54 protein-coding genes, 1 tRNA gene and 1 pseudogene (1 of these 56 only partly in view) are annotated in these 55,203 nt (G+C 68.4%); 19 read left to right on the top strand and 37 right to left on the bottom strand.

Annotated features, from left to right (window positions below):
* The 3 genes from BM066_RS07395 to BM066_RS07385 form a co-directional block, all read right to left on the bottom strand.
* Positions 1–1,614, bottom strand: the 5' portion of a protein-coding gene (locus BM066_RS07395; RefSeq protein ID WP_369823232.1) for a TrlF family AAA-like ATPase. 1,260 nt of this gene lie to the left of the window's left edge; 1,614 of the gene's 2,874 nt are visible here — the first part of the coding sequence; the start codon lies at positions 1,612–1,614; the stop codon falls past the left edge of the window.
* Positions 1,615–1,774: 160 nt separating this feature from the next.
* Positions 1,775–2,314: a hypothetical protein gene (locus BM066_RS07390; RefSeq protein WP_018062330.1), complete on the bottom strand. Its 540-nt coding sequence runs from the start codon at positions 2,312–2,314 to the stop codon at positions 1,775–1,777.
* Between the two features lie 348 nt (positions 2,315–2,662).
* Positions 2,663–2,739: transfer RNA gene (locus BM066_RS07385), tRNA-Arg, on the bottom strand.
* A gap of 443 nt (positions 2,740–3,182) precedes the next feature.
* Here BM066_RS07385 and BM066_RS07380 point away from each other — a divergent pair.
* The 3 genes from BM066_RS07380 (at position 3,183) to BM066_RS07370 (ending at position 5,492) form a co-directional block, all read left to right on the top strand.
* Positions 3,183–4,346: a sensor histidine kinase gene (locus tag BM066_RS07380; RefSeq protein ID WP_018062331.1), complete on the top strand. Its 1,164-nt coding sequence runs from the start codon at positions 3,183–3,185 to the stop codon at positions 4,344–4,346.
* Positions 4,343–4,735 carry a response regulator gene (locus tag BM066_RS07375; protein WP_018062332.1) on the top strand — a complete coding sequence of 131 codons (393 nt, stop codon included), beginning with the start codon at positions 4,343–4,345 and terminating at the stop codon, positions 4,733–4,735. The genes BM066_RS07380 and BM066_RS07375 overlap by 4 nt, the downstream gene beginning before the upstream one ends.
* Positions 4,736–4,817: 82 nt before the next feature.
* On the top strand, positions 4,818–5,492 hold the full coding sequence (locus tag BM066_RS07370) for a helix-turn-helix domain-containing protein (protein WP_018062333.1): 675 nt from the start codon (positions 4,818–4,820) through the stop codon (positions 5,490–5,492).
* A gap of 33 nt (positions 5,493–5,525) precedes the next feature.
* On the opposite strand, the gene BM066_RS07365 is transcribed toward BM066_RS07370, so the two are convergent.
* Positions 5,526–6,644: an epoxide hydrolase family protein gene (locus tag BM066_RS07365; protein WP_255367510.1), complete on the bottom strand. Its 1,119-nt coding sequence runs from the start codon at positions 6,642–6,644 to the stop codon at positions 5,526–5,528.
* 414 nt (positions 6,645–7,058) lie between these two features.
* Here BM066_RS07365 and BM066_RS07360 point away from each other — a divergent pair, with 414 nt between their 5' ends.
* Both BM066_RS07360 and BM066_RS07355 read left to right on the top strand, forming a co-directional pair.
* The gene (locus tag BM066_RS07360; protein ID WP_018062335.1) at positions 7,059–9,551 is read left to right on the top strand and encodes an ATP-binding response regulator; all 2,493 of its coding nucleotides are present in this window, start codon (positions 7,059–7,061) and stop codon (positions 9,549–9,551) included.
* Between the two features lie 69 nt (positions 9,552–9,620).
* A complete protein-coding gene (locus BM066_RS07355) occupies positions 9,621–10,013 on the top strand; it encodes a response regulator (protein WP_018062336.1) in 393 nt (130 codons plus the stop codon).
* Between the two features lie 14 nt (positions 10,014–10,027).
* Here BM066_RS07355 and BM066_RS07350 read toward each other — a convergent pair whose 3' ends face one another.
* The 5 genes from BM066_RS07350 to fdxA all read right to left on the bottom strand — a co-directional run bounded on the left by BM066_RS07350 (position 10,028) and on the right by fdxA (position 12,579).
* Positions 10,028–10,276 (bottom strand): hypothetical protein, encoded by a 249-nt coding sequence (locus BM066_RS07350; protein WP_018062337.1) that lies wholly within the window; start codon positions 10,274–10,276, stop codon positions 10,028–10,030.
* Positions 10,277–10,334: 58 nt separating this feature from the next.
* The gene (locus BM066_RS07345) at positions 10,335–10,598 is read right to left on the bottom strand and encodes a hypothetical protein (RefSeq protein WP_018062338.1); all 264 of its coding nucleotides are present in this window, start codon (positions 10,596–10,598) and stop codon (positions 10,335–10,337) included.
* Between the two features lie 14 nt (positions 10,599–10,612).
* Positions 10,613–11,086, bottom strand: coding sequence for an Hsp20 family protein (locus BM066_RS07340; RefSeq protein WP_049801123.1), 474 nt, complete (start codon positions 11,084–11,086; stop codon positions 10,613–10,615).
* 342 nt (positions 11,087–11,428) lie between these two features.
* On the bottom strand, positions 11,429–11,935 hold the full coding sequence (locus tag BM066_RS07335) for a CarD family transcriptional regulator (protein ID WP_018062340.1): 507 nt from the start codon (positions 11,933–11,935) through the stop codon (positions 11,429–11,431).
* Between the two features lie 302 nt (positions 11,936–12,237).
* On the bottom strand, positions 12,238–12,579 hold the full coding sequence (gene fdxA / locus BM066_RS07330; protein WP_018062341.1) for a ferredoxin FdxA: 342 nt from the start codon (positions 12,577–12,579) through the stop codon (positions 12,238–12,240).
* Positions 12,580–12,892: 313 nt separating this feature from the next.
* On the opposite strand from fdxA, the gene BM066_RS07325 reads away from it, so the two are divergent.
* A complete protein-coding gene (locus tag BM066_RS07325) occupies positions 12,893–14,917 on the top strand; it encodes a putative bifunctional diguanylate cyclase/phosphodiesterase (RefSeq protein ID WP_369823235.1) in 2,025 nt (674 codons plus the stop codon).
* Positions 14,918–15,030: 113 nt separating this feature from the next.
* On the opposite strand, the gene BM066_RS07320 is transcribed toward BM066_RS07325, so the two are convergent.
* Both BM066_RS07320 and BM066_RS07315 read right to left on the bottom strand, forming a co-directional pair.
* Positions 15,031–15,315 (bottom strand): RNA-binding S4 domain-containing protein, encoded by a 285-nt coding sequence (locus tag BM066_RS07320; RefSeq protein WP_018062343.1) that lies wholly within the window; start codon positions 15,313–15,315, stop codon positions 15,031–15,033.
* Positions 15,312–17,855 carry a helicase-related protein gene (locus BM066_RS07315; RefSeq protein ID WP_018062344.1) on the bottom strand — a complete coding sequence of 848 codons (2,544 nt, stop codon included), beginning with the start codon at positions 17,853–17,855 and terminating at the stop codon, positions 15,312–15,314. The genes BM066_RS07320 and BM066_RS07315 overlap by 4 nt, the downstream gene beginning before the upstream one ends.
* Before the next feature lie 373 nt (positions 17,856–18,228).
* Between BM066_RS07315 and BM066_RS07310 the strand changes: the two genes are divergently transcribed.
* Positions 18,229–18,657, top strand: a complete 429-nt coding sequence (locus tag BM066_RS07310; RefSeq protein WP_018062345.1) for a nuclear transport factor 2 family protein — start codon at positions 18,229–18,231, stop codon at positions 18,655–18,657.
* A 159-nt stretch (positions 18,658–18,816) separates the two neighbouring features.
* Here the strand turns inward: BM066_RS07310 and BM066_RS07305 are convergent, their stop codons facing one another.
* Positions 18,817–20,451, bottom strand: coding sequence for an amidohydrolase (locus BM066_RS07305; protein WP_018062346.1), 1,635 nt, complete (start codon positions 20,449–20,451; stop codon positions 18,817–18,819).
* A gap of 157 nt (positions 20,452–20,608) precedes the next feature.
* Between BM066_RS07305 and BM066_RS07300 the strand changes: the two genes are divergently transcribed.
* Entirely contained in the window at positions 20,609–21,181 is a 573-nt protein-coding gene (locus BM066_RS07300) for a methylated-DNA--[protein]-cysteine S-methyltransferase (protein ID WP_018062347.1), read from the top strand.
* A gap of 4 nt (positions 21,182–21,185) precedes the next feature.
* On the opposite strand, the gene BM066_RS07295 is transcribed toward BM066_RS07300, so the two are convergent.
* Positions 21,186–22,106, bottom strand: a complete 921-nt coding sequence (locus BM066_RS07295; RefSeq protein ID WP_255367509.1) for a LysR family transcriptional regulator — start codon at positions 22,104–22,106, stop codon at positions 21,186–21,188.
* Positions 22,107–22,176: 70 nt separating this feature from the next.
* Here BM066_RS07295 and BM066_RS07290 point away from each other — a divergent pair, with 70 nt between their 5' ends.
* Positions 22,177–22,587, top strand: coding sequence for a nuclear transport factor 2 family protein (locus BM066_RS07290; RefSeq protein WP_018062349.1), 411 nt, complete (start codon positions 22,177–22,179; stop codon positions 22,585–22,587).
* A 195-nt stretch (positions 22,588–22,782) separates the two neighbouring features.
* On the opposite strand, the gene BM066_RS07285 is transcribed toward BM066_RS07290, so the two are convergent.
* Both BM066_RS07285 and BM066_RS07280 read right to left on the bottom strand, forming a co-directional pair.
* On the bottom strand, positions 22,783–23,040 hold the full coding sequence (locus BM066_RS07285; RefSeq protein WP_049801124.1) for a RebB family R body protein: 258 nt from the start codon (positions 23,038–23,040) through the stop codon (positions 22,783–22,785).
* Positions 23,041–23,151: 111 nt separating this feature from the next.
* The gene (locus BM066_RS07280) at positions 23,152–23,598 is read right to left on the bottom strand and encodes a DUF3617 domain-containing protein (protein WP_026176601.1); all 447 of its coding nucleotides are present in this window, start codon (positions 23,596–23,598) and stop codon (positions 23,152–23,154) included.
* 213 nt (positions 23,599–23,811) lie between these two features.
* Here BM066_RS07280 and rpmB point away from each other — a divergent pair, with 213 nt between their 5' ends.
* From rpmB to BM066_RS07260, 4 genes are all read left to right on the top strand, one after another.
* Complete coding sequence (gene rpmB / locus BM066_RS07275) at positions 23,812–24,111, top strand: 50S ribosomal protein L28 (RefSeq protein ID WP_018062352.1); 300 nt, start codon at positions 23,812–23,814, stop codon at positions 24,109–24,111.
* Between the two features lie 130 nt (positions 24,112–24,241).
* Positions 24,242–24,592, top strand: coding sequence for an ArsR/SmtB family transcription factor (locus BM066_RS07270; RefSeq protein WP_018062353.1), 351 nt, complete (start codon positions 24,242–24,244; stop codon positions 24,590–24,592).
* Positions 24,589–25,107: an SRPBCC family protein gene (locus BM066_RS07265; RefSeq protein ID WP_018062354.1), complete on the top strand. Its 519-nt coding sequence runs from the start codon at positions 24,589–24,591 to the stop codon at positions 25,105–25,107. Before BM066_RS07270 ends, BM066_RS07265 begins: the two co-directional genes overlap by 4 nt.
* Entirely contained in the window at positions 25,104–25,526 is a 423-nt protein-coding gene (locus tag BM066_RS07260) for a hypothetical protein (protein ID WP_018062355.1), read from the top strand. The genes BM066_RS07265 and BM066_RS07260 overlap by 4 nt, the downstream gene beginning before the upstream one ends.
* Positions 25,527–25,622: 96 nt before the next feature.
* Here the strand turns inward: BM066_RS07260 and BM066_RS07255 are convergent, their stop codons facing one another.
* The 4 genes from BM066_RS07255 to cobT form a co-directional block, all read right to left on the bottom strand.
* Positions 25,623–25,913, bottom strand: a complete 291-nt coding sequence (locus BM066_RS07255) for a hypothetical protein (RefSeq protein WP_018062356.1) — start codon at positions 25,911–25,913, stop codon at positions 25,623–25,625.
* Between the two features lie 243 nt (positions 25,914–26,156).
* Entirely contained in the window at positions 26,157–26,450 is a 294-nt protein-coding gene (locus tag BM066_RS07250; RefSeq protein ID WP_018062357.1) for a hypothetical protein, read from the bottom strand.
* Positions 26,451–26,660: 210 nt separating this feature from the next.
* The gene (locus tag BM066_RS07245) at positions 26,661–27,728 is read right to left on the bottom strand and encodes an esterase-like activity of phytase family protein (RefSeq protein ID WP_018062358.1); all 1,068 of its coding nucleotides are present in this window, start codon (positions 27,726–27,728) and stop codon (positions 26,661–26,663) included.
* The gene (cobT, locus tag BM066_RS07240; RefSeq protein WP_018062359.1) at positions 27,725–29,653 is read right to left on the bottom strand and encodes a cobaltochelatase subunit CobT; all 1,929 of its coding nucleotides are present in this window, start codon (positions 29,651–29,653) and stop codon (positions 27,725–27,727) included. The genes BM066_RS07245 and cobT overlap by 4 nt, the downstream gene beginning before the upstream one ends.
* Positions 29,654–29,786: 133 nt before the next feature.
* Between cobT and BM066_RS07235 the strand changes: the two genes are divergently transcribed.
* Positions 29,787–29,966 carry a DUF1328 family protein gene (locus BM066_RS07235; RefSeq protein ID WP_018062360.1) on the top strand — a complete coding sequence of 60 codons (180 nt, stop codon included), beginning with the start codon at positions 29,787–29,789 and terminating at the stop codon, positions 29,964–29,966.
* A gap of 75 nt (positions 29,967–30,041) precedes the next feature.
* On the opposite strand, the pseudogene BM066_RS26920 reads toward BM066_RS07235, so the two are convergent.
* The 6 genes and pseudogenes from BM066_RS26920 to groES form a co-directional block, all read right to left on the bottom strand.
* Positions 30,042–30,107, bottom strand: a pseudogene (locus BM066_RS26920) (hypothetical protein); the annotation flags it as partial.
* Between the two features lie 7 nt (positions 30,108–30,114).
* A complete protein-coding gene (locus BM066_RS07230; protein WP_018062361.1) occupies positions 30,115–31,281 on the bottom strand; it encodes a DUF3089 domain-containing protein in 1,167 nt (388 codons plus the stop codon).
* A gap of 213 nt (positions 31,282–31,494) precedes the next feature.
* The gene (locus tag BM066_RS07225; RefSeq protein WP_018062362.1) at positions 31,495–31,809 is read right to left on the bottom strand and encodes a hypothetical protein; all 315 of its coding nucleotides are present in this window, start codon (positions 31,807–31,809) and stop codon (positions 31,495–31,497) included.
* A gap of 62 nt (positions 31,810–31,871) precedes the next feature.
* Complete coding sequence (locus tag BM066_RS26915; protein ID WP_018062363.1) at positions 31,872–32,000, bottom strand: hypothetical protein; 129 nt, start codon at positions 31,998–32,000, stop codon at positions 31,872–31,874.
* A 269-nt stretch (positions 32,001–32,269) separates the two neighbouring features.
* The gene (gene groL, locus BM066_RS07220) at positions 32,270–33,916 is read right to left on the bottom strand and encodes a chaperonin GroEL (RefSeq protein ID WP_018062364.1); all 1,647 of its coding nucleotides are present in this window, start codon (positions 33,914–33,916) and stop codon (positions 32,270–32,272) included.
* Between the two features lie 57 nt (positions 33,917–33,973).
* Positions 33,974–34,264 carry a co-chaperone GroES gene (gene groES / locus BM066_RS07215; protein WP_004618615.1) on the bottom strand — a complete coding sequence of 97 codons (291 nt, stop codon included), beginning with the start codon at positions 34,262–34,264 and terminating at the stop codon, positions 33,974–33,976.
* 220 nt (positions 34,265–34,484) lie between these two features.
* Between groES and BM066_RS07210 the strand changes: the two genes are divergently transcribed.
* The 3 genes from BM066_RS07210 (at position 34,485) to BM066_RS07200 (ending at position 35,809) form a co-directional block, all read left to right on the top strand.
* Positions 34,485–34,895 (top strand): protease inhibitor I42 family protein, encoded by a 411-nt coding sequence (locus BM066_RS07210; RefSeq protein ID WP_143093677.1) that lies wholly within the window; start codon positions 34,485–34,487, stop codon positions 34,893–34,895.
* Positions 34,895–35,305 (top strand): VOC family protein, encoded by a 411-nt coding sequence (locus tag BM066_RS07205; RefSeq protein WP_018062366.1) that lies wholly within the window; start codon positions 34,895–34,897, stop codon positions 35,303–35,305. The genes BM066_RS07210 and BM066_RS07205 overlap by 1 nt, the downstream gene beginning before the upstream one ends.
* A gap of 75 nt (positions 35,306–35,380) precedes the next feature.
* Positions 35,381–35,809: a DUF4345 family protein gene (locus tag BM066_RS07200; RefSeq protein WP_018062367.1), complete on the top strand. Its 429-nt coding sequence runs from the start codon at positions 35,381–35,383 to the stop codon at positions 35,807–35,809.
* A gap of 37 nt (positions 35,810–35,846) precedes the next feature.
* Here BM066_RS07200 and BM066_RS07195 read toward each other — a convergent pair whose 3' ends face one another.
* Positions 35,847–37,433 (bottom strand): EAL domain-containing protein, encoded by a 1,587-nt coding sequence (locus BM066_RS07195; protein WP_177218398.1) that lies wholly within the window; start codon positions 37,431–37,433, stop codon positions 35,847–35,849.
* Between the two features lie 13 nt (positions 37,434–37,446).
* Positions 37,447–38,577, bottom strand: a complete 1,131-nt coding sequence (locus BM066_RS07190) for a hypothetical protein (protein ID WP_049801125.1) — start codon at positions 38,575–38,577, stop codon at positions 37,447–37,449.
* Between the two features lie 349 nt (positions 38,578–38,926).
* Between BM066_RS07190 and BM066_RS07185 the strand changes: the two genes are divergently transcribed.
* Positions 38,927–39,589, top strand: a complete 663-nt coding sequence (locus tag BM066_RS07185) for a peptidylprolyl isomerase (RefSeq protein WP_018062370.1) — start codon at positions 38,927–38,929, stop codon at positions 39,587–39,589.
* A 219-nt stretch (positions 39,590–39,808) separates the two neighbouring features.
* Here BM066_RS07185 and BM066_RS07180 read toward each other — a convergent pair whose 3' ends face one another.
* The 6 genes from BM066_RS07180 to BM066_RS07150 form a co-directional block, all read right to left on the bottom strand.
* The gene (locus tag BM066_RS07180) at positions 39,809–42,697 is read right to left on the bottom strand and encodes a TonB-dependent receptor (protein WP_018062371.1); all 2,889 of its coding nucleotides are present in this window, start codon (positions 42,695–42,697) and stop codon (positions 39,809–39,811) included.
* Positions 42,698–42,762: 65 nt separating this feature from the next.
* Positions 42,763–44,466, bottom strand: coding sequence for a GH35 family beta-galactosidase (locus tag BM066_RS07175; RefSeq protein ID WP_018062372.1), 1,704 nt, complete (start codon positions 44,464–44,466; stop codon positions 42,763–42,765).
* 656 nt (positions 44,467–45,122) lie between these two features.
* Positions 45,123–45,851, bottom strand: a complete 729-nt coding sequence (locus BM066_RS07170; protein ID WP_026176603.1) for a dienelactone hydrolase family protein — start codon at positions 45,849–45,851, stop codon at positions 45,123–45,125.
* A gap of 79 nt (positions 45,852–45,930) precedes the next feature.
* A complete protein-coding gene (locus tag BM066_RS26910; RefSeq protein WP_255367508.1) occupies positions 45,931–46,737 on the bottom strand; it encodes a helix-turn-helix domain-containing protein in 807 nt (268 codons plus the stop codon).
* A gap of 261 nt (positions 46,738–46,998) precedes the next feature.
* Positions 46,999–47,511 carry a cupin domain-containing protein gene (locus BM066_RS07160; protein WP_026176604.1) on the bottom strand — a complete coding sequence of 171 codons (513 nt, stop codon included), beginning with the start codon at positions 47,509–47,511 and terminating at the stop codon, positions 46,999–47,001.
* Positions 47,512–47,781: 270 nt separating this feature from the next.
* The gene (locus BM066_RS07150) at positions 47,782–49,191 is read right to left on the bottom strand and encodes a hypothetical protein (RefSeq protein WP_018113267.1); all 1,410 of its coding nucleotides are present in this window, start codon (positions 49,189–49,191) and stop codon (positions 47,782–47,784) included.
* A 137-nt stretch (positions 49,192–49,328) separates the two neighbouring features.
* On the opposite strand from BM066_RS07150, the gene uvrB reads away from it, so the two are divergent.
* The gene (gene uvrB, locus BM066_RS07145) at positions 49,329–51,605 is read left to right on the top strand and encodes an excinuclease ABC subunit UvrB (protein ID WP_018061783.1); all 2,277 of its coding nucleotides are present in this window, start codon (positions 49,329–49,331) and stop codon (positions 51,603–51,605) included.
* A 58-nt stretch (positions 51,606–51,663) separates the two neighbouring features.
* Here the strand turns inward: uvrB and BM066_RS25895 are convergent, their stop codons facing one another.
* From BM066_RS25895 to BM066_RS07135, 4 genes are all read right to left on the bottom strand, one after another.
* Positions 51,664–52,107, bottom strand: a complete 444-nt coding sequence (locus BM066_RS25895; RefSeq protein WP_143093674.1) for a hypothetical protein — start codon at positions 52,105–52,107, stop codon at positions 51,664–51,666.
* Entirely contained in the window at positions 52,100–52,933 is an 834-nt protein-coding gene (locus tag BM066_RS25890) for a hypothetical protein (RefSeq protein ID WP_143093673.1), read from the bottom strand. Before BM066_RS25890 ends, BM066_RS25895 begins: the two co-directional genes overlap by 8 nt.
* 371 nt (positions 52,934–53,304) lie before the next feature.
* Positions 53,305–53,895, bottom strand: a complete 591-nt coding sequence (locus BM066_RS07140) for a DUF1444 domain-containing protein (RefSeq protein ID WP_018061782.1) — start codon at positions 53,893–53,895, stop codon at positions 53,305–53,307.
* A gap of 447 nt (positions 53,896–54,342) precedes the next feature.
* Positions 54,343–54,756 (bottom strand): endonuclease domain-containing protein, encoded by a 414-nt coding sequence (locus BM066_RS07135; protein WP_255367507.1) that lies wholly within the window; start codon positions 54,754–54,756, stop codon positions 54,343–54,345.
* Between the last annotated feature and the right edge of the window lie 447 nt (positions 54,757–55,203).

Raw genomic sequence — 55,203 nt, 5'->3', positions numbered from 1 at the left:
CACCAGTCGCTGCTTGTCGCTAGCGGTCGCCGCCTGCAGCGCGGAGAGCTTGGTGCGTGCCTCGGCCATCGCCGCCTGCACCTTAGCGTCCTCGGCATTGATTGCCGGCGGCATCTGCCCTTTTAGGCTGACAGACTCCGCCTGCAGGGTGGCGACGCGGCCTTTGAGTTCGCCGAGCTTAGCCGCCTTGGCGCGCAGTTGGTCGCCGTCGCGGATCAACTGCTGAAGGCGCGTCACGATCCGATCGCGATCGGCGCGCAGCGCGCTTGTCTTAATGGAGCGGAGCTCGCCGAAGTCGGTGGCGTTCAAGGTCTCCGTGGGGTCGAGGGCGGCGAAGACAACCGCCTCCACTTCACGGACCAGATCGGCACCGACATGGTCCTCGGCACACAGGCGCTCGACGAACCGCTGCGAAAGATAGCGAACGGAATTGCCCTTGAAAGGCCCGTCGCCCAGCCGATGGGTCGTCGTCTTGCCATCCTCCCACGTGAGCGTGATGTTTACGGCGTCAAGGTGGCGCTCGACCTTGCTGAGGAACGAAGCGTCCTTGGCCGGCGCGGAACTGCCCGCGGCGGCGCTGATGAGCTCCGCGAGGGCCGATTTTCCCGAACCCTTCTGCCCAATCACCGCGACAATGCCGGGATTGAGCGGCAGGGTTTGCGATCCGAACCAGCCGCTAGGATCGGCGATCGTGACGCTGTCGATGACCCGGCTATGATCATGCATGTCAGGCGGCGCCGCGCCGATATAAACGCGGTCGCTGGGTTCGAAGATGACTTGGCGAAGGCCTTCGAATGTCGGATCAGCCTTGATCCAGCAGAAACGATCGTGGTCGGGCTTGAACAGCCTGGCGAGTTCGTGCGCGTCCGATCCGTGGACACATGGCTTGATACCGCCAACCTTTTTCAGCTCCGCCTCGGCGCTCTTGTCGAGGCCGAGGTAGAAGTCCCGGTCCTTCGGATTGCCGGAAAAGATCATCCTCGAAAAGCGGATGATCTCCTCGCGCACCGCTCCGAATCCGTCGGTCAGTGGCAGGCCGCTGACGCCGTCCGCCCCGCTGTTGGCGACGGCGACCAGGCTATTGTGGGCGAGCCAATGCTCGTTGCGATACCATTCCTCGATTGCTTGGAAGGGGATCTTGAACTGCCCGATCCCGTGACGCAGCGCGGCTCCGTCGTCCGTGATCGACGTATCGTGCGCGCGGCCGAGCGCCATAAGGTCGTCGGGGATGCAGGCGAACGGCCGCCGATTGTAGGTGAAGGATAGCCGCCCCAGGGCTTCGAGGATATGCCGCTCATGATCGGGGTCCGTAGGATCGATGAGAATATGGAGGTTGATCGCCTTGCCCTTGGTCGTCTCCGGCGTCGCACGAAACTCGATGTTGGGGATTAGCAGGGCGATGTTGGCGAGGCGGCCCGACGCCTTTTCGCGCCGCATTCGCGAGTAGTTCGTGATCGACATATAGTCGGTCACGCCCATGACGATAACGTCGTCTTGGCTTTCGATCGCCGTCAGGTAGCCGTCCCAATCGCCTTTAAAGCGATCTGCCATGGCGGTGCCTGGCGTGTGGACATGCAAATCCCAACGCCGCCACTCCGATCCCCGCTCCAGCACCTGCCACCCCCATATCGCCTTTTGCGATAACTTGGTTCAACCTGCGGCTTTGAGCCAGGGGTCAAATGAAGACAGGCTGGGGATCAGCCGGGCGGCGCCAGGCCGAAGACCCGCGTCACCGGGTGGATCGGTTCGATACGACCCGTCGCGGGGTTAAAGGCTAAGAGCACTGTGCCGCCATAGGCCGGCGCGCGCGCCAGGACATCGCGCTGAGCGGAATCGAGCCCCCATAGGCGGCTTCGAGAAAGTCGCCGAACGCGTCCATGGCGCGCTCGGCGTCTGGGTCGCCAGCCTCGCCGTTGGGAGCCAAAAACTTAAACCGTCGTCCCGCTGGATCCTCGAAATAGATCGAGTAAAACAGGGAATAGGGTTGGTCCTCGGACGCCTTGCCCGGGCTGCCGACGACGGTCACCTGGGCCACCGAGAAGCGGTCGCGCGGGCCTTTAATTCCAGCCTTCAAGGCGGAGTAGTGGTCTTTGCCCATCTCGCCGAGGAGCCCGCTGAAGTAGCCTTGGGCGATGAAAAGCATCACGCCTGTGGGGATCAGCCATTCCATGCCCGCGAACGGCCCATTCGGCTCGCGGCTTTCCAGCACCAGATCCAAGCCGGCTACCGAGACGTTCTCGACGAAGTCGTCGAAAACGGCCGCTGGCACGTCCTCACTGTAAATCAGGCCAAGGTGCGGGATCGGCGGCGACATGGGTTTAGGCTCCTTGCAAGGCCGGGACGCGGGCGTCTCCGCCCGCTGGCGGCGAAGTTTAAGAGAGTGAATGCACCAACCGGACGCCTTTGGGCGCTCGATACCGTCCAAATCAGACCCAAGCTTGCCTCGTGAAACTTGGCTTGGCTAAGCAAACCTTCCCAAGGTCAGCGATGAGTCCGGTTCGGGCCAGCGCAGGCGGCGGTGCCGCCTACACCGAAAGCGGACTCTCCCAAGGTCAGAGAAAGTCAGAATACGACGCAGGCTCAACGCCATTTGCGACCGCGTCGCATTATTGACAGCCTTAAGTTGGAAATGGGCCAGTTCTAAGTTGGCCCGACAAAAACTTGGCGGCCCGGAAGGGACTCGAACCCCTGACCTTCGCTTTAGGAAAGCGCTGCTCTATCCTGCTGAGCTACCGGGCCGCGTTGCGCGCGCCAGGGTCCATAGCGCAAGTTTCCGGGCGTGCGAACCCCGGGAGCGATAAAGCCCCGCGGAGGGGGACGAGACGGCTTTGCCGCGCCCGCTGAGACCCAGGGGTGTTGGTCGAGAGGAGGGCCCGGCCTGGTCGGGGCCGGCCGGTCATGAACGAGCGCCGGCCCCTGATCACCTTCACCGGCGACGGCGTGGCCACGCTGGTGGCGGCCACGCCGGGAGGGCGCGCCGGGTCGCGGCCGATTGTCGCGGGAGTTGAACCAGGGCCCCGACGCCTCGCGCCTTGAAGTCATTGAAGATCTTCCCGCCGACGGAGCGTCGCGAGCCTCGCGCACAGCCGCGCTCGACGAGCATTAAGCCTATGCTCCACCTTGCCGCGACCCTCGCGGGTGCTAGGGTCGCATGGGGACATGCGCATGCGGGGCAGCCAAGAGTGCTAAACGTCGCGAACGCCGAGCGTTCGGAGCAGGCGGACCACGCCGCCCTGATCACGCTGGTCGAGACGATCGAGGCGTTGTCGGCGACGCGCACGGTCGAGGACGTCGCGGCGGTCGTCCGCTCGGCCGCGCGGCGGATGTCCGGCGCCGACGGCGTCTGCTTCGTCCTGCGCGACGGCGACCAGTGCTGGTACCTGGACGAGGACGCCATCGGTCCGATGTGGAAGGGCCAGCGCTTCCCGATGACCGCCTGCATCTCCGGCTGGGCCATGTTGCACGGCCAGACGGTGGTGATCCCCGACATCTACGCCGACGACCGCATCCCCCACGACGCCTACCGCCCGACCTTCGTCAAGAGCCTGGTGATGACGCCGGTGCGGCCCCAGGACCCGATCGCCGCGATCGGGGCCTATTGGGCGGTAGGCCAGACCCCGTCGCCGGACACGGTGATCCGGCTGGAGGCCATGGCCCGCGCCACGGCGGCGGCCATCGAAAACGCCAGGCTCTACGCCTCGCTGAACGAGGCGCTGGAGCGGCGCACCTTCCTGCTGCGCGAGCTGGACCATCGGGTGAAGAACACCCTGGCCTCGGTGCAGTCGATCGCCCGCCAGACCCTGCGCGCCGCCCCCTCGCCCGCCGATTTCACCGACTCGTTCGAGTCGCGGCTGATGGGCCTGTCGCGAGCCCACGAGCTGCTGACCCGCCAGGCCTGGGGCCGCACCGACCTGCGCGACGTGCTGGAGACGGCGCTGCAGCCGTTCGGCGGCCTGGCCGACCCGCGCTTCACCGCCCGCGGCCCGGCCATCGCCCTGACCCCCGAGACGGCGGTGGCGCTGCACATGACCCTGCACGAGCTGATGGTCAACGCCGCCAAGCACGGGGCGCTGACGGCCGCCAGCGGCCAGGTCACGGTGGTCTGGCGGATCGAGGACGTCGACGGCGTCCCCAGCCTGGCCCTCGACTGGGTCGAGCGCGGCGGGCCGCCGGTCTTCGTGCCCAAGCGCCAGGGCTTCGGCACCAAGCTGCTGGAACGCGGCGTCGCCCGCGACCTGGGCGGCGAGGCCAAGCTGACCTACCAACCCAAGGGTCTCAGCTACGCCCTGCGCGCGCCGCTGTCGAACCGGATCGCCGCGAGCGCGACGTCGAGGGTGCCGGCATGACCCAAGCCCAGACCGCGCCCCAAAACGCGCCCCGCATCATGATCGTCGAGGACGAGGCCCTGGTGGCCCTGATGGTCGAGGACCTGCTGACCGACTTCGGCTGCCAGATCTCCGGCTCATTCGGGGCGGTCGACGAGGCCCTGGACTATCTGGAGAACGCGGGCGCGCCGCCGCCGGCCCTGGATGGCGCGGTGCTGGACGTCAATGTCGGCGGCACCATGGTCTTTCCAGTCGCCGAGCGCCTGCGGGACGCCGGCATCCCGTTCGTGTTCGCCACCGGCTACGGCGCGCTTCCGCGCAAGGGCTTCGAGGACGTCGTGGTCCTGAACAAGCCGATCGATCCGATCCTGCTGGAGGACGCGGTCAAGCGGTTCCGCAGGGCGGCGTGAGCCGCGCCCCGTCCCCCCGGGTTCCATCGACGCGACAACTGAAGCACCATGGGTCGTTTCGAGCCGCGGCAGATCGACGACCATGGTCCAAAAGCACACGAGCCGGCGATCCTCGCATCCTTGGATCGACACGGTCTGGCAGACGGTCTGCCTCAGCGACGGGCTGTATTCGGCGACGCCGGACGGCTCGTGGGACCTGATCCGCAGCATCGCGCCGGACGGCCAGTCCCTGGTGTTCCTGAGCGGCCAGGCCACCGAGCCGGTGGAGGTGCCGTACCGGGACGGCGAGAGCTCGGTCGTGATCTCGTTCGCCGCCCATGTCTATCTCCCGCGGGACAAGGCGCCCCGGGTCGGCCCCGAGATCCGGATGCTGCCGGTGCGGGACGCGACCTTCCAACTGGACGGCGTGGACCTGCCGTTGCCGACCTTCGAGAACGTCGAGCCGCTGGTCGACACGATGATCGCGGCCGGGCTGCTGGCCTCCAACGACCTGGTGGCCAGGGCTTTCGGCGAGACCCCGAAAGCCGCCTCGCCGCGCTCGGTGCAGCAACATTTCAAGCAGACCACCGGGATCACTCAGAAGAGCTTTCAGATGATCCGCCGCGCGCAGGAAGCCGTGCGGCGGCTGAAGGCCGGCGAAGCCCCGGCGGGCGTGGCGGTCGACCTGGGCTATGCGGACCAGCCGCACATGATCAAGTCGATCAAGAAGATCATGGGCGCCCTGCCCTCGAATCTCGAGACCGTTCACAAGATCTGACCGCCGGGCGAGGGGATGAACCAGACCTCCGCCCTACTTGGCGACCAGGACCGCGAAGCTCTTGATATCCTCGACGTAGAACTGGGGGTCTTCCCAGGCCGCGAAGTGGCCCGCCTTCTTCATGTCGTGGAACTGCACGACATTGCCGGCGGTCTGGCGGTCGGCCCATTCGCGGGGCAGGCGCACGCCGCCGGGGATCGGCGCCTCGGTCGCCACCGCGACCGGGACCTTGGTGTTCTTGCCCTTGATGGTCGGCGCGTTCATGGCGTTCTGACTGTAGACGCGGAACGACGAAGCGGCCGTCTCGGTCAGCCAGTAGATCATGATGTTGGTCAGCAGGTCGTCGCGGCCGAACCGGGCGTCCGCCGCGTCGCCGAGCCCCATGCCGGCCATGAAGCTCATGATCCAGGCGGCCAGGCCGACCGGCGAGTCGTTCATGGCGAAGGCTAGGCTCTGCGGCTTCGTGGCCTGCACCAGGTTGAACGCGCCGTGGGCGAAGAACCATTGCTGGATGGCGCCCGCATAGGCCTGCTCGGGCGCGCTCAGAGCGGCGAAGTCCGTGGTCTGGTCAGGATAGCCGACATCGGTCACATGATAGCCGAGCAGCACCTCCGGATGCCGCTGGCTCAGCGACATCGCGATGATGGAGCCTCCGTCGCCACCCGCGGCGATGAACTTTCCATAGCCGAGCGTCTCGGTCATCAGTCGGGCGAACAGATCGGCGACCTTGTCCATCGGCAGGGCGGTCCGGCCGGAAAAGCCCGTGCCGGGGATGGACGGCACGACGACGTGGAAGTCCTCGGCCAGCGCGTCGATGACCTTGTGGTAGCGATAGAAGCTGTCGGGCCAGCCGTGCAGCAGAAGCAGGGCCGGGGCGTCCTTTTTCTTCGAGGGCTGGTGGACGAAATGCAGGTCGACCTCGTCGATCCTGACCTTGTAGTTGGGCATGGCGTTCAGCCGCGCCTCGGCCTTGCGCCAGTCGTACTGGTTCAGCCAGTAGTCGGTCAGCGACTTCATGTAGCCGAGATTGGTCCCGAACATCCAATCGGCGCCAGCGGGCTCGTCGGGCCAGCGGGTGTGCTGGAGGCGCGACTTCAGGTCGGCCAGTTGCGCGTCCGGGATGGCGATCTTGAAGGGCGTCGGCTTGGTCATGGCGGTGCTTTCCTTGGCGTGTGCGGGTTGGGCGACAAGGCCGCTCAGGAGGCTCGCCGCGAGGATGTTCTTTGCGAAATCGCGCCGGTTCATGGCCCTGGCTCCCTGGCTTGATCGACTGGGATCAGGCTATCGGCGCGCGCCCGGCGCGAATTGTAAGAAAACGAAAATCGCGCCCCGGCGGCTCTGGCGGACGGCTGGAGGGTTCCCGACCTGATCGCCAGGACGGATGTTCTAAATCTTTGTTTTTACGCACTTTCTTCGCGGGAAGCGGCGGCCGCTTCGCTCGAAAACGCCCTAGCTTCACCATGCGACGTCGGGTCGCCGCTCGCTGGCGTTCCAAGCCTGCTATCGTTCCGGTTTACGGGGTTCGCCGCACACGCGTGAAAAGCCAGCGACAGATCGGGCGGAGATATGGTCGTCAGGAGACGCATAGGATCGGCGGCGGCGCTCGCCGCGCTGCTGGTCGCCGCGCCCGCGGTCGCCGCGCCCGCGCCCGCGCCCGCCAGCCCCATCGACGCCCGCCTGGCCGCCGCCAAGGACGCCATGATGGGCGATCCGGGCGGCGCCCTGACCCTGTCGGCCCAGGCCCTGGCGATGGCCCGGGCCGACGCCGGCCCGCATCGCGACCAGGAGATCGCCGCCGCCCAATGGCTGCAGGGCGAAGCGCTGCTGCGGCTGGACCGGCCCGACGAGGCCGCGCCCGTGATCGCCGCCGGCCTGGCGACCGCCGCGCGAAAGGTCCCCGACACCCGGCTGCACGGCGACCTGGTCATGACCCAGGCCGCGCTGGAATCCGCCCGCGGCCAGGTCCAGCCGGCCCTGCGCGACTTCCAGGCCGCCTATCGCATCTTCGGCAAGGCCGGCCATCCGCGCGGCCAGGCCGTGGCCCTGCAGAACATCGGCTCGATCTACCAGAACGCCCACGACTACCAGAAGGTGCTGCACTACTACGCCCAGTCGGCCGAGGCCTATCCCGCCGACCCGCTGCTGCGGCTGAGCGCGGCCAACAACATCGGCAACGCCTTGATGGCCGACGGGCGGTACGGCCGGGCGGTGGCCGAGTTCGAGCAGGCTCGCGGGATCGCCCGCCGGATGGGCAAGCCTCAGCTCGAAGCCCGGATCATGGCCAACCAGGCCATCGCCGAGGCCCATGAGGGGCGTCCCGGCGCCGCCAGCGCCCTGATCGACTCGGCCCTGGCCCTGCTGCGCCCGCTGCCCGACGCCCAGGGCGCCCGGCGGTCGGTGATGAAGGCCATGGTCCAGGTGGAGCTGGCGCGCGGCCGCCCCGAGGCCGCCGCCCAGGTGCTGGCCCCGCTGTTCGAGGGCGTGGACCTCGAGACCACCGGCCCCGACTATGTCGACCTGCACGCGGCCGCCTACAAGGCCTACAAGCAGTTGGACCGGCCGGACCTGGCCCTGGCCCACCTGGAGGCGTTCAAGCGGCTGGACGACCAGGGCCAGGCCCTGGCCGCCTCGACCAACGCCGCCCTGATGGGCGCTCGCTTCGACCACGCCAACCAGGCCTCGCGCATCGCCCAGCTGAAGGCGGGCCAGCTGCAGCGCGACGTCCAGCTGGCCCACGCCCGCAACCTGGTCGTCACGGTGCTGCTGGCGGGCGCGGGGTTGATGGTCGCCGTGCTGCTGGCCGCGATCGTCGGGGTGCGCCGCGGTCGCAACCAGGCCCGGGCCGCCGCCCAGCGCCTGCGCGAGACCAACCAGTTGCTGGAGAAGGCCGCGCAGGCTCGCACCGCGTTCCTGGCCAACACCAGCCACGAGATGCGCACCCCGCTGAACGGCATCCTGGGCATGACCGAGGTGGTGCTGGCCCGGCCCGACCTGGACCTCAAGCTGCGCGACCAGCTGGGGGTGGTGAGCGCCGGCGCCGAGACCATGCGGGCCCTGGTCGACGACATCCTGGACATGGCGCGCCTCGAGACCGACGGCGTGACCCTGGTCCGGACCGCCCTCGACCTGCCCGAACTGGGCCGCGCGGCCGTCCGGCTGTGGTCCGACAAGGCCGCCGCCAAGGGCTTGGCCCTGACCTGCGACCTCTCCCAGGCTCCCGGCCGGATCGTCGAGGACGGGGGCCGCCTGCGCCAGATCCTGTTCGCCCTGCTGTCCAACGCCGTGAAGTTCACGGCCCGGGGGACCGTGCGCTTGACGCTGTCGACCGCCCCGGGACCGGGCGGCGAACGGCTGGTCCTGCAGGTCGCCGACACCGGGACCGGCGTCCCGCCCGACAAGCGGGTCGAGGTGTTCGAGCCGTTCGGCCAGGCCGATTCCAGCCGCGCCCGCGCCCACGGCGGAGCCGGTCTGGGCTTGGCGATCTGCCGCCGCCTGGCCGACGCCATGGGCGGCGAGATCCGTCTGGACAGCCTCGTGGGCCAGGGCACGACGGTCACCGTCTCCCTGCCGCTGGAGCGGGCGGACCTCGCCGCGCCGGCCCCGAACTCGCCGGCGCTGAAGGATTGCGGCCTGCTGTTCTGCGACGCCAATCCCCTGACGCGCTCGGTGGTCGCCGCGGTGCTGCGGCCCCAGGTGCGCCAGCTGACCACTGTCGGGACCGGCCCCGACGCCCTGGAGGCGGCCCGTGGCCAGCGCTTCCACCTGGCCTTGGTCGAGGCGGGGTCCCTGGGCGGCGATCCCGGCGCGCGCCGGGCGGGCCTGGACGCGCTGCGCGACGCCCTGGCCCCGACCCCGATCGCGGTGCTGCTGGGGCGGGACGACGGCGCGCCGGACCTCGCCCTGGAGACGGCCCAGGAAGCCGACCTGCGCGCCGCCGGCGCCGCCCTGGTCGTCCGCAAGCCGATCACCGCCGCCAAGCTCGCCGAGGCCTTGGCGGGCCTGTTCGAAAGGCCGCCGCCGGACGACCTAGTCGCCGCCAGGGCGGTTGCCACGGCCTGAACCCGTTCTAAACTCCAGTTTGAGTTCGCTTCGAAGCCGTCACTTTGGGAAAGCCGGGGGTCGTTCGCGATGCGGATCCTGTTCGTCGAGGACAATCAGATGAATCGCCGCGTCGTCGCCGAGATGCTGCGGGCCGGCGGCGTCGAGATGGACGAGGCCGAGGACGGCCCGTCCGGCCTGGCGATGATCGACGCCAACGCCTACGACCTGGTGCTGATGGACCTGCGCATGCCCGGCATGGACGGCTTGACCGCCATCCGTGAGATCCGCGCCCGCGCCGACGCCAAGGCCCGGCTGCCGGTCATCGTGGTCACCGCCGACAGCGGCTCGGCCCTCGACGCCGACTGCCAGGCCGCCGGCGCCGACGACGTCATCCGCAAGCCCGTGGACCTGGCCACCCTGTTCACCACCATCGGCGACCTGATCGCCCGGCGGGGCGACGGCGGGCTGGTGCTGAACTAGGGCGCTCTAGACCTCTAGGCGGCCCGGGACCGGGCAGGATCCAGGCTCTGCTCGGCTGGACAGAGGAAGCGGCCCGCCACGTCGCCGTTACGCAGCCGCAACTCCAGCACACAGGGTCTGCCCGCCCGACCAAAGCGCTGGGCGAGCCGGCGCGCGGCCGCTTCGGCGCGCGCTCCGCTTTTGAAGATCATGGCGTTTTCGAACTCCGGGCAACGCACGGCCCAGCCCTCGCCTTCCGGGGCGACGGAAATCACGGTCGGCACGACCTCTCTCCAAAATCCGAAAGGGCGGCCGGCCTGCAATCGGCCGGCCGCCAGGTTTCTAGGAAGCGCTCGCGGCGTCGAGACGCCGGAGCGCGGCCAGGACCTCGCTCACCGGCACCGGGGCGCTCGTTCCCAGGAGCCACCGGTGGCTGGGCCGATCCTCGACGGCGCTGGCGTCCGAAGCCCAGGCCGCGAGGATTTCGCGCTTGGCGCGCAGATCGAGATCCGCGTCCTTGACCACCTCCAGCGGGTGCAGAAAACCGACGGCCGGTCGGCAGGGCCAAGCCGGCGCGCGCCCGGCCGCCTCAGGACTGACGAGCATGGACGCCTCCCAACTCAGGCCGCCTTGCGGGCCTTGTCGGGCCCGGTCAGCCTTTGTTGCGGGGCTTGGCCGATTTCGATGCGCCGGGGTTTGAGCGCCTCGGGGACTTCACGCTCGAGTTCGACCGTGAGCAGGCCGTCGGCGTGGCTCGCGGACCGTACGACCACGTGATCGGCCAGTTCGAAACGCCGCTCGAAATCGCGCATGGCCACGCCCCGATGCAGAAAGTTACGCTCGCCCTTCTCGGTCCTGGCCTTCTTGCCGGAAACCACCAGCAGGTTCGGCTGGGCGGTCACTTCGAGCTCCGCCGACGAAAAGCCCGCGGCGGCGATCGTCACGCGATAGCTGTCCTGGCCCGTCTTCTCGACATCGAAAGGCGGATAGCCGGCGTCGGCGTTGCTGCGCGACGCCGCCTCGGCCAAGTCGGCCATGCGGTCGACGCCGATCATCGAACGATAAAGAGGGGAAAAGTCAAAAGCGGTGCTCATTTCCATCTCCTCGCAAGCAAGTTGGACATGAGGGGCGCCCGAAGCGCCTGGCGCCCCAGAGCCGAACCCGTCAGGCATTCGGCACGACGGAAATTTAGTACCGCCCAAGCATGGGTCAAGCATCGTCCGACACATTTTCCAGGCCAAGGATCTCGGAACCCTGACCCTGAAGCGTTCCCGAACACTCCGCAGCGGGGGTGGTGAATGGCGCAAGTAAATCACGACGCCAACTCAACACCTTGCCCGACAAGCCGCCCCAGCCGCTCGCATCCCGGGACCTAAAACGCAAAACGCCCCCGGACCAAGGTCCGGGGGCGCTCTGTTCAACTTTGACTATTGCCCTCAGGCGGCGTTCTTGACCAGCGACTTGGTCAGGATGCCGATGGCCGCCTCGCGGTCGATGCGCTCGATGGCGGCGACTTCGCGGGCCATGCGGTCCAGCGCCGATTCATAGAGCTGGCGCTCCGAATAGGACTGTTCCGGCTGGTTCTCGGCGCGGTGCAGGTCGCGGACCACCTCGGCGATCGAGATCAGGTCGCCCGAATTGATCTTGGCTTCGTATTCCTGGGCGCGGCGCGACCACATGGTGCGCTTCACGCGGGCGCGGCCCTTCAGGGTGGTCAGGGCCTGGTTGACGACATTGCCTTCGGCCAGCGGCCGCAGGCCCGCGGTCTTGGCCTTCTTGGTCGGCACCCGCAGGGTCATCTTCTCGTGGTCGAAGGTGATGATGTAGACCTCGAGCGACATCCCGGCCACTTCCTGGGTTTCGACGCCCTGGATGTTGCCCACGCCGTGCGCGGGATAAACGACGTGATCCCCGACCGAGAATTCCAGACCGCTCTTGCTCATTCGTTCGTCCTCAATAAGTTCGGGCCAAGCCCAAAACACCGCGTCTCGAAACTGTCCAAAGGGCATCCCAAACGGCGACAAGGACCCGTCCGCGAAATGTTGCGGGGCCAGCGCTGGTCAGGATTTGGAATAGTGCTTAAGTCACCCTTCGCCTTCGATCGGGCGCGCCGGTTTCCCGGCTGACATCGTCCACATGACGGGCAGGCGCGAGGGATCGCGACCGTTACGTCGGGAACGACAATATCATAAAATTCAGCTTGATGAAAGGCTTGCGACCTGTTTAGCCGCCCGACCCGCGCGGATCAGGAACCTTTGCCAGGCTTTTCGCTGAAATATTTCTCGAATTTACCGGTTTCCCGTTCGAACGCTTCGCGGTCGGCGGGGGGCGTGCCCTTGACCGTGATGTTCGGCCAGATCTTGGCGTATTCGGAATTGATCCGCAGCCACTTGCCGTCCGGCTCGTCCTCGGTGTCGGGCTTGATGGCGTCGATCGGGCACTCGGGTTCGCAGACGCCGCAGTCGATGCATTCGTCCGGATTGATGGCCAGGAAGTTCTCGCCCTCGTAGAAGCAGTCGACCGGGCACACCTCGACGCAGTCCATGAACTTACATTTGATGCAGGCGTCGGTAACGATGTAGGTCATCGAAGGCTCGGCGGGTTCCGGGACGAGGCGAGAGAGGGCGCGTTTTCGAAGCCACAGGGCCGCTTGTCAATGCGGCTTGGCTGCGCGGAGGCCCAGGATTTCTCACACCGGCCCCGCCTGGAGCGTCCGGCGCCACCCTAAATAGGCGCGGATCCTCGGATACCGCCGTTACGTTACCCTTTCTTATCGAAGCTCGGTCACAACCAAGCCCAGGAAAACAAACAAGAAGTCGACAACCCGACCCATGACGAGAACCGCCGTGCGCACCCAGGTCTCGATCACGCCCCCGGAGCCCAAGACTCCGGGCGCCCAGATGGACGCCTTCGAGACGTTCGTCCGCCATGCCCCGTTCGCGGCGGCCCTGGTCGACAGCGGCTTTCGCCTGACCGCGGTCAGCGCCGACTGGGCCAGCCATGGCCTCGCGCCCGGCCTGGAGCTGGGCGACGACTTCCGCCGCGCCCTGGTCAGCCCCGAGGACGTCGACAGCCTGGAACGCTGCATGGCGTTCGGCGAGCCGTTCTCGCGCTACCGCTCCATCGCGCTCCCCCAAAAAGACGGGACTTCCGCCGAGCCGCGCATCTGGCGCACCGAATTCGCCGCCACCCTCGCCGAGACGGGCCGCACCCTGGCGGTGATCGTCACCGCCCGCGACGTCAGCGGCTACGCCGAGACCGCCCTGAAGGCCGAGCGCGACCAGCAGCGGCTGAGGATGGCCCTGGAGCTCGACGAGCTGATGGTCCGCGAATACGACCTGCGGACCGGCGAGATCTACTGCTCGGGCACCTCGCCGGAGCTGGAGAAGTGGTGCCTGTTCAAGGACGACCCGCTGGAGATCGTCCATCCGGACGACCGCGAGCGGATGGCCGAGCTGGTCCGCAACCGCAAGGACGGCGAGGCCCAGGTCTTCGAATTCCGCCTCAACCGCGACGACGGGGTCGAAACCTGGGTGCGCTCGGTCGGGAAGAAGTTCCTGGGCGCCGACGGCAAGCCCGAACGGCTGGTGAACCTGTTCAAGGACATCACCGACCGCCGCCGCCAGACCGAGGCCGTCGAGAACCTGGCCTTCAAGGACAGCCTGACCGGCCTGCCCAACCGCGCCTATTTCAATCGCAAGTTCCAGGAGGCCGTCGACGCCTCGGAGATCATGGGCGAGCTGTTCGGCCTGATCATGATCGACGTCGACCACTTCAAGGACATCAACGACACCCTGGGCCACGACGCCGGCGACGCCCTGCTGAAACGCCTGGCCGAGATGTTGCACGCGGCCTTCCGCGCGGGCGACACGGTGGCCCGGCTGGGCGGCGACGAGTTCGCGGTGATCCTGCGCGGCCTGCATTCCGAGGCCGACATGATGCGGCCGGTCAACGCCCTGCAGGACCTGTTGCGCCGGCCCATCGAGCACGGCGGCCGCAGCTTCTCGGTCAGCGCCAGCATCGGGGCGGCCCTGCACGGCGACCCCGACGCCGATCCCAGCCACATGATCAAGAACGCCGACATCGCGCTCTACCGGGCCAAGGACGAGGGCCGCAACCGCAGCGTCGTCTTCGACCCCTCGATGCGCTCGGCCCTGGAGCAGCGGATCGAGCTGCTGCGCGACGTCCGCGCCGCGATCGCCGCCAAGGAGTTCGTGCTCTACTACCAGCCGGTGGTCGACATCGCCACCAGCAGCGTCAGCGGCTTCGAGGCCCTGATGCGCTGGGACCATCCCGAGCAGGGCGTTCTGACCCCCGACCGCTTCATGGCCGCCTTCGAGGATCAGGACCTGTCGCTGAAGCTGGGCGACCTGGCGTTCGAGACCGCGCTGAAGCAGATGCGCCAATGGCTGGACGACGGCGTGGAGTTCGGCCGCGTGGCCGTCAACATCTCGGCCGCCCAGTTCCGCAGCGGGCGTCTGGCGGAAGAGGTCCAGGATCGGCTCAGGCGGTGGAACGTGCCGTGCGAGCGCCTGACCATCGAGGTCACCGAGAACGTCTATATGGGCTGGGGCTCGGAGATGGTCAGCGACACCGTCCGCCAGTTGCACAAGGCCGGGGTGATGATCGCCCTGGACGATTTCGGCACCGGCTACGCCAGCCTGGCCAACCTGCGCCAGTTCCCGATCGACCGGCTGAAGATCGACAAGTCCTTCGTCCAGAACACCGAGGACGCCGCCATCGTCAAGGCGGTGATCACCCTGGGCTCGTCCATGGGCATGAAGGTGGTCGCCGAGGGCGTCGAGGACCAGGCCCAGCTGGACGCCCTGGCCGACTACGGCTGCGACCAGATCCAGGGCTACCATTTCAGCCGGCCGATGCCGGCGGGGATGGTGCCGGGGTATCTGGAGGGGTTTGGGGCTTGAGGTTTGCAGATGCTCCCCCTCTGGGGGAGCTGTCGCGGAGCGACTGGGGGGGTTTTCGGCCAGCGCCGTTCCCCCTCCGGCCCTCCGGGCCACCTCCCCCACAGGGGGAGGATCTACCCCTCCACCGCCTCGTACAGCTCCCGCGCCTCGGTCGCCGGACCCCGCCGTTCGCCGAAGCCCAGCACGCGCACCGAGACGATGCGGCCGCCGATGGCGAAGACCAGGGCGTCGCCGATGCGCAGGCCGCGCGAGGGCTTGTCGACCCGGCTCTCGACGCCGGTCCGGGTCAGGCGGATGCGGCCTTCCTCGACGAAGCGGCCGGCCAGGGAGCGGGTCTTGAAGAACCGCGCGCGCCACAGCCAGACATCGGCGCGGCAATGGCCGGCGTCGTCGGTCATGCGCTGGCCTTCGCGGCGGCCGGCTTGCGGCGGCGCGGCCGGCCGCGCCTCGGCGGCGGCTCGGTCAGCCGGGCCAGGGCCGCGAACGGCGAATCCGGACGGGCCGTGACCTTGGGCTCGGGCCGCTGGGCCCCGCGCCGCTTCCACAGGATCGGGTCGCCCTCCTTGGGCCGGAGGGCCGGGGTGTAGTCCAGGGCTCGCAGCACGGCGGCGGCCTCGGCCGGGGTCCAGCCAAGGGCGTCGCGGGCGGCGTCGGTCAGCACCACCCCGCCCGGCCGCTGCCCCTCGCGCAGCAGGGCGTCCAGCCGCTCCAGCATCTCGACCGGGGCCAGGTGCTTGCCGACCAGCCGCAGGCCGTTGGCGGACAGGGCCCGGGCGTCCGGCGCCGGGCTGGGCGCGGCGGCCAGGCGCTCGGACTGTCCCCGCCAGCCGCCGGGCGTCAGGGCCCGGGCGGCGGCCAGGGCCTCGTCGCGCAGCACCGACGGCAGGAACAGGCTGAACGCCCCGATCCGCACGCCCAGAGCCTTGAGGTTGCGCCGCTCGGCCTGGCTCATGGCCTTCAGGTCGGCGTCGACCGCGCGCTTGTCCAGCACGCCGCCCGCCTCCAGCAGGCGGTGGGCCAGGCCGCGCGGCAGGCCCTTCAGCTCGCCGCCGGACAGCGCCCGCTCCAGCTTGCGCAGGCCGGAAAGCTTGCGGTCGACCTCGCCGGCCAGGAAGGCGTCCAGCCGCCGTTCGGCCCGCTCCCGGGCCGAGGCCTCGCCCAGCTCGCCCAGCAGCCGGGCGCGGGGATGCAGCAGGTCGCCGCCCGCCCTCACCGCCCCGGCCGCCTCGCCGTTCCACAGCACCGCGCTGTCGGGCGTCAGGGTGAAGGCGCTGTCCGGCTCGGCCGCCAGCTTGCCCAGGCGCCGGGCGATCTCGGGCGTGACGGCCCGCTGGGCGGTGTTGCGCAGCGCCTTTTCCTCCAGCGCGCTGCCGCCCTTTTCCTGGACGAAGGTGACGCCGGTCAGCCGGCCGACGACGTGGCCCTCGACCGTCACCGCCCCGTCGGCGCCGACGCCGGCCAACATGACCTCGCGGTCGCCCAGCTGACGCATCAGCACGCTGGTGCGCCGGTCGATGAACCGGGCCATCAGCTTCTGGTGCAGGGTGTCGGACAGCCGGTCCTCCAGCTGCCGCGTCATGCCCTGCCACTGGACCGGGTTGTGCAGCCAGTCGCCGCGGTTGGCGATGTAGCTGAGGGTGCGCACCCCCGACAGGCGGGCGGCCAGGCTGTCGATCTCGCCGTCGGTGCGGTCCAGCGCCTTGAACTGGCCGGCGATCCAGTCCTCGGGCAGGCGCCTGCGCCCCGTGGTCAGGTCGTCGAACAGTGTGCGGACCATGCGCTGGTGGTCGTCGTCGGTGGTCTTGCGGAAGTCGGGCGTCTGGCAGACGTCCCACAGCCGGATCAGGGCCGAGCGGTCGGCCTTGCAGCGGGCGACCACGTCCTCCTGCTGGGCCAGCTTGCGCAAGGTGCGCTCGTCCAGCGCCTCCTCGGCCAGCTTCAGCCCGCCGCGCTGGGGCGGCTCGGCCAGCGAGCGCAGCAGGCCCTGCAAGCTGCCGAAGTCCAGCCGGGCGTTGCGCCACTCCGCGCCCATCACCGGCTCGAACTGGTGGTTGACGACGGCCTCGACCAAGTCCTCGTCCATCTCCTCGCAGTCGCCGGTGACCCCGAACGTGCCGTCGCGGGTGTAGCGCCCGGCGCGGCCGGCGATCTGGCCCACCTCCTGCGGGTGCAGCCAGCGGGTGCGCTTGCCGTCGAACTTGCGCAGGCCCGCGAAGGCCACGTGGTCGACGTCCATGTTCAGCCCCATGCCGATGGCGTCGGTGGCCACCAGGAAGTCGACCTCGCCGCTTTGGTAGAGGGCGACCTGGGCGTTGCGGGTGCGGGGGCTGAGCGAGCCCATGACCACCGCCGCCCCGCCCCTTTGCCGCCGGATCAGCTCGGCGATGGCGTAGACGGCGTCGGTCGAGAAGGCGACCACCGCCGAGCGGCGCGGCAGGCGGGTCAGCTTCCTGGAGCCGGAATAGGTCAGGGTCGAGAACCGCTCGCGGCTGACGATCTCGGCGTCCGGCAGCAGGCGACGGACCAGCGGGGCCATGGTCCCCGCGCCCAGCAGCATGGTCTCGTACTTGCCGCGGGCGTGCAGCAACCGGTGGGTGAAGATGTGGCCGCGCTCGGGATCGGCGCACAGCTGGATCTCGTCGACCGCCACGAACTCGACCTCGCGGCCCAGGGGCATGGCCTCGACCGTGCAGACGAAATAGGCGGCGCGCGGCGGGACGATCTTCTCCTCGCCGGTGATCAATGCAACGGCTGCTTTGCCGCGCAGCTTGACGATCCGGTCGTAGATCTCGCGGGCCAGCAGCCGCAGCGGCAGGCCGATCATCCCCGAGGCGTGGCCCAGCATCCGCTCGACCGCCAGGTGGGTCTTGCCGGTGTTGGTGGGACCGAGCACCGCCGTCAGCTTGGAAGGGGCCAGGCCTGTCGAACGGTCGCTCATGACTCAAAGGTGGGATGGGAATCGCGGCGGGGCAAGCGGGTGCGTGAGGCTGAGGCCAAGGGTCGCGCTCACGGACCCGTTGAGGTCGGGCTAGATACCATAGACGGTCAGAACCGCCTGGCGCGTGAGCCCTTTGTCGATCCAATCGGCGACCGAAGTCAGAAAAGCGCGGAGCGCTTCGCGGTTCTCTGGGTCATCGAACGCCTGGCGAAAGGTCGCGCCATTGAAACCCGGGACGACGATCTGGCTTAGCCGGCCCAGTCCTGGTCGCGTGGTGAATTGACGCTCCAGGCCGACGGCGGCTTGCCGCCGCCCCCACGAGGCCTATGCTTCCCATAGCTGTCCTTCACGCTACCGAATGGAGGCTTGAGCCGTGCAGAATTCCCGATGGAAGGCCGCCAACCCCGAGGTCCAGGCGGCGGTGCTCGACGAGAAGATCGCCGCCGTGATGCGGGCGATCGAGAAGGTGGACGCCGCCCTCATCGCCGACGAATATACGGTGTTCGCCGCCGCCCTGGCGCCCGAGCTGGTGGTCAACAATCCGGTCAACATCGTCGCCTCGCGCGCCGTGGTCGCCCAGCTGAACGCCGACGGCAAGATCAGCTACAGCCAGTACGAGCGCCTGATCGAGCACGCGTCCCTGCGCGGCGACATGGTGCTGCTGATGGGCGAGGAGACCGTCGTGCCCAAGGGCAAGAACCCCCTGGCCGGCCAGACGGTGCGCCGCCGCTTCACCGAGCTCTGGCGCCCCGAGGGCGCGACCTGGCTGCTGACCGCGCGGCAGGCGACGATCGTGCGGTAGCTCCCTCGAACTCAAAATCGTTGTCATCCCGGAAGCCTCGCGGAGGCTGTCCGGGACCCAGGGGACTGGGCTAAATGCGGTGTGGTTCACCTGGATCCCGGACAAGCGCTGCGCGCTTTCCGGGATGACAACCCTTTGAGAGCTAATTGAACAGAGCCCCTACTTCTCGAACACCACCTTGCCGTCGACGAGGGTCAGCACCGCGTCGGCCTTGAGGATCTCCGGCGGCGCCACCGTCATCAGGTCCTTGGAGAACACCGTCACGTCGGCCTTCTTGCCGGCCTCCAGCGTGCCGCGCTCCTGTTCGGCGAAGGCGGCGTAGGCCGGGGCCCAGGTCAGCATGCGCAGGGCCTGGTCGCGGCTGACGGCTTCCTCCAGATGCCAGTCGGCGTTGGCGAAGCCGTCCAGGCTGTGGCGGTAGACGGCGGCGTAGAACTCGATGCGCGGGTCGCCCACCTCGACCGGGGCGTCCGAGCCGGCGGCGACCACCGCCCCGCTGTCGAGGAAGTCCTTCCAGCGATAGCCCTCGTGCAGCCGCGCCTGGCCCAGGCGGGCGGGGGCGAAATAGAGGTCGCCGATCGCGTGGCTGGGCTGCATCGAGGCGATCACCCCCAGCTTGGCGAAGCGCGGCAGGTCGGTGTCGGCGACGATCTGCGAATGCTCGATCCGCCAGCGGGCTTTCGTATCCCCCGCCAGACTCTCCTCGAACCAGTCCAGCGTCATGCGGGCGCCGCGGTCGCCGATCGCGTGCATCGCCACCTGGGCGCCGACGGCCTTGGCCTGCTTCATCAGCGCCAGCCCCTTGTCGCGCGGCGTCAGCTGCAGGCCCAGGCCCTCGGCGTCGCTGTAGGGCTCGAGCAGGGCCGCGCCGCGCGAGCCCAGGGCGCCGTCCATGTAGAGCTTGATCCCGCGCACCCGGATCAGGCCGGTCGTGTCGGTCGACGGCCCCTTGGCCAGCACCTCGGCGGCGCCGCTGGGGTCCATGTAGTTGTCGACGCGCAGGCTGAACCGCTTGTCAGCGGCCAGGCTCCGAAGGATCGCCAGGTCGGGCGCCTCGACGCTCATATTGCCCAGGCCCGTCCAGCCGCGCGAGGCGTAGAGGGCGCCGGCCTTTTCCAGGGCCTGGCGCTTGAGGGCCTCGGACGGCGGCGGGATCACGCCCGCGACCAGACCCTGGGCGTGGTCGACCAGCATGCCGTCGGGCGCGCCGTCCGGGCCCTTCAGGATCTGGCCGCCGGCCGGGGCGGCGGTGTCCTTCGTCACCTTCGCCGCCGCCAGGGCGGCGCTGGAGGCGACCACCGCATGGCCGTCGGCCCGCTCCAGCACCACCACCCGGCCGGGCGCGGCGCGGTCGAGGTCGGCGCGGTTGGGGAAGCGCTTCTCGGGCCAGTGGGTCTCGATCCAGCCGCGCCCGAAGATCGGGCCGTCCGGGTGGGCGGCGGCGTAGGCCTTCACGGCGGCGACCAGGCTCTCGACCGAGTCGGTCTTGTCGAGGTTGAGGGTCAGCTCGCGCAGGCCGATGCCGGTCAGGTGGGCGTGGGCGTCGACGAAGCCCGGGAAGGCCGCCGCGCCCTTCAGGTCGATGTCGCGGGCGCCCTTGGCCGCCTTGGCCCGGGCGGCGGCCAGATCGCCGACGAAGGCGATGCGGTCGTCGCGGATCAGCACGGCCTGGGCGGTCGGGGCGGCGGCGACGCCGGTGTGGATCGGCCCGCCGTGGATCAGGATGTCGCCGGCGAGCGCCGGAACGGGACTCGCGCACGCCAGCAGGGCGGCGAGGACGAAGGCGCGGCGCATGACGGTTTCCCCCGGAGAGCAAGAAACGGAAATCGTAGGGCAGAGGGACGCGAGTTGAAACAGCGCGCGCCGTCAACCCGGCAGGCGATGGCGGATAACGGACTCCCAAGTCGCAAGACGGCTCCAAACGCCGCGTCCCGCTGCTATAATTCCGCCCATGACCCAGGGCTTCGCGCTTTTCGAAACGCCGATCGGACTTTGCGGCCTGGCCTGGGGCCCCAAGGGCTTGGTCGGGGCGCAACTTCCGGACCCCACGCCGGGGGCGTCCTGGGATCGTCTGCGCCGCCGCCATCCGGACGCCGTCGAGGCCGCGCCGCCGCCCGACGTCCAGCAGGTCGTCGACCGGATCAACGACCTCCTGTCGGGCAGACGCGACGACCTGATCGACGTCGAGCTGGACTACGACGTCGTGCCGCCCTTCAACCGCCGGGTCTACGAGGTGGCCCGCGCCGTGCCGCCGGGCGAGACCATCACCTACGGCCAGATCGCCAAGGCCATCGGCGAGCCGGGCGCGGCCCGCGCCATCGGCAAGGCCATGGGCGACAATCCCTGGCCGATCATCGTGCCCTGCCACCGGGTGCTGGGCGCCGACGGCAAGCCCGGCGGCTTCTCCTCGCCCGGCGGCTTGCAGACCAAGGCGCGGATGCTGACCATCGAGCGGGCAAAGACCACCGACGCGCCGACGCTGTTCGACCTGGAGTTCTCGGTGGCGCCCAAGCGCGGGCGGTAGGCCTCTACAGCCCCCGTCCCACCTGCAGCACCAGCTCCCGGATCCACACCGACCCCGGATCCCTGTGCGCCACCACCGGATGGAACAGGTACTGCCGATCCTCGCCCGGATCGATCGGCGGCTCGACCCGCACCAGGTCCAGGGGTCCGGCCAGGGCCGCGATCAGCCGGCCGGGCACGAAGGCCACCAGGTCCGAGCGGGCGGTCATCCGCAGGGCCTGCAGGTAGCTGGGCACGGCCAGGGCGATGCGGCGCTCTATGCCGTTCTGGCGTAGGAAAGGCTCGATGGCGTCGTCGCGCTCGCCCGCCCCGACCACCGCCACGTGGCGAGCGGCGTTGAAGCCCGCCAGGTCCGACAGCCGCCCGATGTCCGGATGGCCGCGCCGCACGGCCAGGGCGTCGCGGTCGGTGTAGAGCGTCTGGCGATGGAAGCCGGGATAGGCCTCGCCAGTCCAGGCGACCACCAGGTCGATGGTGCGGGCGAAGTCGGGGGTCAGCACGGCCGGGCCGCGCCAGGGCACGACGTCCAGCCGCACGGCCGGCGCGGCGGCGGCGACCTGGGCCAGCACCGCCGGCATCAGCAGGTCGACGCACAGGTCGGGCATCATCAGGCGAAAGCCGCGCGTGCTGGTCGCCGGGTCGAAGCCCTGGGGCTGGAACAGGCCGCGCACCTGGTCCAGGGCCTGGGCCAGGGGCGCGCGCAGGGCCTGGGCGTGGGGCGTCAGCTCCATGCGCGGCCCCACCCGCACCAGCAGCGGATCGCCGGTCGCCTCGCGCAGGCGGCGCAGGGCGTGGCTGACCGCCGGCTGCGACAGGTTCAGACGCCGGGCGGCCCGCCCGACCGCGGCCTCGGCCAGCAAGGCGTCCAGGGCCACCAGCAGGTTCAGGTCGAGTTGGGCTAGGTTCATCTGATGAATATAGATCATCACAAGCATCGATTGGATGAATGATGTCGATCGCCGGATCATGAGGCTCCCTTTCACACGGAGAGCCGCCATGAGCGCGACCGACGACAACAAGCACCTGATGCAACGGATCTTCGACGGCCTGGCGCGCGGCGACGCCCGTCCGTTCCTCGACAGCCTGGACGAGACCACCGTCTGGCGGATGATCGGAACCACGCCCTGGTCGGGCGTCTACACCGGCAAGACCGCCATCCGCCGTGACCTGCTGACCCCGCTGTTCGCCCAGTTCGCCGACCAGTATGTCAACGTCGCCGACGCGATCATCGTCGAGGACGACACGGTGGTGGTCGAGTGCCGGGGCAAGGTCGTCACCAAGGCCGGCAAGCGCTACGACAACACCTATTGCTGGGTATGCCGGCTGCGGGGCGGCAAGATCGCCTCGCTGACCGAATATATGGACACCCAACTGGTCGTGACGGCCCTGGAGCCGCCCGTCCGATGACGTCGTCCGAGGTCTTGGAGGAGGCGGGAAGCTCGAGCGGTTAACGCCGGCTAACCTTCGCCCGAACACGAGCGAAACGAATCATGACCGAATCAGCGACTTGGCCCGATTCAGCGTTTGTTCCCTACCATCTATTGTAGCTTAATTTGGATTAACCACAAACAGGGCGGACGGCGGGCGCGTACGGCGAGCGCCTCAGTCCTCGCGCGCCGGTCTCGCCCCAGGCCCCAGATCGCCGGCCGTGTCGGGACCATGGCTCCGCGCCGCGCGCCGGTTGGCCGCGGCCTGGGCCAGGGCCTCCCGCTGCTGCTGGTCGGCGACAGCGTTCTGGAAGTGGATGCTGGTCGGCGGGACCAAGCCCACGGCCATGGCGGGCGTCTCGCCGACCACCTTCACGTTCGATTGGGTGACGGCGTCGGTGATCTGGGGATTGACGGCGGTCTCGTCGGCCATGCGCTGGATCTCCACGCCGTCCGGAGATCGTCCCCGGATGCGGCGCGACAGTTTTCGCGCCGGATCGAGCCTTGGCAACCCGGCGACCGAGCGCCTCTGTCGCGACCGCCCCTAGCCCGCCTTGCACTCGGCGCTGACGCGCTTGGCGTCCATCACTCCGGCCAGGGGGATGCCGTTGATGGTCTTCATGTGGACGTTCAGGCGGAAACTCTCGGGCGTATAGGTCCCGTTGGCGGTCACCGGGGCGACGCGGCCCTTCTTGTCGGTCCAGGTTCCCTTCAGCGCCACCTTGCCGTCCTGCACCACGCGGGTGTCGTAGTCGCAGGTGTATTTGCGGGTGCAGATGCCCTTGGCGAACTGCTCGACGTCGGCCTGCTTGAGACAACGGTCCTCGCCGCCGGCCGGGATCGGGCCGATGCGGTAGCTGTACTCCCACTGGCCAGGCAGGATCGTCGTACGCGCGCCGGCGGCGCTGGCGACCTGGGGTGGGGCCGCGACGGCCGCCACGGCGCCCAGAATCAGGGTTCCGGCGATCATGGCGGGGACGAACAGACACATGCGGTCGATCTCCTGGTGGGACGGCTCTATATAGGGAGCGGCAGATGAACCGCGTTTGAAGGCGATGTTGGGGCCGTGGATCATCAGGCGCGGCTTGACTCGGCAAGGCCCCTTCGCCTATATCGCCCGCTCTCGCGCGGCGGTCCGTCCATCGCGTGGCCGAAATTTCATGTCGCGGAGCCCTTAGCTTCGCCCAAGCCCAAGGTATCCACCATGTCGCGCCGTTGCGAACTCACCGGGATCGGTCCGATGGTCGGCCACAATGTGAGCCACTCGAACATCAAGACCAAGCGCCGCTTCCTGCCGGCCCTGTCGCCCGCTTCGCTGCAGTCGGACTCGCTGGGTCAGACCTTCAAGCTGCGCATCAGCAACGCGGCCCTGCGCACCCTGGACTTCAAGGGCGGCCTGGACACCTTCCTGCTGGGCGCCAAGGACGAGCAGCTGTCGCCGCGCGCCCTGAAGATCAAGGCTCAGGTCAAGGCCAAGGCCAAGGCCGCCGCGGTCGCCGCCTAACACCTTCTCGGTTTCGGCCGAACGAAAGGCCCGCGAGGTTCGCCTCGCGGGCCTTTTCGCGTTTGACCCCGGCGCCGAGAGGGGCGAGGTCGGCGTTGACATCCAAATATATGCATGTAAATGTATATGCATGGAAACGCAGATAAACCTTTTCCTCGCGCTCGGCGACCCGACCCGGCTTCGCATCGTCGAGGCGATGAAGTCCGGCGAATGCGCCGTCGGCGACATCGTCGAGCGCATGGACATCCATCAGTCGGGCGTCTCGCGCCACCTTCGCATCCTGATGGAGGCGGGGATCGTACGGATGCGCCCCGACGGCCAGAAGCGGCTCTATTCGCTGCGCAAGGAGGCCTTCGACCAGCTCGAAGCCTGGGTGGCCGACTATCGCCGTCACTGGGAGGCCCGGCTGGACCGGTTCGGCGCCGCCCTCGAACGCAACCGGGCGGCCGGAAAGACCGCCGACAAGGAGGATTCCAAGTGAACGACACCACCGTCGCCGGCGCCGCGCGCGCCCAGTTCTCGATCCAACGCACCTACGCCGCCTCGCTCGAGGAAGCCTGGGCCTTGTGGACGACCAAGGCCGGCATCGAATCCTGGTGGGGTCCGGAAGGCTTCGAGGTGACGGTCACCGGGCTGGACCTGCGCCCCGGCGGCGAGATGACCTATCTGATGACCGCCGTTGCGCCCGAGATGGCGGCGTTCATGAAGCAGTCGAACATGCCGCTCTCCACCCCGTGCAAGGTCACCTATACCGAAGTCTCCGCGCCGAACCGGCTGGCCTACAAGACGCTGACCGACTTCGTGCCGGGCGTGGAGCCCTACGATGTCGCCACCGTGGTCGAACTGACGGCGGTCGGCGGCAAGACGGCCCTGACCATCACCTTCGACGCCATGCACGACCACGCCTGGACCGAACGGGCCCGCGCCGGTCACGAGAGCCAGATGCGCAAGCTGGACGCCCTGCTGGCGGCCCAGGGCAAGGGGATGGCGTCGTGAGGGTCCGGCTCGCCAGCTTCGGCGCGGTCGCGGCGGGCGTCGCGGCCACGGCGATCCCCGCCACCCTCACGGACATGGCGATGCACGCCGTCGGCGTCTTCCCCGCCGCGCCCGAGGTCATGTCCGACCCGCGGTTCGTCCTGGCCGCGGCCTATCGCGCGGTCTTCACCATCGCGGGCGGCTACGCCGCCGTCCGCCTGGCGCCCGATCGGCCCATGCGCCACGCCTGGATCCTGGCCGGCGTCGGCCTGGCGGCGGGCCTAGCCGGCGTGGCCACCTACTACGCCGCGGGCGGCGGGCGGCTGGGACCGGCCTGGTACGCGCTGTCGATCCCGCTGGAAGCCGTCCCCTGCGTCTGGCTGGGCGCCCGGCTGGCCCTTTCGCGGCGCGCGCCGGACCCGCGGGCTCGCCCAGCCTGATCCGGCCCACGAAAAAGCCCTCCCCGTCGCCGGGGAGGGCTCTTCAACGCCACTGAAAGGGGCCGATACGCCGCCCCGTACTAAACTTTGGAAGCCTTAGCGGGCGCGGATGGCCGGGTTGGCTTCGTTATAGGCGACCAGGTCGGGGTTGTTCAGCTTGCTGACCGCGTCGTTGACCGAGGCGCGGACGCACGAGGGGTACAGGTAGGAGGCCAAGCTCTCCCCCCGGACGTTCTGCCAGCAGACGGTCGAGGCGGCCTTGACGATCTCGGCGCGCAGCTCGGCCGGGGCCTTGCCGGCGGTCGTGATGCGGATTTCGGCGGCGCCGGCGGGCGCGGCGGCGAACAGGGCGACGGCCGAGGCGGCCAGGACGATGGAGCGGATCATGGGACGGATTCCAGGACAGCGTTGATCTTCAACCCGTCCGAAATGCGCTTCCCCGCGCCGGCTGGTCCAGGATCTCGCCCGCTCTGCCGACTTGGCCGAGCTATAACTTGCAGGCCGTCACTTATCAACGGTTATATTGCAGCGCGGTCACATAATCCGTTGACAACGAACGGTTGCGGCAAACGGAAGCAGAACCCGGCCCCACGCCGGCCGAAGCCGCGCGGGGCCGCGCCCGAACAGGTCTTAGTAGCTGGCCTTCAGCAGGCCGCGGGTGCGGAACACCTGGCGGTCATAGGCCGTCAGGGCGGGGCTGCCCACCTTCAGGACGGCGTCGCGGGTCACTTCGCGGACGCACTCGCCGTAGGGGTGGAGGCCGGTGTCCTCGCGGCAGATCGACGAGGCGGCGGCGACGATGTCGGCGTGGATGGCGGCGTCGGTGCGGCCGCGAACCTTGACGTGATGCTCCTCGGCGGCGAAGGCCGACGAAGCGGTGGTCAGGGCGATGGCCGAAGCGGCCAGAACAAACAGAGTCTTCATGATTTCAGTTCCGAAAGGGGGTTGGGGTTCAACCACCTCCCGACGCGTTCCTCTGATGGCCGTTGGGATCTCGCCCGCTCAATCCATCGAAGGTACCGGTAACATTATAGCGCGGCCTTTTGAAGTAAAATGTTGAGTTGCAAAGGAAACTAGTTTTCCTGCCTATTCTCCAGGCGCCTTCCCTCCCCTTTATGGGAGGGAAGAATGTTTTTACCGCCGTCGCACCGGCTTGGTCGGCTTCGGCGGCGCGGGCGGCGGCGGAGGCGGCGGGGTCCAGTCGAAGGCCATCAGCAGGGTGCGTTCCTGCGGCGCGTCGTTGTCGTCCGACAGGAGGTAGATCCGCGTCGCGCCGGACGGACTCTTGCTCAGCGCGATCCCCTCGAAATTGTCGCGGGTGATCGCCCCGTCCAGGGTCAGGGTCGCGGCCAGGTACTGCTTGGCGGCCGGGGCGCGAGGGTCGATCACGAACCGCACCTGGCCGCGCCAGCCGCGGATCGGGTCGTAGGCGCGGAACAGGCTGGCGACCGACTGACCCTCGAAGGCGGCGAAGCCGGTCAGGCCCCAGGTGAAGTCCGGCGGCGACTGCGGGGCCAGGCTCGCGCACGGCGTCGACAGCCGGCACAGCCACACCTCGCCCTCCTCGCCGCCCACCAGATAGGCGTCGGGCCCGGCGATCGGATAGGCGGTCAGGGCCTCCATGCCCTCGTTGTCGGGAAAGGCGGTGGCGGGCTTGTTGACCGCCCGGGGCAGGCCGTAGCTCCCGTCGGCCTGGCGCGGATAGAGCCAGATGCGGTGGTCGCGCTCGAAGCTGACCAGGCGGTCGCCGTTGGCCAGGATCGCCAAGCCCTCGGCGTCGCCCTTCTCCTTGCCCTGCAGCGGCTGGCCGTCCAGGCCCTTCAGCGGTGACAGCTTGCCGTCGGTCAGGCCGACCAGGCGGCCGGCCTCGTCCAGCTTGAGCCGGGCCTCGAACAGGTCGCCGTCGTCGCTGACCGCCACCAGCCCGCCGTCGGGGCCGAACTTCAGGTCCGACAGGCCGTGCAGGCGCTGGGTGTCGGAGCTGCTGATGGCGATCCCGCCGGCATAGACGAACCGGCCGATGGCCGTTGGAGGCGGCGTGGCCGAGCTGAGCGGCGCGGGGACGGTCGTCAGGCCGATCTCCGGCCCGGCCTTGACCGGGGCGACCGGCAGGACGGCCGGCTGCGGCGGGGCCTTGTGGCACTGGGACAGCGCGCCGGTCGCCAGGCCGACGATCAGCAGCGTCCGGAGCCCTCCGATCACGCGGGAACCTTGCGGGCCGGCTTCGGGGCGGAAGGCTGCACGGTCGGCGGGGCGGCCAGAAGCCCCCTCGCCCGCTTGACCGCCTTGGGCTCCTCGTCGAACAGCCCGGCCAGCTGGTCGACCAGGGCGCCGCCCAGCTGCTCGACGTCGACGATGGTCACCGCCCGTCGGTAGTAGCGCGTGACGTCGTGGCCGATGCCGACGGCGATCAGCTCGACCGGGCTGCGGGTCTCGATCTCGGCGATCACCTGCCGCAAGTGGCGCTCCAGATAGTGGCCCGAATTGACGCTGAGGGTGGAGTCGTCCACCGGCGCGCCGTCGGAGATCACCATCAGAATGCGGCGGGCTTCGGGCCGGCCGATCAGGCGCTGGTGGGCCCACATCAGGGCCTCGCCGTCGATGTTCTCCTTCAAGAGCCCCTCGCGCATCATCAGGCCAAGGTTCTTGCGGGCCCGCCGCCAGGGGGCGTCGGCGCTCTTGTAGATGATGTGGCGCAGGTCGTTCAGCCGGCCCGGGGCGGGCGGCTTGCCGGCCTTGATCCACTCATCGCGGGCGCTGCCGCCCTTCCAGGCGCGGGTGGTGAAGCCCAGCACCTCGACCTTGACCGCGCAGCGCTCCAGGGTGCGAGCCAGGATGTCGGCGCAGACGGCGGCCACCATGATCGGCCGGCCGCGCATTGAGCCCGAATTGTCGATCAGCAGGGTCACGACGGTGTCGCGGAACTCGACGTCCTCCTCCTGCTTGAACGACAGGGGGGCGGTGGGATCGACGATCACCCGGGTCAGGCGGGCGACGTCCAGCATCCCCTCCTCCAGGTCGAAGGTCCAGGCTCGGTTCTGCTGGGCCAGCAGGCGGCGCTGCAGCTTGTTGGCCAGGCGCGAGACCACGCTGGAGAAGGCGTTGAGCTGCTGGTCCAGATAGGCCCGCAGGCGGGTCAGCTCGTCGGCGTCGCACAGGTCCTCGGCCGGCACCACCTCGTCATAGGCCGTGGTGAACACCTTGTAGGCCGGCTCGCCCGCGCCGCCCTGGCCCGGGTCCGGGCGGGCCGGCTTGGCGCCGTCGCCCATCTCGGGCGCCTCGTCGGCGTCCTCGACCTCGCCGTCCTGCTCGGACTGGACCATCTCCTCGTCGCCGGCCTCGGACTCGCGGTCGGAGGTCTCGGCCTGCTCGGGCTGGGCGCCGTCGGACTGCTCGCCCTCGCCTTCGCCGGAATCGTCCTCCGAGGCCTCGGTGTTCTGGTCCTCGTCGCCCTCGTCCTCCTCGGACTGTTCGGTGGCGTCGGACATCTCCTCGCCCAGGTCCAGGTCGCGCAGGATCTCGCGGGTGACCCGGGCGAAGGCGGCCTGGTCGTCTATGGCGGCGGCCAGGCGGTCCAGGTCCTTGCCGGCCCGGGCCTCGATGTCGGCGCGCAGGATGTCGACCAGGGCCTTGGCGCCGTCGGGCGGGGCGTCGCCGGTCAGGCGCTCGCGGACCATCAGCGACAGGATCTCGGCCATCGGCGCGGACTGGCGGTCGGTGGCGACGGCGCGGGTCAGGCCCTGCTTTTCCAGGCGGGCCTCGAGGGCGGCGGTCAGGTTGGCGCGCACCCCGCCCAGGGCGTTGCTGCCGATGGCCTCCAGTCGCGCCTGCTCGATGGCCTCGAAGGCCGCCTGGCCGTCGGGCGAGCCGGGACGGGCGCGGGCGTGGGCCACCGCGTCGTGGTGGGCCAGGCGCAGGGCCATCTGGTCGGCCAGGCCGCGGATGCGGGCGGCCTCCTTGGCGTTCAGGTCGCGCGGCGGATGGGGCAGCACCGCCCGCTTGCCGACCAGGCTGGGGCCCTCGCCGGAGAACACCACCTCCAGGTCGGGGGTTTCGGCGAGCGAGCGCGCCGCGTGGGCCAGGGCGCGCTTGAACGGTTCGGTCGGGCTTTCGGGCTTGGAGGCCATGGGGATGGGTTACCGAGCGAACGCGGTGAACACAAGGCTGGGAAGGGGACGCCGCAGGGAACGGAGCCCGCCGAGGCCGCGTTGCCTCCTGGAAGCCCGCGCTTGAACGGGCGCAGTCATCGAGGAAACGACCATGTTGAAATGGGCTGTCATCCTGGCGATCGTCGCCCTGATCGCCGGCGCCCTGGGCTTCACCGGCGTCGCCGGCGCGGCGGCGGGGATCGCCAAGATCCTGTTCTTCCTGTTCCTGCTGGGCTTCATCGTCGTCGCCGTCCTGGGCGTGACGGTGTTCAAGAGCGTGACGCGGGAGTGAGGCGGCCGGACGCCCCCTCCGTCCGCTTCGCGGCCACCTCCCCCGTTGCACGGGGGAGGAGAAGGCCGGTGCTTCCTCCTCACCCGCGCAGCGGGGGAGGTGGCGCGCTGCGAATACGCAGCGTGACGGAGGGGGCGTCCCGCGGCCGCTACTTCGCCGCCGTATAGGCCTTGCTCTGCTCGCCCACCACCGCCACCAGATCCCCCATCGTCAGATTGACGTCCACCAGATGCAGGCCCCAGTCCTTCAGCGGCTGGCCCAGCACCAGCAGGTCGCCGGGGATGGTGTCGGCGCGGGGGTCGGCCTTGTCGGGATGCACCGTGACGGCCAGGTAGTCGAAGCCGCCCTGGCTGACGCACTCGGCCGAGACCAGGCCCGGCAGCTCGACGAACGGCGTCGACACCGTCACGCCCTGAGCCCAGACCGTGGCCGGGCGCATGGCCGTACCCATGATCGTGCGGTCGCTGAAATAGCTGCGCAGCGGGGCCGAGCCGCCGGCCAGGGCCGCCGGATTGACGCAGGCGGCCTTCATCCCCGGCTCGGCGACCTTGCCGAAGAACTTGCTGGTCGCCGGCGGCGGGACGTCGGCGCGGAACGAGACGTAGGAGATCACGCAGCCGGTCTGGCCGGCCTTGCGGCACAGGGGCAGCGAGCCGTAGGCGTCCCTGGCCGGGTCGACGGGCGTGTTCATGCCCAGGATCAGGGCCGAGACCAGCTGCTTCTGCACCGGCTTGCCGTCGATCTCCTCCCTGATCAGCCGCAGCAGGACGCGCGAACCCTGCGAGTGGCCGACCAGCACCACGCCGCGGCCGTGGTTGTCGCGGGCCAGATAGTCCTTCCAGGCGGCCAGCACGTCGGCATAGGCCAGCTCGCCGTCGCCGTTCGAGGCCTGGCCCATCATCACCCTGCGCAGGGCGGCGATGGTCACCTGGCGATAGCTGGGGGCGTAGAGCTTGCAGACCGATCCGAAGCGGGCGAACTGCTGGTCGGCCACGGCCTTTTCCGGCAGGTCCGGCGTCATGTCGCTGTTGCCGCCCGGATCGCTCGACACCGTCGGATAGACGTAGAAGCAGTCGATCGGGGCGTCCGGGTCGGCCTTGAAGGTCTCGACGCTGGTCGAACCGTCGGCCTGGATCACCGTGGCGGTCTGGTCGGCGGCGCAGGCGTCCTGGCGGCCGGGGCGGCACAGCCAGTTTTCGTCCTTCGCATAGTCGTTCGGCGTGACCGGCCCGGCGGGGGCCGGCTGGGCGCAGGCGGCCGTGCTCAAGCCCAGCGTCGTGACCAGGCCCAGCACGGCCCACAGCTTGCGTGACATTCCACCCCTCCAACGCTTGTTCGGGACGGAGGATGGCTTGGGCGGGCGGGGAAGGAAAGGCCTCGCGCGACGCCCCCTCCGTCATGTCGCGTATCCGCGCCATGCCACCTCCCCCGCTATGCGGGTGAGGAGCGGCGGGCGGTTGTCTTCTCCTCACCCGTGAAACGGGGGAGGTGGCGCGAGGCGCAGCCTCGTGACGGAGGGGGCGTCAACTCAAGCCGGCAGCCACCGGCGCGGGAACTTGTCGCCCAGGGCTCGCGCCTCGCCCGGCTTCAGGCCCAGTTCGCGCATCTTGTAGGCCACGACCTCGCGCAGGGCCTCCACGGGCTCGCGACCGCCGGACGGGCTGGAGGCGACCGGGCCGGCCTGCATGGCCAGGTCGACCGCCGCCCACTCGGCCTGGGCGCGGTCGGGCTTGCCGACGGCGAAATAGTGGCGGACGGGCAGCCGCTCGCCGGGCGTCTCGACCATCACGCCGACCACCCAGCCTTGAACGATCAGATCGGCGTCGGGGCGCTGGCGAAACATGTCCGCCGATGTAGCAGGTTTCGACGCGCCGTCACCCGGCGCGAAGCCGGAGGGGCGCGTCGTCAGCCCAGGACCTGGAACGCCGCCTGGCTGATCAGGCCCAGGGTCAACCACAGGGCCAGGCCCAGCACGATATAGATGGCCTTGGGGGTACGCCGGTTACGAAAATGGTGGATCTCGTGTCTCGCCATCGCCCAGCCTCCTGAACGCCTCCTGCGTTCACGGAGTCAAGAACGGGCTTGGCCGTAGTTTCGCTGCATGTGTTAACGTGGCTGTGATCGGTTATCCACAAGCGGAGCGGGAACCGTGGACAACACTCGCCCGGACTCGCGACCGGGCGTTCCGCCCGTCGAAGGTGAGTGGAAGGGCGATACGCGCCGAAACTCCACGCAAAGAAAAAGGGCGGGACCGTTCGGCCCCGCCCTTCTCCGTAACAATCAGCTTGAGCTGACGAGACTTCTTAGAAGTCCATGTCGCCCATGCCGCCCATGCCGCCGCCGGGAGGGCCGCCGGCCGGAGCGCTCTTCTTGGGCGCTTCGACGATGGCGGCTTCGGTGGTGATCAGCAGGCCGGCCACCGAGGCGGCGTCCTGCAGGGCGGTGCGGACCACCTTGGCGGGGTCGATGACGCCGTCGGCGACCAGGTCGACATACTGCTCGGTCTGGGCGTTGAAGCCGAACGTCGCGTTGTCGCTTTCCAGGATCTTGCCGACCACGATCGAGCCTTCGACGCCGGCGTTCTCGGCGATCTGGCGGATCGGAGCCTGCAGGGCGCGACGGACGATGGCGATGCCGGCGGTCTGGTCGTCATTGTCGCCGGTCAGGGCGGCCAGGGCCTTGGAGGCCTTCAGCAGCGCCACGCCGCCGCCCGGGACGATGCCTTCGTCGGCGGCCGCGCGGGTCGCGTTCAGGGCGTCGTCGACGCGGTCCTTCTTTTCCTTCACCTCGACTTCGGTCGAGCCGCCGACGCGGATGACCGCGACGCCGCCGGCCAGCTTGGCCAGACGCTCTTGCAGCTTTTCCTTGTCGTAGTCCGAGGTGGTGTCCTCGATCTGCTTCTTGATCTGCGAGATGCGGGCCTCGATGGCCGACTTCTCACCGACGCCGTCCACGATGGTGGTGTCGTCCTTGGTGATCGAGACCTTCTTGGCCTTGCCCAGCATGTCGAGCGAGACGTTCTCGAGCTTGATGCCGAGGTCTTCGCTGACGACCTGGGCGCCGGTCAGGATGGCGATGTCTTCCAGCATGGCCTTGCGGCGATCGCCGAAGCCCGGAGCCTTGACGGCGGCGACGCGCAGGCCGCCGCGCAGCTTGTTGACCACCAGGGTGGCCAGGGCTTCGCCCTCGACGTCCTCGGCGATGATCACCAGCGGGCGGCCCGACTGGACGACGGCTTCCAGCACCGGCAGCAGCGGCTGCAGCGACGACAGCTTCTTTTCGAACAGCAGGATGAGCGGCTCTTCGAGCTGGACTTCCATCTTGTCGGCGTTGGTGATGAAGTACGGCGACAGGTAGCCGCGGTCGAACTGCATGCCTTCGACGACGTCGAGTTCGGTCTCGGCGGTCTTGGCTTCCTCGACGGTGATGACGCCTTCGTTGCCGACCTTGTCCATGGCGCGGGCGATCATGTCGCCCACTTCCTTGTCGCCGTTGGCCGAGATGGTGCCGACCTGAGCGATTTCGGCGTTGGTGGTGACCTTCTTCGACGACTTCTTGATCTCGTCGACGACGATGTGCACGGCCTTGTCGATGCCGCGCTTCAGGTCCATCGGGTTCATGCCGGCGGCAACCGACTTGAGGCCTTCCTGGACGATGGCCTGGGCCAGGACGGTGGCGGTGGTGGTGCCGTCGCCGGCCTTGTCGTTGGTCTTCGACGCGACTTCGCGGATCATCTGCGCGCCGAGGTTCTCGAACTTGTCAGCCAGTTCGATTTCCTTGGCGACCGAGACGCCGTCCTTGGTCGAGCGCGGGGCGCCGAACGACTTTTCGATGACGACGTTGCGGCCCTTGGGGCCCAGGGTGACCTTCACCGCGTTGGCGAGGATGTTGACGCCGCGCAGCATCTTGTCGCGCGCGTCGGAGGAGAAATAGACGTCTTTAGCGGCCATTTGAGAGCCCTTCTAAAAGAGAAACTTGGGGAGAAAAGCGGTCGAGGGGTCGGGCCCTTAGGCCTCGACGACGCCCAGAACGTCGCTTTCCTTCATGATCAGCAGGTCCTGGCCGTCGACCTTCACTTCGGTGCCGGACCACTTGCCGAACAGGATGCGGTCGCCGGCCTTCACGTCCAGGGCGACGATGTCGCCCTTGTCGTTGCGGGCGCCGGGGCCGACGGCGACGACTTCGCCTTCCTGCGGCTTTTCCTTGGCGGTGTCGGGGATGATGATCCCGCCCTTGGTCTTGGTTTCTTCTTCGACGCGCTTCACCAGGACGCGGTCGCCGAGAGGGCGAAATTTCATGACTCGTTCTCCGTCGGGACGGTTTTAAAGATATGGTCCGTCGGCAAGCGGGGAGCGCCGCTGTTAGCAGTCGCTCCCATCGAGTGCCAACGCCGGGCAGGAGTTAGGACCGGGGGGTTGGGGAGTCAAGGAGAACAGTCGCCGATTTGCTGTGGGCGAAACCGCCCCTAGTCAGGCGACGGACATAGATAGGGACGAAGACGGCGGCATGAAGACGATCATGAAGACGAAGCAAATCCCGATCCTGGCCCTGGTCGGCCTTCTGGCCCTCCCGGCCGGACTCTCCGCCTGCGCCAGCGCCGCGCCGCCCGCAGCCCGCGTCGTCACCGAGGCCGACGGCGGCCCGGTCGGGCTGGCGCGCGGCCAGACCCTGGAGGTGCGGCTGGGGTCGAACGCCGGGACCGGCTACGCGTGGCGGCTGGACCGAGAAGCCTCGCCCCTGGTGCTGAGCGGCGGCTCCAGCCAGGACGTCGCCGCCTCGCCCGGCCTGCCCGGCGGCCGGCTGACCACGGTCTACACCTACCAGGGCGCCGGACGCGGCCGGGCCGAACTGGCCTTCACGTTCAAGCGCCCCTGGGAGCCCGACAAGCCCGACGACCGCAAGGTCGTGTTCAAGGTAAGGGTGCGCTGATGATCGACCATATCGGACTGACCGTGCGCGACGTGGAGGCCTCCAAGGCCTTCTACGACGCCGCCTTCGCCCCGCTGGGCATCGAGATCGTGATGAGCGTCAGCGCCGAGGAGACCGGCGCCCACGCCTATCTCGGCTATGGCCCCGCCGCCGACAGCCGCGACATCCAGGCGGGCAAGCCCAGCTTCTGGATCGGCGGCGGCGAGACCCTGACCGGCCCGATGCACGTGGCCTTCGTGGCCAAGACCCGCGCGGCGGTGGACGCCTTCCACGCCGCCGCCCTGGCCGCCGGCGGCGCGGACAACGGACCGCCCGGCGTTCGGCCGCATTATCACCCCAACTACTATGGAGCCTTCGTGTTCGACCCGGACGGCCGCAACGTCGAGGCCGTCTGCCATGCGCCCGCCTGAAGACCCTAAGACCGAGCGGTTGGAGACCAGATCCGCGTGACCTTTTCGAGCTATGGCCTATCGCTCGTCCTGGCGATGATCGCCTGCGTGATCGGCGGGGTGCTGGGCGGCCTGACCCTGGTCCGGCCCGGCACGGTCCTGGGCCTGACCGCCCTGGACAGCGACGCGGGCGATGATGACGACACTCCCTCCGCCGCCGGCGCCCAGGTCGAGGGCAGGACCGAGGGCCGGGCCCTGGGCGGCCTGCTGATCCTGTCGCACGCCGCCGCGGCCCTGTTCCTGGGCTACCAGTCGCATGTCGGGGCGGCCATGGCCTTCGCCCTGGCCATGGCCTGGGCCGGCGCCGCCCTGGGCCGCGCCGTCTCGGCCCTGGTCGACCGCGCCCGCGGCCGCTTCAACCTGGGCAGCCTGGCCTTCGAGATCCTGATCGCCGTCACCCTGTCCCTGCCGTTCTTCAACGCCGGCCGGCTGGTGGTGCTGCGCGGGCACGGGATGCTGGTCTAGGTTTCAGAGAGGCGCCCGACAGGCTCCTCAGGCGAGACTATCTCCACTCCTCAACCGCCCCCATGCGCTTGACGGGCGGCGGCGCGGCGACGCGCCATTGGGGTTTGGGCAGAGGTTTGGCGAAGTGCCAGCCCTGACCCAGCTCGACACCCAGGTCGCGGAGCAGGTTGGCGGCGTCGCGCGTTTCCACCATCTCGGCGATCGTGGTCATGCCCAGATCGGAGCAAAGGGCGACGATGTGCTTCAGGAGCACGGCGTCACGGCCGCCGCGCCGCAGCGCCTGGACGTAGCGGCCGTCGATCTTGACGATATCGATGTCCAGGCGGCGCAGATAGTCGAGCGAGGCGGCGCCGGCCCCGAAGTCGTCGAGACACACCGCGTGCCCCAGGGACTTCAGCCGCCGGATTATGGCGTTGGCGACGTCCAGATCCCCGATCATCTGGGTCTCGGTGACTTCCAGCAACAGGCGGGACCGCAAGGCGGGACGAGGGGCGACGAGCGCTTCGAAGGCGGACAGGAACCGCGGCAGCGTCAAGGAGCGGGCGCTGAGATTGACCGCGATCCTGCAATCGGCGGGCTCCGCCTCCAACGCCGACAGAACCGTGCCGACCACGGCGAGGTCGAAGTCGGCGATCATGTCGAGTTCCTCGGCCAGCCGGATCGTGTCCGCCGGACTGGCGTTGGCTTCGAACCGCGCCAGGGCTTCGAAATGGTGCAGGCCGCCGTCGGCCAGGCTCACCACCGGCTGGTAGGCGAGCTGGAAGGCGCCCGCCGCCACCCGGGCCCGAAAATGGGCGGAGTCGCGGATCATCCGCTGGACCGCCGCCTCGAAACCCGCGGCGGCGGCGTCGGGCCCGTCCTCGATGAAGCGATCCAGGACATAGCGCATGGCCCGCAGGTTCTGGGCCTGGGCGCCGGCTTTCAAGGGCAGGTGAACGACGGCGGGGTCCAAGAGCGAGCCAGTGGCCCGGCCGAGGTCGGTCTTGAGGCGGTCCGCCGGCGCGGTCTCCGGGCTGAGCACCGCATAGCGGTCCGGCGCGACCTCGGTTCCGCCCAATCCGCCCAGGGAATTGGCGCGCAGGGTCGCGGCCAGGCGTCGCCGCATCCCGGCGGCCGCGTCCGGCCCCAGCTCGGCCAAATGTCCGCCAAGGCCGGCGAATTCGACGAGGTCCAGGCGGACCGACAGGCCGGCCGATTCCGCATCCCGCAACAGCGCGTCGGCGGCGGCGGTGAAGTCGGACGCGGCCAGCAGGCCGTCGGGGGGCGATCCGACGGCGGCCTGGGGCGCGGCGCCGAGGCTGAGGGCGCAGGACAGGGCCGCGCCCGCGATCGGCATCCGGAAGACCGAAAGCGAGACGTGACGATCGATCTTCCCCGGCCGCGCAAGGGCGACCCGCAAGGGTCCCTGGCGCTCGCCCGGCCCCACGCAGTCCAGCAAGGTCTTCAGCAGCTCCGCGTCGTTCGGGGAGAACAGGGCCAGCCAGTTCAGCCCCTTCAGATCCGGCTCCTTGCGTCCGGTCAGGCGCTCCGCCGCGCCCAGGGCCAGACCGATCAGGCCGTCGGCGGCCACTTCGAAGACGAGATCGGCGCCCGCGAAAGCGAAGCCCATGAGACGCCGCGGCATGGTCGCGCTCATGTCAGGCGACCCAGGTGAGCGCATCTTTGGGCGCGACGATCAGGCTGTCCTCGAAATCGAGGAACACGTCCATCAGCTCCGAGGGCGAGATCAGCCGCGTCTTGCCCGCCGGGAAGCGGTAGCGCCAGAAGCTGATGATGTGCTGGACGCCGCCCAGGCACTCGCCAAGCTCGGTGAACATGCCGGGCGCGGTGAGCAGGAAGTCGCGAAAGCCCAGGGTCTTGCCGCCCACGGTCAGGTCCAGATAGGCCTTGTTGTAGACGTCCAGCAGGGCCTGGACCCGCGAGATGGCCTGGCCGACCGCGGCGCGGATGCGTTGGCGCGCCTCGGGAAGGTACTGGGCGGCTTCCGGGTCCCGCGCCCCGCGTGGCGCGATGCTGGAGATCTCCAGGGCCACCTCGGCGATCCCGCCCCTCAGCTCCTCGAGTTGCCATTTGTAGTAAAGAAAACCGCGCCAGGCGAAGACCCCGTCCAGATACTCCTTGTCGCTGAGCTTGAGGGTGGTCTTCAGGGGTTCGAAGCCGTCCTCCGGCCGGTTGGACAGGAGCTTCTCCACCAGGCGGCCGGCGCCCGCGGACGAGCCCGCCGAGCCTTCCTTGGCCGACAGGGCGACCAGGCTGGTGATCTGCTCCCGCACGAAGTCGAACATCCGCTGGATGTCGGCCTCGGAGATCCCGAAATAGATCCGGGCCGGCTCGATCTCGTGACGCCGCAGCTGTTCGCGCAGCAGGAAGGGATCCAGGGAGGGCAGGGAATCGATGAGGTCGAGGACGATGCGGTCCCGGGTCCCCGGCCTGAGGTCGTCGCCGAACACGGCTTGCAGCACCGCCTCGAAATCCCGCTGGCCGACGAAGACGTAGTGGGCGCCGGCCTTCAAGTCCTCGTTGTCGATCGGGATCAGGATCTTGGTGGCGGTGGGCTTGGGGGTGGCGAACAGGCTGTATTCATGCGGCCGCAGCCGGTGCTTCAGGATGATGCTCCGGTCCAGCAGCCGATGGGTGAAGAAGGGCGCTTCGAAGAAGGCCGGGTCCGAGCCGTGCTTGCGGTGGATCGCCGTGAGGTTAAGGACCCGCGCCGTGGAGGCCGACTGCTGCAGCGCCGTGAGCCTGCGCACCGATCGATCATTTTCCATCAGGCCCGACGCCTCCAACGACCGGCGCGGATGATGGCGTCGCGAGCGCGCCTTGCCGCCGGCTCGCGAAACGATTGTCGGTCAGACCCGCCATGTCGGCGGGCAAGCTGCGGGATCTCATGACGTTCAGCCTTTGCGCTTCTCGGTCACACATGCCGGTTCCATCCAACGCCCGAGGTTAGAGCGGAGACGGTGCGGCAGAGTTAAGGCCCCATGTGACCGAACGGCGCAGGTTCGCCGGCCGCTGCTCAGGGTTGTTTCGGGGGCGGTCGGGGCTTTATCGGTTCAGGCGGGCGCCGGCCCGGGATGACGGTGGAAGAAGGGCGCGGGACTAGGCTAGTCTCGCCCCATGACCCATCGCCCCTTCGTCCGCCGCGAGATCCTGGTCGGCGCCGGCCTGTTGGCCGCCTTTCCCGCCGCCGCCCAGGTCGCTCCGGCGCCGCCCAAGCCGCCGGTCTATGTCGCCATCGACACCCCGCAGGGCCGGATCGTCATCGCGCTGGCCGTGGCCCAGGCGCCGATCACCACCGCCAACTTCCTGCGCTATGTCGACCGCAAGCTCTATGACAAGGCGACCTTTTTTCGGGCCTCGCGGGCCCCGGGGGCGGTGGACTACGGCCTGATCCAGGGCGGGCTGCAGAACGTCGGCGCCCTGCCGCCAGTGGCCCACGAGCCCACCAGCCAGACGGGCCTCAAGCATGTCGACGGCACGGTCTCGATCGCCCGCACCGCGCCGGGCACCGCCACCTCGGACTTCTTCATCTGCATCGGCGACGCGCCCTATCTGGACGCCAACCCGGCCGCGACCGGCGACAACCTGGGCTTCGCCGCCTTCGGCCGCGTGGTCCAGGGCATGGACGTGGCCAAGAAGATCCTGGCCCTGCCCACGCCCGGCAAGGCGATCAATCCGGTGATGAAGGGCCAGATCCTGGATCCGCCCGTGCCGATCACCTCGGCCCGCCGCGTGCCGGCGCCCGCGGGACCCGACGTGACGGCGCCGCCGAAGCTGTAAGGGCTTCCCGGGCGTCATGAAGGGTTGTCCTCCCGGAAGCCTCGCAGAGGCTGTCCGGGATCCAGGGGACTGGGCGAAGGCGGTGCGGTTCACCTGGATCCCGGCTCTCCGCTTCGCTGCGGCCGGGATGACAACGAGACGAGCGCCCTCTCTCGACACAAAAAAAGGCGGCGCCGCCGCCGGCGCCGCCCAGTCGAAACCTCCGGGAGGAGGATCGGGTCAGAAGCTGGCCCGCAGACCCAGCAGCACCTGGCGGCCGGGGTAGTAGACGCTGTACGGCGCGTTGTCGTAGCCGAACGTGGTCCGCAGGGGCTCGTTGGTGATGTTCAGGGCGTCCAGGGTCACGCGCCAAGCCTTGTCGGCGAACGGCAGGACATAGCCGGCCGAGACGTCCAGCTGGCCGCGGGCCTCGGCCTTCAAGGGTACATTGATGTTGTTCTGCGGACCGTTGGCGGCGACCGACTCGTCGTTCCAGACGTAGTTCACGCTGAGCGACGCGCCGTGGCCTTCGTAGAAGCCTTGCAGGTTGACGCGGTACGGCGCGACGCCGGGGGCGAACAGGCCCGTCGACGAGCTCTGCTCCAGCTTGGTGGCGTTGGCCGAGAAGCCCAGGCCCTTGACCAGGAAGTCCAGCGGCTGGACCCAGGTCAGCTCGACGCCCTGGATCAGCAGCTTGTTCAGGTTGATCGGCCGGTTCAGCGTCACGGTGGCCACGCTGGGACCGCCGCGCAGGTTCAAGGCCTGCTGCTGCGAGGTGTTCAGGTCGGTGAAGTTGATGCCCAGCGAGGTGAACGGCACGGTGGTCTGGGTGGTGACCGTGAAGCCGTCGATGTCCTTGCGGAAGAAGGCCACGCCCACATAGCCGATGCCGCCGGTGTAGTACTCGCCGCCGATGTCGATGTTGTTGGAGGTGTAGGGCTTCAGGTCCGGATTGCCGGCGCTGGCGACCTGGGCCGAGATGTCCGAGAAGGTCGTGCCGGGCAGCAGTTGGCCGGCGTCGGCCCGGGTCATGCTGCGCGAAATCGCCAGGCGCAGCTTGATGTTCTCGGCCGCGTCATAGGTGAAGTTGGCCGACGGCAGGACGTCGTCGTACTTGGCCGACAGCGTCTGATCGGTCAGGCCCGAGGCCACCTGGATCGGGCTGGTGACGGTCTGGTCGGTGTGGAAATAGCGCAGGCCGACGTTCATCCTGACGTCGCGGTCCAGCAGCGAGCCCTTGGCGTTGGCCTCGACGTAGGTTCCCCAGGTCTTTTCCTCGATGTCGCCGACCGAGCCGCCGGTCACCGCGCTGCGGGTCCGCGGGGCGCTGTCGCGATAGAAGGCGTAGTTGGTCGCCTTCTTCAGCGCGTCCAGGTCGGTCATGATGAAGCTGGTGTAGCCGACGCCGCCCTTGGCCAGGTGGCCGAAGTCGTCGATGTTCACCCGCCGCAGGTACTGGCCGACCTGGCTGTTGAGCACCAGGCCCGTCGCGCCGTCGCAGGTGGCGCCGCAGACGGCGGTCTGGAAGGCGGTCGAGTTGTCGTAGGCGCGGATCGAGCGGCTGGCCTGGTCGTAGGCCGCCCCGACCTTGATGTTGATCTCGCTGTCGCCGAAGCGCGCGTCGACGTGGGCGCCCTTGGTGGTGGTGTCGCGGGCGATGTTCTGGACGTTCACCCGGTACCACCGCCAGCCGAGGTTGGGATCGCCCAGGTCGCGGTTGGTGGTGATGCTGGGCTGGCCGCTGTCGCTGGCCTGGTAATAGACCTCCAGGCCGCTTTCGCGCGGGGTCTGGAAGTCGAACTGCGGCTGCTCGCGGAAGAAGGTCGAGTGGCCGTAATTGACCTGGGCGTCGACGACGATGTTCTCGCGCGGCTGCCAGCGCACGGTCGGGTTGACGTTGTAGAACTTGGTCGTCTGGTCGAAGATGTCGTTCTCGAGGAAGAAGCTCGAATTGGCGAAGGTGCCCGAGGTCACCACGTGGTTGGCGTCCACCTTCAGGTCGATCGGCACCATGCCGCCGGTCGAGGTCGGCGCCGTGCCCGGACCCGAGTTGCGGACGTACCAGTTCATGTTCAGGCGCTGATAGTCGCGCTTGGACTTGGCCCAGATGCCGTCGATGGCGAACTGCAGGTCGTCGGTCGGGCGGTATTCCAGCGACAGCAGGGCCGAGACGCGCGAGCGCGTGCCCTCGGTGTAGCTGTTGCGGCCCAGGCGTGGGATCAGCGCCCGGCTCAGGTCCTGCAGCGACAGGCCCGAGGTGGCGGCCAGGTCCAGCGGCGCGCCGGCCGTCAGGCCGTGGCCGGTGTTGTTGGGCACGACCGAGGCGTAGAAGAAGCCGTTGCCGGTGTCGGCGCCGGTGTTGCAGCCGGCGCAGGCGATGTTGCCGTCGGTGTAGCCGACGGTCTCATAGCCGTCGACGCGGGTCTTGGTCTTGACGCCCGAGACGCCGAACAGCACGCCGAACTTGTCCCAGGTCTTGCTGGCGACCAGCGCGCCGCGCGGGCTGATATCCTTGTTGCTGTCGGTGTACTGGCCTTGGGCGATCACCGTCAGGTGCTGGCCTTCCCGGTCGAACGGCCGGGCGCTGTGCAGGTTGACCGTGCCGGCGATGCCGCCTTCCAGGGTGTCGGCCATCGGGCTCTTGGCCACGTCGAGGCGGGTGAACAGCTCCGACGGGAAGAAGTCGAGGTCAACCTCGCGATTGGCGCTGCCGCCGGTGGTGCCGCCGTCCGAGGCCACCGCGATCTGGGTGTTGTTGAGCAGCACCTTGGAGAAGCTGGGTCCCAGGCCGCGGATCGAGACCTGCACGCCCTCGCCGTTGATGTCGCGGTTCAGGGTGACGCCGGGGATGCGGTTCAGGGTCTCGGCCAGGTTGGTGGCCGGCAGCTTGCCGATGTCCTCGGCGAAGATCGAGTCGCCGAAGGCCACCGCGTCGCGCTTGGCCGTGGTGCTGGCCTGCAGGCTGCGGCGGATGCCGGTGACGATGATCTCGTCGACGGCGGTGTCGTCGACGGCGGCTTGAGCCGGAGTCGGCGCGGGGGCGGCGGTCTGGGCGTGGGCCGCGCCGGCCGCCAATCCGGCCAGGGCGGTGGCGGCCAGCAGCGTCTTGCGGGGATTGAATCGAGTCATGCGTTTTCCTCCTGGCCGCGTCTTGGGGAGCGACAGGCCATTGTCGTGGTTCGGCGGGGGGTCGGTCAGCGGTAGCGGTAGAGCTTCACCCGCTGGATCTGGAACTGGTCGGGCGGCAGCCGGATGTGGCGGCCCTGGTGGGTCTGGTCGCCGTTCAGGGTCCGGCCGGGAACCCAGCGGCCCTGGGCGTCGAACACGCCCTCGACGGCGCTGTCGATGCCGGCCAGGGCGGGGCCGTCGCCGGCGCTCGAGAAGGTGACCACCAGGCCGCGTCCGGCCATCAGGTACTCCTCGGGGCCGATCTGGATGATCAGCCCGCCGTGGCCGGCGGTCTTCTGGTCGGCCTTGGGCGTCCAGGTGTCGACGAAGGCGACGTTGAAGCGATAGTCGCCGATCACCTGGCTGACCGGCTGGTCCAGCACCGTGCCGTCCTCCAGCACGCGCGGCTTGAAGCCCGACATCCTGTCCAGCCCCTGGGCCGCCAGGATCGCCGGGGTCAGCTGCCTGAGTACGCCATAGGCCTGGGTCACGGCCTCGTGCTCTTTAGGTTCGGCGTTCTCGACCTGGAACGGCGAGAAGCCGAACGCGTCCAGCTTGCCGATCGCGTAGAAGGCGTTGGCCGGCGTCTCGGGCGCGCCGACATTGTTGGCCTCGGGAATGAACAGCGCATTGTCGGGGCGCTTGTAGCGGCCGGCCAGGTCGCTGAAGTTCGGGAAATAGATGTCGGGCGAGATCAGGTCGACGCTGGGCGCGCCGGTCTTCCAGACGTCGATCAGGTGCGGCAGCGGCCCGCCGCTGGGATATTCGCCCGGCGCCTTGCCGGTGCGGTTCAGGGCGACATTGACGTACATCGGCAGCGGATAGGCCGCCTTGCCGGCCCGGGTCACCGCGTCGGCGTAGCGGGCGTAGAACCAGGCGGTGAACACCTCCTGGCCGGCGTCGCCGTCGCCGAACACCTGGGCCCAGGTCCCGGAGGTCTTGGAGCCGTGGGCCTGCCACAAGGCCCGCAGTTCCGGCTCGATCGCGGCCCCGCCCGACACGAGACGCTGCAGGAGTTCAGCCGGCACGGACCCGGCCCAGGCGGCGTTGGCTTCCGGCCCCCATTCGCGGGCGACGGGCAGCATGCCGATCTCGTTCTCGACCTGGACCATCAACACCGTGCCCTGGGCGTCCACCGCCTTCAGATGGGCCAGCAGGGCGGCGTAGGCCCGGGCGTCGGCGTCGCGGGTGTTGGTGGAAAAGGCCGACAGGATCTCCTGGCTGCCCCCCCATTTTTCTCCTGGATTGGGGGCCGCCTTGGCGCGCGGGAAGCGGACGTCGTCGCGCTTCACCCACGACGGGACGTAGGTCGACATGCTGTTCTTCCAGGCCCCGAACCACAGCAGGACCAGATGCATGTCCTGGGCGCGGGCATCCTTCAGCAGGCCGTCGACGCTGGCGAAGTCGTAGGCGCCTTCCTTCGGCTCGATCAGCTCCCACGAGACCGGGGCCAGCACGGTGTTGAGGTTCATGGCCTTCAGCTTGGGCCAGTACCTGGCCATGTAGGCCTGGCTGGAGGCGCTGGAATTGCCCAGCTCGCCGCCCAGCACCAGCATGGGCTTGCCGTCGACCACCAGCCGCCGGGCCGAGCCCTGGGCCTCGAGGCGGGGGATGTCGGCCAAGGCCGACGGACCCAGCAGCATCGACAGCGCCACGGCCAGGCCGCCGACGGTCGCGAGGCCTTTCGGACGCGGCCGGCGAGCGCGAGGCTGGAGGGGTTCCTGGTCCATTCGTTTCCCCGCTCGGCTCGGCGTGCTGTCGCGCCGTGACCGATGATACCGCTAACACATCTTACAGGTGGTCAGATCTGTCAATCTCGATAATCACTATTTGTCAGGCCAATTGGATGACCAGTGTTCTGCTCTTGGTCCGGATGAAAGGCGCGGCCTCGCCTGGACGCCCTGGGAGAGGACGACCCGACCGAAGGGCCACCCCGGAGCGAAACACGAGACTCGGTAAGTCACAAAATTCATCGTGAATTCCGCCACATGGCCGGATCCGCCGCCCACGCCGCGCGGATCGCTCTTGATCGCATGGAGCCGCCAAGCGTCGCCATGGCACGGAAGGATTTCAGCTTTATTTCGGAAGCGTGTTCATCAGACCACAATTCGGCCATTTCAGCCGAGGCCGCCGAACATTCGTCACGAGGCGCTCGTTCGCGCCCTAGGCCGAAACAGTTGTCAGACCTTTAACCTCGGGCGACGCGCGGTCGGACCGCCCCGGCCATCCGACAGCCTTGGGCGAACATCTGACCCAGCGCCGAGCCCAGAGCCGATCAACATTCGACGGCGCCGCCCAATGGGTCGGTTATTGCTCGCCGCCGGCGCCGGAAAAAACCGCGATCCGTAAAGGGCGGCTAGCGGGGCGAACGGACTGTCCGTGGAGGTTACTCGCCAAAGACTTCGTCAAGCAGTGAGAACGCCATCGTCCAAGCCCGGCGTTCAGCGCGCGCGTCGTAGCCGAACCCGGGCATCGGCGCCAACTGGTCGACGCGGGGGTTCGTGTAGGTGTGTCCGACGCCGCCGAACAGATGAAGCTGCCAATCCGCGCCCTTTTCCTCCATCTCCGCGGCGAAGGCGGCGCGATCCTCCGGCGGAACAACGGCGTCGCGAGCCCCGACCATCATGAGCAGCTTGGCCTCGATCGGCCCGTCGACGCTCCCGGCTGGGCGTTTGAGACCGGGATGGAAGCCGATGGCGCACAGGATCGGCGCCCTCGCCCGTGCAAGTTCCGCGGCGACGATGCCGCCCTGGCAGAACCCGATCGCCGCCAGCCGAGTGTGGTCGACGTTGGGCTGAGCCGCCAGCGTTTCCAGGGCGGCGGTGGAGCGGGTGAGCATCAAGCCAGGGGTCGCCATCATGTGCTCATGCTTGGCGATCATCTTCTCGAAGGAGAACTGCTCATAAGAGAATAGGCCCTCGCCATAGAGATCAAGCGCGAGCGCGACATAGCCCCGCCCGGCGAGCTTGCGCGCCCAAGTGGTCATGCGTTCGTCTCGGCCCAAGCCCTCGTGGGCGATCAGCACGCCGGGCGCCGGCGCGCCGCGCGAGCCATCGACAAGGTAACCGGTCATGGTCACTTCGCCGGATCGATAGGTAACTTCACGCTCGTTCATGATCGCCGACCCGCTCTATGTCGGACCAGCTTGGCGCTGAAAGCCGGCGTCTGTATTGAAACTTTGGGACTCCCAAGACCTACAGGTAATAGGTCACCGATGGGTCCGCGCCGCCGAATGTTTCGGCCAGCGGCGAGCGACCGCCGCGCGCGTATCGGCCCGGCGTGGTGCGCAGACGCCGCCGCCACTCTCGAATTTGATGGGCCTGATCGGAAAAGCCGGCGCCGCCTTCGCAGCCTGCCTGGACGGCGCTCAGACTGCGATCGAGGCGATGGAGATCTGACAGTTCCTTGGGACCGATTCCCAAGTGCTCCTTCACGAGGCGCGATAGATGTCGCCTCGTCACGCCAAGCGTTTCCGCGGCGACCGACACGCGCGACGCATAGGTCAGTTCGCGCGAGGCGGCCTCGAACAGGTCGATGGATCCCGTGGCGCCGACGGCGGCCAGCCGCGCCAGCAACCATCCGTCGAGGGCGGCCGCCAGGCTGTCCGGGCGCGCGGACGCATCGTTCAGGAGAGTCGCCGCGACGCGATCGCCGACCACGGAACCGACGTCCACAAGAGAATTTGCGACACCGGAAGCGCAGCCGGGGAAAAGACGCGCCAAGCCCAGCGGTGTGAGCAGCGCCATGATGAAATCGGTATCGACATCCGAGCGCCAGGATCGCGCCTGCGTCTGAACCCCCAAGAGCGAGAGCATCGGCGTAAGGTCGCCGTCTGAACTGCGGTTCGGACGTCCGATATTGACGGTCAGCACCGCGCCCGGTCGCGGGGCGGTATCGATCGGACGTCCACGATAGGCTCCGACTCGATCGGAGACGCGCCAATATCCTGACACGTAGGGATAAAGCGGCGGCGACGGCCGATGAGGGCTGAACAGGGTCATACCTTGGTGCTCGTAATGGCGCGATGCCCGCCAAGGACCCTATCACCAGCTAGATCATCAGCGACGCGCCCGTGGCCCACGTGCGGATGTTCCGCGACCGGGCTTTCAGAGGCGGAGGGCGAGTTGGCCCGCGGAGCCCTCAAGCGGACCTGCTGAATGCCCGCAACGGATCGATAGCGATCAGGACGCACCTGGCCAGCGGGCAGCCGCGGTCAAGGCCGGATCTGGCGCGGCCGCCGACGGCGGCTCCCGCCGGATCGGTCATTTCGCGCCGGGCAACTTGATTCCCAGCAGGACCAGCCGGTCGCCGGTGATCCCGAACCAGTGCGGCGCGCCGGCCGGAATCAGGATGACGTCGCCCGGGCCGAGCGGCCGTGTCGCGCCGCCCTCGATCTGGCTGCCCTCGATCAGATTGGCGTTGCTGACCTTGGCGTCGGCCATGGTCCCGCCCGAAACCAGCGTGCCGGAGCCCTCCAGCACGATGGCGTATTCCGCCTCGGCGGGGTGGACCGCGGGGCGGCCCGGCTTCTTCCAGATTTCGATCGCCGCCACGGTCGCGCCGTCGCGGACCAGGGGCCGCCACATGAACCCCTGATCGGGCTTCATCGCGGCCAGCATCTCGCGCACCTGGGCCTGGACCTCCGCGCCGCTGGCGAAACCGGACGGATCGGCCGCTGGGGCGCTCGCCTGGGCGGAAGCGGCGGCGAAGCCCGACGAGACGGCGATCAGCAACGACGTCGCGCCGATCGTGAAGGTCCTAGCCATAGTCTTCATCGCCGCTCTCCCTGGGTCGTGAACCCATAGCAGACACGTCGTCCCCTTCGAAGACACTGCTCGGCTCAGCCTAGGGCCAGCGCTCCCCTACCGCACCTAGGGATCGCATATGCCCCAAAATAGCTGTCATCCCGGACGAGCGCGCAGCGCGAAGATCCGGGACCGGGGCGTGAACTCCGCGCTTGCGGCGGTCCCGGATCTGCGCCCGGCTTCGCCGGGCTTGTCCGGGATGACAACTTTCTTGGCGGTGAGCCCATATGCCAACGCCCCCTACCGCACCGGGCACGCCACCCACTGGTAGGCCCGGGCCATCACCCCGCCGTCGGCGCGGATCAGCATCACGCCGCTGGCCTCCCCGCCCGCGTCGGTGACGTTCGAACAGCCGCCCGAGCGGATGTCGGCCGAATAGCTGTGCTTGCGGTCGGCCTTGTAGGTTCCGTCCGGATTGACCCAGACCGTGGCGTACGAAGAGCGGATCGGGCCGCCGCCATAGACCCGCGCGCCCGGGCGGTAGAACCCGTCCAGCACCAGGGCCTCGGCCTTGGGGATCTTGCGGGCCCTCATCCAGCCGATCACGTCGGTGAAGCAGGCGTCGCCCAGCAGCTGCTCGCCCCGCTCGGCGCAGCCGGGGCGGTTGCCCATGACCACCGGCATCACCGCGCCATAGGCCTCGTAGGTCGCCACGGGCGCAGGCGCGGGCGGCGCGCCGCAGCCGGCCAGGGCCCGCTCGCGCACCTGGTCGCCGGGCGCGACCTCGAAGTCGACGGGGCTGGTCAGGCCGCAGCCGGCCGGGGCGGCGAGGCTGGACTTGTCGAACCAGCGCTTGTCGGCCTTGAAGCCCTTGCGGGTCCGCTTGAGCACATATTGCTCGGTCTCCCGGGCCGTCAGCACCACGCCGGGCGCGACCGGCCGCTTGGCGCCGATCACGTCCAGCTCCTTGAGGTCGGGCCGGGCGGCCAGCACCGCGACGCCGGCCGCGAAGCAGACGCCGTCGCGCAGGACCGCGTCGGGCGCGCAGTCCGGACGCGGCGCGGCCAACTGCCGGGGCAGGCCCAGCACCTCGACCGTGGCGGTGGCCGGCCAGCGCTCGCCCGGCTCGTTCGGCCCGATCGGCGGCCGGCGCGGTCCGCCATAGCCGATCGGCGGGACCGGCCCGCCGCAGCTGACCGTCTGGACCTCGCGCGCCACCAGCTGGCCGTCGCGGACGTCGAGCCGGTAGTCGACCCCGCGGCCGGTGGCGAAGCAGTCGCGCGGGACCCGCACCGTCGAGCTGGGCAGGGTCACCGGCCTGACGACCGGCGCGCCGCCGCCCAGCGACACGTCATAGAGGCGGTAGGCCTGGCCGATGGGGCCGGAGATCACCGTCCCCGCCCCATTGCCGGCGCCCGGCGCGGTCAGGACCCGGCCGACCGTGGCGCCCCGGGCCTTCATCCCGGCCAGCGCCTGGTCCAGGCAGGCGCCGTCCGGCAGCTGGGCCGGCCGGGGGCATTTCGGATTGGGCGTCGCCACCGGCAGGACCGCGCCCAGGACGTCGCGCAGCTCGCCATAGACCGGCTCGCGCAGCAGTCGCATCTCCGGGCTCTGGGCCGAGGCCGCCCCCGCCCCCGCCGTCGCCGTCGCCGTCGCCCCCAGGCCGATCGCCAGCAGGAGACCCAGCCCCCCGCGCTTCGCATCCACCATCGCCACCCCCCGTGGTTGTCGCGGCTAGATTGCAACCTTGACCGTGAAATGCAATGCCGCCACCTGCCGCCAGCTGCTGACAGTCCCTGTCAGCAGGCCCCCTAGCCTTCCCGGCCGCGCGGTCCTACCTTCCACCCATGGCCCGATCCCAAGAGACCGATGCCGGCGGCGTCTCCGACGTCTCCGCCAAGTTCATCCATGACGTCGCCCTGGACGGCGAGCTGGGGGCGCCGACCCCGGCCCTGTGGCAGCCGCACCGCCCCGCGCGGCCGGAGAAGTCCGAGGGCGGCAGGAAGTTCAAGCTGGTCTCCGACTACCAGCCGGCCGGCGACCAGCCGACCGCCATCGCCGAGCTGGTCGAGGGCCTGAACAACCGCGAGAACGACCAGGTGCTGCTGGGCGTCACCGGCTCGGGCAAGACCTTCACCATGGCCAAGGTCATCGAGGCCACCCAGCGCCCGGCCCTGATCCTGGCCCCCAACAAGACCCTGGCCGCCCAGCTCTACAGCGAGATGAAGAGCTTCTTCCCCGACAACGCGGTCGAGTACTTCGTCAGCTATTACGACTACTACCAGCCCGAAGCCTACGTCCCGCGCACCGACACCTACATAGAGAAGGACAGCTCGATCAACGAGCAGATCGACCGCATGCGCCACTCGGCGACCCGGGCGATCCTGGAGCGCGACGACGTGATCGTGGTCGCCTCGGTCAGCTGCATCTACGGCATCGGCTCGGTCGAGACCTACACGGCCATGACCTTCACCCTGGAGGTCGGCCAGACCATCAACGAAAAGCAGATGATGGCCGACCTGGTCGCCCAGCAGTACAAGCGCAACGACGCCGCCTTCGAGCGCGGCACGTTCCGCCGCCGCGGCGACACCATCGAGATCTTCCCCGCCCACTACGAGGACCGCGCCTGGCGCGTCAGCCTGTTCGGCGACGAGGTCGAGGCGATCAACGAGTTCGACCCGCTGACCGGCAAGAAGACCGGCGACCTGGAGATGATCAAGGTCTACGCCAACAGCCACCACGTCACCCCGCGCCCCACCCTGCGCCAGGCCATCGTCAGCATCCGCGAGGAGCTGAAGGAGCGCCTGGAATGGCTGACCGCCAACGGCAAGCTGCTGGAGGCCCAGCGCCTGGAGCAGCGCACCACCTTCGACCTGGAGATGATCGAGACCACCGGCTCGTGCGCCGGCATCGAGAACTACAGCCGCTACCTGTCGGGCCGGAAGACCGGCGAGCCGCCGCCGACCTTCTTCGAATACATCCCCGACAACGCCCTGCTGTTCACCGACGAGAGCCACCAGACCGTCCCGCAGATCGGCGCCATGTACAAGGGCGACCGCAACCGCAAATGGACCCTGGCCGAGTACGGCTTCCGCCTGCCCTCGGCGCTCGACAACCGCCCGCTCAAGTTCGAGGAGTGGGACGCCATGCGGCCGCAGTCGATCCACGTCAGCGCCACCCCGGCCAAGTGGGAGCTGGAGCGGGCCGGCGGCGTGTTCGCCGAGCAGGTGATCCGCCCCACCGGCCTGATCGACCCGCCGGTCGAGGTCCGCCCGGTCTCCAAGGACGGGGCCAGCCAGGTCGACGACGTGGTCGACGAGATCCGCCAGACCAAGGCCAAGGGCTACCGCACCCTGGTCACCGTCCTGACCAAGAAGATGGCCGAGGACCTGACCGAATACCTGAACGAGCAGGGGATCGCCGTGCGCTACATGCACAGCGACGTCGACACCATGGAGCGGATCGAGATCATCCGCGACCTGCGCCTGGGCCAGTTCGACGTGCTGGTGGGCATCAACCTGCTGCGCGAGGGCCTGGACATCCCCGAATGCGGCCTGGTCGCCATCCTCGACGCCGACAAGGAAGGCTTCCTGCGCTCGGAGACCTCCCTGATCCAGACCATCGGCCGCGCCGCCCGCAACGTCGACGGCAAGGTCATCCTCTACGCCGACCGGGTGACCGGCAGCATGGAGCGGGCCATGGAGGAGACCGCCCGCCGCCGCGAGAAGCAGCACGCCTACAATCTCGAGCACGGCATCACGCCCGAGAGCGTCAAGCGCGACATCAAGGACATCCTCGACAGCCCCTACGAGCGCGGCGACCGCGTGCTGGTGCCGATCGGCGGGATCGGCGAGGGCAAGGACGCCAAGCCGTTCAGCGGCGACAACTTCAAGGCCGCGCTGAAGGACCTGGAGGCCCGCATGCGCGAGGCCGCCGCCAACCTGGAATTCGAGACCGCCGCCCGCCTGCGCGACGAGATCAAGCGCATGAAGCTGATGGACCTGGAATTCGCCAACGAAGCCCTGACGCCCCCGGGCGAGGCGGTGGACAAGGCGATGCCCGCTCGCGTTCGCAAGGAGTTGCGGGCGGAGCAGGCGGAGGCGTTTCGGAAGGGGCGGTTGTAGGGGCTACTTGAGGACGACGACGATAGCAGCTTGCTTGACCTTATCACCGGAAGGGAATTCAGACTCGCGGGTCCAGATTGAAAGCTGCTTTTGTGAGATCGATCAAAATCAGAATACTGATCCAAACGACGGTAATAGAGGCACCGTTTACAAATGCTGCACTGCGCTCACCACAGACAATCAAAGGCTTCAGAACTACCAAAACCAACGAACACACCAGCATTGCAATGAGCATATATGCGGAGTGGCGTATATGACTCTTCGTTTTTATGAAAATCGGCCTATCTACGCGATCCTCCAACCCATTTAGGGCGAGATATAGGTTTGCAACCGAAGCAAGGGTTATAGTTACAACTACACCCATAAAACTCAAAAACTCTTGATTTACAAATCCCTTTAAGAACGAGTTTGAGTCACTAATAGACCAGGGAGCTGCAGCCACCAACAGGAACCACAGCCCCACCCAGACAATCAGACTGCAGGATGCGATCGTCTTATTCACGTCCCAAGATCTTCTTCCATTTCGCCGCAGCACGGTCCAGGAGACTTTCGCGAGCCTGCCGATCCTCGCTCAAGGTAACGATTTTTGGCTTCTCGGTCGAGTTAAAAGTTTTGTCACGCCTAGCTCTCGCCCTTATCTTTCCACTTCCTGTTTCCGCATAATCCACGGCATCCTTGATTTGCTTGGCGTCCGTATCCAAACCCTCTGAACTTTTGAATGTCGTCGATACAGATTGCGTTTTGATAGCCTTCCTAAGCTCGATCAACTCGTCGCGCATTTCTTCATCGACACTCCAGAGACCATTTGGCGTCACAAAATCAAAGGTAATTGACGTCACTTGCCCCTGATTTTGCCGAGCAAACTCCCAAAATGTGGCAGCATCGAAAATAGGTTGAACGTCCATCACAAAGGGCGCGTGAGGACGCTGCTGGTTCACACACCGAGCCAACGCCGATATGAGTGCGATAGGCCCGCCTATTTCCTTGAAAACTTCGACCGAAGCCTTCTGCCCGTCGACATGATCAGTCGGGTCAACCACAATCAAACAGGCTTTCCACGCCTCATGGATTACTTCTTCCAAGCCCATTTCCGGCGGCGAGTTCTCCTCGGTTAGGACTCGCCTTCCAAGTCTACCCATTAGAACTTCGCGGGCAGAGTGGCTTGGGTCCGGTCGATAGTGAAATCGACTGCCGTAATGAGGAAACTCCCAATTTTCAGAGAAAACCTCACGTAGGAACTCCTCCCTAGTGAGCCTCGGATTCTCAAACGCATCGATCTGCGCGCGCTGTAGAAGTGAAATCCGGAAAAGTTGGAACTTGTCCGCCAAGGCCGCCCCCGCCATCCATGGTGGAGGTAGATTGGCACCTAAACCCTTTCCGTGCAATCTTCGCTGAGAATGTTGGAAGCGGGAGGGGTATCATGGCAGGCAAATGCCCAAAATGCGAAAGGCGAGTGGAGGAAGCACGTCTAGAACATATGAATATTTCAGACGGCACTTTGCGCATCCGCGCCTTCAGCGCATCATGTCCTTATTGCAGCACGACTATGGGCGTCATCGTCGATCCGCGAGTTAACGATGAAAACGTCGGAGAGGTCCTGTCGATCCTAAAGCGCAATCGACTTTAGTTACGTACCGTTGGCGATCGTCTCGCCGTGAGATGAAAGGCTGGCTCCCCTTCGCGAGGAAGGGAGAGACCCCTACAGCCCCCAGAACACCTCCGGCGCATACCGCCTCGGGCTCACCGGATGGGTGCCGTGTTCGAAGCAGCCCTGGACCATCTGCTCGGCGCGCGGGTCCTCCTCGCCGGCGACCCGTCCCACCGCGACGGCGCAGGTGAGTTCCGGGATCGCGACCTCGTAGCCGTCCGGGAAGACGTCATCGAGCAGGCCCGGGATCATCAGGCGCGAAGGCCCCAGCCCGTCGTCGTGCAGGAACACGACGAGGATCATCCGGCCATCGTCGTCCCGCAGTTCGCCCGACCAGGGCCGCGTCGCCGCCATCCGCGCCAGGTTCGCCGTCGCGGCGGCCCGCCAGTCGGCGCCCTGCCCTTCCCAGGACGCGACCATGTCGTGGTTCAGATAGTCCAGCCAATTCGCCGCGCCGCGGACTCCCCAGCTCAGGTCGAGCCCGTCGACCTCCAGCGCCTCCACCGGCCCGATCCAGGATCCGGTCGCGGCGAACGCCTTGGGGATCAGCACCGGATAGAGGTCGTGCAGGGCGTAGGTCTTCACCGTCTCGACCTCCGGCGCCGGCTTGCCGCCAAACCAGCCCCGCATCCGCTTCCACATGCCCGCCCCCGTCGGACGGGGACCCGTCCTTACATCTCATGGAGGCATAGCGTGCCGGTCTGGACAGGTCAGTCAAGGACGGCGCTCCGCGCCGCCGCGTCGCGGCCGGCCTCCGGCCGGTCCTTGAGCAGCCTGTCCAGACCGGCGACCGTCTCGCCGTGAGATGAAAGGCTGGCTCCCCTTCGCGAGGAAGGGGCAACCGCCACCTCTGAGAAACCCCTCATCCGTCAGCTTCGCCGACACCTTCTCCCGCGAGGGGAGAAGGTGTGTCGCGCGCCTTTCCCTCTCCCCTTGCGGGAGAGGGTGGCGGTCCGGAGGACCGTCGGGTGAGGGGTCGACGGCGAGGTCGGCCGCGCACGGCGGAACGGCCGGGCGGGGCGGTCGAGGTTTGAGAGACCCCTCATCCGGCGGCTGCGCCGCCACCTTCTCCCGCAAGGGGAGAAGGGTTCATCGGCCGCAGGCGCTCAGGATTTCGGTCAGGACGGCGTCGGGCGCCGCCTGGATGCGGCTGTTGGCGAACCGCAGCACGCGGAAGCCTTGCCCGCGCAGCCAGGCGTCCCGCGTCACGTCGTGAAGGCTGTCCTCGTGGTGCGGCCCGTCGGCCTCGACGATCAACCGGTGGCGCGGGCACAGGAAGTCGGCGACGTAGCGGCCGAGCGGGACCTGGCGGCGAAACTTCAGGCCCTCCAGGCGCCGATCACGGAGCAGCGCCCACAGCAGGCGCTCCGTGGCGGGCGGCGCGCGGCGCAGGCGCCGCGCGAAGGCGAGTTGTCGGGCGCGATCGACCATGACGAGAACAATACGGGAACATCGTGGGTTGGCAAGCCCCGCCACCTTCTCCCACAAGGGGAGAAGGATCATGGGGGCCTTATCCTCGGCGTTCAGCCAACAAACCCCCGCGATTTCAACGCCCTGAATTTTCTCGACCCGATTTGGTCCCCACCCTTCCAGACCGGCCGTATCCTGGTCTCACCTCGTCGCGGGGAAAGGGCGCATGGCCAGCGACCGATGCGGCGGCGGGGGGCGATCGAGCGGGACTGGGCTGGAGGGGGTTACTCCAGCGTGTCCGGGGCCTTCCATCGTTGGGAAGCCCGCCCGCCGTCGGCGTCGAACGGGGACAAAGCGCGTGAATTGCCCATAGGCCCGCGCCCCCGGCGTCCGGTTTCTCCCGAAAGGGATCGAGACCGGGTCCGGCTAAGCCTCAACAGGGCTGCCCACCGGACGCTGGCGGAAAACGACCGCGCGGAGCGTTGGCTTCGTCGAAACGGTATTTATCAAAGAACTCCGGACGTCGTCCGGCGCTCCGCG

Source organism: Caulobacter sp. UNC279MFTsu5.1, from assembly GCF_900114015.1.
In the GTDB taxonomy this organism is placed as follows: domain Bacteria; phylum Pseudomonadota; class Alphaproteobacteria; order Caulobacterales; family Caulobacteraceae; genus Caulobacter.
Note: the sequence above shows the minus strand (reverse complement) of the source record. Positions and strands in the feature narration are given on the sequence as shown.

Excerpts from the sequence above, each read along its gene's own strand:
- BM066_RS07390 (WP_018062330.1), bottom strand. The coding sequence starts at position 2,314 with ATGTCGCCGCCGATCCCGCACCTTGGCCTGATTTACAGTGAGGACGTG.
- BM066_RS07375 (WP_018062332.1), top strand. The coding sequence starts at position 4,343 with ATGACCCAAGCCCAGACCGCGCCCCAAAACGCGCCCCGCATCATGATC.
- BM066_RS07370 (WP_018062333.1), top strand. The coding sequence starts at position 4,818 with ATGGTCCAAAAGCACACGAGCCGGCGATCCTCGCATCCTTGGATCGAC.
- BM066_RS07365 (WP_255367510.1), bottom strand. The coding sequence starts at position 6,644 with ATGACCAAGCCGACGCCCTTCAAGATCGCCATCCCGGACGCGCAACTG.
- BM066_RS07360 (WP_018062335.1), top strand. The coding sequence starts at position 7,059 with ATGGTCGTCAGGAGACGCATAGGATCGGCGGCGGCGCTCGCCGCGCTG.
- BM066_RS07355 (WP_018062336.1), top strand. The coding sequence starts at position 9,621 with ATGCGGATCCTGTTCGTCGAGGACAATCAGATGAATCGCCGCGTCGTC.
- BM066_RS07345 (WP_018062338.1), bottom strand. The coding sequence starts at position 10,598 with ATGCTCGTCAGTCCTGAGGCGGCCGGGCGCGCGCCGGCTTGGCCCTGC.
- BM066_RS07340 (WP_049801123.1), bottom strand. The coding sequence starts at position 11,086 with ATGAGCACCGCTTTTGACTTTTCCCCTCTTTATCGTTCGATGATCGGC.
- BM066_RS07335 (WP_018062340.1), bottom strand. The coding sequence starts at position 11,935 with ATGAGCAAGAGCGGTCTGGAATTCTCGGTCGGGGATCACGTCGTTTAT.
- fdxA (WP_018062341.1), bottom strand. The coding sequence starts at position 12,579 with ATGACCTACATCGTTACCGACGCCTGCATCAAATGTAAGTTCATGGAC.
- BM066_RS07325 (WP_369823235.1), top strand. The coding sequence starts at position 12,893 with ATGGACGCCTTCGAGACGTTCGTCCGCCATGCCCCGTTCGCGGCGGCC.
- BM066_RS07320 (WP_018062343.1), bottom strand. The coding sequence starts at position 15,315 with ATGACCGACGACGCCGGCCATTGCCGCGCCGATGTCTGGCTGTGGCGC.
- BM066_RS07315 (WP_018062344.1), bottom strand. The coding sequence starts at position 17,855 with ATGAGCGACCGTTCGACAGGCCTGGCCCCTTCCAAGCTGACGGCGGTG.
- BM066_RS07305 (WP_018062346.1), bottom strand. The coding sequence starts at position 20,451 with ATGCGCCGCGCCTTCGTCCTCGCCGCCCTGCTGGCGTGCGCGAGTCCC.
- BM066_RS07300 (WP_018062347.1), top strand. The coding sequence starts at position 20,609 with ATGACCCAGGGCTTCGCGCTTTTCGAAACGCCGATCGGACTTTGCGGC.
- BM066_RS07295 (WP_255367509.1), bottom strand. The coding sequence starts at position 22,106 with ATGATCTATATTCATCAGATGAACCTAGCCCAACTCGACCTGAACCTG.
- BM066_RS07290 (WP_018062349.1), top strand. The coding sequence starts at position 22,177 with ATGAGCGCGACCGACGACAACAAGCACCTGATGCAACGGATCTTCGAC.
- BM066_RS07285 (WP_049801124.1), bottom strand. The coding sequence starts at position 23,040 with ATGGCCGACGAGACCGCCGTCAATCCCCAGATCACCGACGCCGTCACC.
- BM066_RS07280 (WP_026176601.1), bottom strand. The coding sequence starts at position 23,598 with ATGTGTCTGTTCGTCCCCGCCATGATCGCCGGAACCCTGATTCTGGGC.
- rpmB (WP_018062352.1), top strand. The coding sequence starts at position 23,812 with ATGTCGCGCCGTTGCGAACTCACCGGGATCGGTCCGATGGTCGGCCAC.
- BM066_RS07270 (WP_018062353.1), top strand. The coding sequence starts at position 24,242 with ATGGAAACGCAGATAAACCTTTTCCTCGCGCTCGGCGACCCGACCCGG.
- BM066_RS07255 (WP_018062356.1), bottom strand. The coding sequence starts at position 25,913 with ATGATCCGCTCCATCGTCCTGGCCGCCTCGGCCGTCGCCCTGTTCGCC.
- BM066_RS07250 (WP_018062357.1), bottom strand. The coding sequence starts at position 26,450 with ATGAAGACTCTGTTTGTTCTGGCCGCTTCGGCCATCGCCCTGACCACC.
- cobT (WP_018062359.1), bottom strand. The coding sequence starts at position 29,653 with ATGGCCTCCAAGCCCGAAAGCCCGACCGAACCGTTCAAGCGCGCCCTG.
- BM066_RS07235 (WP_018062360.1), top strand. The coding sequence starts at position 29,787 with ATGTTGAAATGGGCTGTCATCCTGGCGATCGTCGCCCTGATCGCCGGC.
- BM066_RS07230 (WP_018062361.1), bottom strand. The coding sequence starts at position 31,281 with ATGTCACGCAAGCTGTGGGCCGTGCTGGGCCTGGTCACGACGCTGGGC.
- BM066_RS07225 (WP_018062362.1), bottom strand. The coding sequence starts at position 31,809 with ATGTTTCGCCAGCGCCCCGACGCCGATCTGATCGTTCAAGGCTGGGTG.
- BM066_RS26915 (WP_018062363.1), bottom strand. The coding sequence starts at position 32,000 with ATGGCGAGACACGAGATCCACCATTTTCGTAACCGGCGTACCCCCAAG.
- groL (WP_018062364.1), bottom strand. The coding sequence starts at position 33,916 with ATGGCCGCTAAAGACGTCTATTTCTCCTCCGACGCGCGCGACAAGATG.
- groES (WP_004618615.1), bottom strand. The coding sequence starts at position 34,264 with ATGAAATTTCGCCCTCTCGGCGACCGCGTCCTGGTGAAGCGCGTCGAA.
- BM066_RS07210 (WP_143093677.1), top strand. The coding sequence starts at position 34,485 with ATGAAGACGAAGCAAATCCCGATCCTGGCCCTGGTCGGCCTTCTGGCC.
- BM066_RS07205 (WP_018062366.1), top strand. The coding sequence starts at position 34,895 with ATGATCGACCATATCGGACTGACCGTGCGCGACGTGGAGGCCTCCAAG.
- BM066_RS07200 (WP_018062367.1), top strand. The coding sequence starts at position 35,381 with ATGATCGCCTGCGTGATCGGCGGGGTGCTGGGCGGCCTGACCCTGGTC.
- BM066_RS07195 (WP_177218398.1), bottom strand. The coding sequence starts at position 37,433 with ATGCCGCGGCGTCTCATGGGCTTCGCTTTCGCGGGCGCCGATCTCGTC.
- BM066_RS07190 (WP_049801125.1), bottom strand. The coding sequence starts at position 38,577 with ATGGAAAATGATCGATCGGTGCGCAGGCTCACGGCGCTGCAGCAGTCG.
- BM066_RS07185 (WP_018062370.1), top strand. The coding sequence starts at position 38,927 with ATGACCCATCGCCCCTTCGTCCGCCGCGAGATCCTGGTCGGCGCCGGC.
- BM066_RS07180 (WP_018062371.1), bottom strand. The coding sequence starts at position 42,697 with ATGACTCGATTCAATCCCCGCAAGACGCTGCTGGCCGCCACCGCCCTG.
- BM066_RS07175 (WP_018062372.1), bottom strand. The coding sequence starts at position 44,466 with ATGGACCAGGAACCCCTCCAGCCTCGCGCTCGCCGGCCGCGTCCGAAA.
- BM066_RS07170 (WP_026176603.1), bottom strand. The coding sequence starts at position 45,851 with ATGAACGAGCGTGAAGTTACCTATCGATCCGGCGAAGTGACCATGACC.
- BM066_RS26910 (WP_255367508.1), bottom strand. The coding sequence starts at position 46,737 with ATGACCCTGTTCAGCCCTCATCGGCCGTCGCCGCCGCTTTATCCCTAC.
- BM066_RS07160 (WP_026176604.1), bottom strand. The coding sequence starts at position 47,511 with ATGAAGACTATGGCTAGGACCTTCACGATCGGCGCGACGTCGTTGCTG.
- BM066_RS07150 (WP_018113267.1), bottom strand. The coding sequence starts at position 49,191 with ATGGTGGATGCGAAGCGCGGGGGGCTGGGTCTCCTGCTGGCGATCGGC.
- uvrB (WP_018061783.1), top strand. The coding sequence starts at position 49,329 with ATGGCCCGATCCCAAGAGACCGATGCCGGCGGCGTCTCCGACGTCTCC.
- BM066_RS07140 (WP_018061782.1), bottom strand. The coding sequence starts at position 53,895 with ATGTGGAAGCGGATGCGGGGCTGGTTTGGCGGCAAGCCGGCGCCGGAG.
- BM066_RS07135 (WP_255367507.1), bottom strand. The coding sequence starts at position 54,756 with ATGATCCTTCTCCCCTTGTGGGAGAAGGTGGCGGGGCTTGCCAACCCA.